The 57671-nt window shown below is 55.8% G+C and carries 44 protein-coding genes and 1 pseudogene (1 of these 45 running past the window's edge); 15 read left to right on the top strand and 30 right to left on the bottom strand.

The genetic code is table 11. The annotated features are described in order from the left end of the window. The 7 genes and pseudogenes from B5D61_RS26840 to B5D61_RS19515 form a co-directional block, all read right to left on the bottom strand. A pseudogene (locus B5D61_RS26840) lies at positions 1-930 on the bottom strand (IS630 family transposase); the annotation flags it as partial. 121 nt (positions 931-1051) lie between these two features. Then, positions 1052-2014 carry an alpha-ketoacid dehydrogenase subunit beta gene (locus B5D61_RS19490; RefSeq protein WP_078815109.1) on the bottom strand — a complete coding sequence of 321 codons (963 nt, stop codon included), beginning with the start codon at positions 2012-2014 and terminating at the stop codon, positions 1052-1054. Then, entirely contained in the window at positions 2011-3054 is a 1044-nt protein-coding gene (locus B5D61_RS19495) for a thiamine pyrophosphate-dependent dehydrogenase E1 component subunit alpha (RefSeq protein WP_245846572.1), read from the bottom strand. Before B5D61_RS19495 ends, B5D61_RS19490 begins: the two co-directional genes overlap by 4 nt. A 120-nt stretch (positions 3055-3174) precedes the next feature. Further along, the gene (locus B5D61_RS19500; protein WP_078815110.1) at positions 3175-4083 is read right to left on the bottom strand and encodes a nucleotidyltransferase family protein; all 909 of its coding nucleotides are present in this window, start codon (positions 4081-4083) and stop codon (positions 3175-3177) included. Between the two features lie 98 nt (positions 4084-4181). Next, on the bottom strand, positions 4182-7031 hold the full coding sequence (locus tag B5D61_RS19505; protein WP_078815111.1) for a DUF4129 domain-containing protein: 2850 nt from the start codon (positions 7029-7031) through the stop codon (positions 4182-4184). After that, positions 7028-8002 (bottom strand): stage II sporulation protein M, encoded by a 975-nt coding sequence (locus B5D61_RS19510; protein WP_176159543.1) that lies wholly within the window; start codon positions 8000-8002, stop codon positions 7028-7030. The genes B5D61_RS19505 and B5D61_RS19510 overlap by 4 nt, the downstream gene beginning before the upstream one ends. Next, positions 7999-8742 carry an RDD family protein gene (locus B5D61_RS19515; protein WP_176159544.1) on the bottom strand — a complete coding sequence of 248 codons (744 nt, stop codon included), beginning with the start codon at positions 8740-8742 and terminating at the stop codon, positions 7999-8001. Before B5D61_RS19515 ends, B5D61_RS19510 begins: the two co-directional genes overlap by 4 nt. 422 nt (positions 8743-9164) lie before the next feature. Here B5D61_RS19515 and B5D61_RS19520 point away from each other — a divergent pair, with 422 nt between their 5' ends. Then, positions 9165-13028 (top strand): translocation/assembly module TamB domain-containing protein, encoded by a 3864-nt coding sequence (locus tag B5D61_RS19520; RefSeq protein ID WP_078815114.1) that lies wholly within the window; start codon positions 9165-9167, stop codon positions 13026-13028. On the opposite strand, the gene lpxD is transcribed toward B5D61_RS19520, so the two are convergent. From lpxD to B5D61_RS19540, 4 genes are all read right to left on the bottom strand, one after another. Then, positions 12970-14028 (bottom strand): UDP-3-O-(3-hydroxymyristoyl)glucosamine N-acyltransferase, encoded by a 1059-nt coding sequence (gene lpxD, locus B5D61_RS19525; RefSeq protein WP_078815115.1) that lies wholly within the window; start codon positions 14026-14028, stop codon positions 12970-12972. The genes B5D61_RS19520 and lpxD overlap by 59 nt on opposite strands. Before the next feature lie 67 nt (positions 14029-14095). Further along, entirely contained in the window at positions 14096-14716 is a 621-nt protein-coding gene (locus B5D61_RS19530; protein WP_176159545.1) for an OmpH/Skp family outer membrane protein, read from the bottom strand. A 55-nt stretch (positions 14717-14771) separates the two neighbouring features. Then, the gene (bamA, locus tag B5D61_RS19535; protein ID WP_176159546.1) at positions 14772-17123 is read right to left on the bottom strand and encodes an outer membrane protein assembly factor BamA; all 2352 of its coding nucleotides are present in this window, start codon (positions 17121-17123) and stop codon (positions 14772-14774) included. Between the two features lie 267 nt (positions 17124-17390). Next, positions 17391-18068, bottom strand: coding sequence for a hypothetical protein (locus B5D61_RS19540; protein ID WP_139373377.1), 678 nt, complete (start codon positions 18066-18068; stop codon positions 17391-17393). A gap of 133 nt (positions 18069-18201) precedes the next feature. On the opposite strand from B5D61_RS19540, the gene xseB reads away from it, so the two are divergent. After that, on the top strand, positions 18202-18546 hold the full coding sequence (gene xseB, locus B5D61_RS19545) for an exodeoxyribonuclease VII small subunit (RefSeq protein ID WP_078815119.1): 345 nt from the start codon (positions 18202-18204) through the stop codon (positions 18544-18546). 8 nt (positions 18547-18554) lie between these two features. Continuing rightward, positions 18555-20441: a 1-deoxy-D-xylulose-5-phosphate synthase gene (gene dxs / locus B5D61_RS19550; RefSeq protein ID WP_078815217.1), complete on the top strand. Its 1887-nt coding sequence runs from the start codon at positions 18555-18557 to the stop codon at positions 20439-20441. A 67-nt stretch (positions 20442-20508) separates the two neighbouring features. Here the strand turns inward: dxs and B5D61_RS19555 are convergent, their stop codons facing one another. The 3 genes from B5D61_RS19555 to B5D61_RS19565 all read right to left on the bottom strand — a co-directional run bounded on the left by B5D61_RS19555 (position 20509) and on the right by B5D61_RS19565 (position 22702). Further along, positions 20509-20823 carry a hypothetical protein gene (locus B5D61_RS19555; protein ID WP_078815120.1) on the bottom strand — a complete coding sequence of 105 codons (315 nt, stop codon included), beginning with the start codon at positions 20821-20823 and terminating at the stop codon, positions 20509-20511. Positions 20824-20911: 88 nt separating this feature from the next. Then, positions 20912-21289: a rhodanese-like domain-containing protein gene (locus B5D61_RS19560; protein WP_078815121.1), complete on the bottom strand. Its 378-nt coding sequence runs from the start codon at positions 21287-21289 to the stop codon at positions 20912-20914. A 162-nt stretch (positions 21290-21451) separates the two neighbouring features. Continuing rightward, entirely contained in the window at positions 21452-22702 is a 1251-nt protein-coding gene (locus B5D61_RS19565; protein WP_139373378.1) for a hypothetical protein, read from the bottom strand. Between the two features lie 192 nt (positions 22703-22894). On the opposite strand from B5D61_RS19565, the gene B5D61_RS19570 reads away from it, so the two are divergent. The 3 genes from B5D61_RS19570 (at position 22895) to B5D61_RS19580 (ending at position 26858) form a co-directional block, all read left to right on the top strand. Continuing rightward, a complete protein-coding gene (locus tag B5D61_RS19570) occupies positions 22895-23365 on the top strand; it encodes a GIY-YIG nuclease family protein (protein WP_078815123.1) in 471 nt (156 codons plus the stop codon). 130 nt (positions 23366-23495) lie between these two features. Further along, the gene (locus tag B5D61_RS19575) at positions 23496-24395 is read left to right on the top strand and encodes a serine hydrolase (RefSeq protein WP_176159547.1); all 900 of its coding nucleotides are present in this window, start codon (positions 23496-23498) and stop codon (positions 24393-24395) included. A gap of 456 nt (positions 24396-24851) precedes the next feature. Beyond that, on the top strand, positions 24852-26858 hold the full coding sequence (locus B5D61_RS19580) for an ATP-dependent helicase (RefSeq protein ID WP_078815125.1): 2007 nt from the start codon (positions 24852-24854) through the stop codon (positions 26856-26858). Between the two features lie 163 nt (positions 26859-27021). Here the strand turns inward: B5D61_RS19580 and B5D61_RS19585 are convergent, their stop codons facing one another. The 3 genes from B5D61_RS19585 to B5D61_RS19595 are packed head-to-tail and all read right to left on the bottom strand — an operon-like array spanning position 27022 to position 30526. Next, entirely contained in the window at positions 27022-27810 is a 789-nt protein-coding gene (locus tag B5D61_RS19585; RefSeq protein WP_078815126.1) for a succinate dehydrogenase/fumarate reductase iron-sulfur subunit, read from the bottom strand. A 36-nt stretch (positions 27811-27846) separates the two neighbouring features. Further along, the gene (locus B5D61_RS19590) at positions 27847-29763 is read right to left on the bottom strand and encodes a fumarate reductase/succinate dehydrogenase flavoprotein subunit (RefSeq protein WP_078815127.1); all 1917 of its coding nucleotides are present in this window, start codon (positions 29761-29763) and stop codon (positions 27847-27849) included. A 49-nt stretch (positions 29764-29812) separates the two neighbouring features. After that, complete coding sequence (locus tag B5D61_RS19595; RefSeq protein ID WP_078815128.1) at positions 29813-30526, bottom strand: succinate dehydrogenase cytochrome b subunit; 714 nt, start codon at positions 30524-30526, stop codon at positions 29813-29815. 204 nt (positions 30527-30730) lie between these two features. Between B5D61_RS19595 and B5D61_RS19600 the strand changes: the two genes are divergently transcribed. After that, positions 30731-31132, top strand: coding sequence for a peptide chain release factor family protein (locus B5D61_RS19600; RefSeq protein WP_078815129.1), 402 nt, complete (start codon positions 30731-30733; stop codon positions 31130-31132). 13 nt (positions 31133-31145) lie between these two features. Here B5D61_RS19600 and B5D61_RS19605 read toward each other — a convergent pair whose 3' ends face one another. Then, positions 31146-31838: an ABC transporter ATP-binding protein gene (locus tag B5D61_RS19605; RefSeq protein WP_078815130.1), complete on the bottom strand. Its 693-nt coding sequence runs from the start codon at positions 31836-31838 to the stop codon at positions 31146-31148. 78 nt (positions 31839-31916) lie between these two features. Next, positions 31917-32801 carry a helix-turn-helix transcriptional regulator gene (locus tag B5D61_RS19610; RefSeq protein WP_078815131.1) on the bottom strand — a complete coding sequence of 295 codons (885 nt, stop codon included), beginning with the start codon at positions 32799-32801 and terminating at the stop codon, positions 31917-31919. A gap of 197 nt (positions 32802-32998) precedes the next feature. On the opposite strand from B5D61_RS19610, the gene B5D61_RS19615 reads away from it, so the two are divergent. Then, positions 32999-35353: a hypothetical protein gene (locus tag B5D61_RS19615; RefSeq protein WP_217699018.1), complete on the top strand. Its 2355-nt coding sequence runs from the start codon at positions 32999-33001 to the stop codon at positions 35351-35353. Positions 35354-35361: 8 nt separating this feature from the next. Here the strand turns inward: B5D61_RS19615 and B5D61_RS19620 are convergent, their stop codons facing one another. The 3 genes from B5D61_RS19620 to B5D61_RS19630 form a co-directional block, all read right to left on the bottom strand. Then, the gene (locus B5D61_RS19620) at positions 35362-35733 is read right to left on the bottom strand and encodes a hypothetical protein (RefSeq protein WP_139373380.1); all 372 of its coding nucleotides are present in this window, start codon (positions 35731-35733) and stop codon (positions 35362-35364) included. A gap of 231 nt (positions 35734-35964) precedes the next feature. After that, the gene (locus tag B5D61_RS19625; protein WP_078815134.1) at positions 35965-37212 is read right to left on the bottom strand and encodes a sensor histidine kinase; all 1248 of its coding nucleotides are present in this window, start codon (positions 37210-37212) and stop codon (positions 35965-35967) included. Between the two features lie 115 nt (positions 37213-37327). After that, entirely contained in the window at positions 37328-38032 is a 705-nt protein-coding gene (locus B5D61_RS19630) for a response regulator (RefSeq protein ID WP_078815135.1), read from the bottom strand. Between the two features lie 181 nt (positions 38033-38213). Between B5D61_RS19630 and B5D61_RS19635 the strand changes: the two genes are divergently transcribed. Genes B5D61_RS19635 through phoU form a run of 3 tightly spaced genes read left to right on the top strand, consistent with a single transcriptional unit; the run spans position 38214 to position 40990 of the window. Further along, entirely contained in the window at positions 38214-39356 is a 1143-nt protein-coding gene (locus tag B5D61_RS19635) for a glycosyltransferase family 4 protein (protein ID WP_078815136.1), read from the top strand. Positions 39357-39388: 32 nt separating this feature from the next. Then, on the top strand, positions 39389-40279 hold the full coding sequence (locus B5D61_RS19640) for a UDP-2,3-diacylglucosamine diphosphatase (protein ID WP_078815219.1): 891 nt from the start codon (positions 39389-39391) through the stop codon (positions 40277-40279). 39 nt (positions 40280-40318) lie between these two features. Then, positions 40319-40990, top strand: a complete 672-nt coding sequence (phoU, locus tag B5D61_RS19645) for a phosphate signaling complex protein PhoU (protein ID WP_176159549.1) — start codon at positions 40319-40321, stop codon at positions 40988-40990. A 94-nt stretch (positions 40991-41084) separates the two neighbouring features. Here the strand turns inward: phoU and B5D61_RS19650 are convergent, their stop codons facing one another. The 3 genes from B5D61_RS19650 to bla all read right to left on the bottom strand — a co-directional run bounded on the left by B5D61_RS19650 (position 41085) and on the right by bla (position 43256). After that, entirely contained in the window at positions 41085-41630 is a 546-nt protein-coding gene (locus tag B5D61_RS19650) for a DUF5362 family protein (protein ID WP_078815138.1), read from the bottom strand. Positions 41631-41763: 133 nt separating this feature from the next. Next, the gene (locus B5D61_RS19655) at positions 41764-42306 is read right to left on the bottom strand and encodes an SMI1/KNR4 family protein (RefSeq protein WP_078815139.1); all 543 of its coding nucleotides are present in this window, start codon (positions 42304-42306) and stop codon (positions 41764-41766) included. Beyond that, positions 42303-43256, bottom strand: a complete 954-nt coding sequence (gene bla / locus B5D61_RS19660) for a class A beta-lactamase (protein WP_078815140.1) — start codon at positions 43254-43256, stop codon at positions 42303-42305. The genes B5D61_RS19655 and bla overlap by 4 nt, the downstream gene beginning before the upstream one ends. A 60-nt stretch (positions 43257-43316) precedes the next feature. Here bla and B5D61_RS19665 point away from each other — a divergent pair, with 60 nt between their 5' ends. Genes B5D61_RS19665 through B5D61_RS19675 form a run of 3 tightly spaced genes read left to right on the top strand, consistent with a single transcriptional unit; the run spans position 43317 to position 48333 of the window. Further along, a complete protein-coding gene (locus tag B5D61_RS19665) occupies positions 43317-46340 on the top strand; it encodes a sialate O-acetylesterase (RefSeq protein ID WP_078815142.1) in 3024 nt (1007 codons plus the stop codon). Further along, positions 46337-47521, top strand: a complete 1185-nt coding sequence (locus tag B5D61_RS19670; protein WP_078815143.1) for a hypothetical protein — start codon at positions 46337-46339, stop codon at positions 47519-47521. The genes B5D61_RS19665 and B5D61_RS19670 overlap by 4 nt, the downstream gene beginning before the upstream one ends. Continuing rightward, on the top strand, positions 47518-48333 hold the full coding sequence (locus tag B5D61_RS19675) for an HpcH/HpaI aldolase family protein (protein ID WP_078815144.1): 816 nt from the start codon (positions 47518-47520) through the stop codon (positions 48331-48333). Before B5D61_RS19670 ends, B5D61_RS19675 begins: the two co-directional genes overlap by 4 nt. Positions 48334-48378: 45 nt before the next feature. Here B5D61_RS19675 and B5D61_RS19680 read toward each other — a convergent pair whose 3' ends face one another. From B5D61_RS19680 to B5D61_RS19700, 5 genes are all read right to left on the bottom strand, one after another. Further along, on the bottom strand, positions 48379-49827 hold the full coding sequence (locus B5D61_RS19680; protein ID WP_217699019.1) for a sulfatase: 1449 nt from the start codon (positions 49825-49827) through the stop codon (positions 48379-48381). 87 nt (positions 49828-49914) lie between these two features. Beyond that, positions 49915-50841 (bottom strand): ThuA domain-containing protein, encoded by a 927-nt coding sequence (locus tag B5D61_RS19685; RefSeq protein WP_078815147.1) that lies wholly within the window; start codon positions 50839-50841, stop codon positions 49915-49917. Positions 50842-51034: 193 nt separating this feature from the next. Continuing rightward, positions 51035-51673 (bottom strand): response regulator transcription factor, encoded by a 639-nt coding sequence (locus B5D61_RS19690; protein WP_139373381.1) that lies wholly within the window; start codon positions 51671-51673, stop codon positions 51035-51037. Beyond that, a complete protein-coding gene (locus B5D61_RS19695; protein ID WP_078815149.1) occupies positions 51670-54009 on the bottom strand; it encodes a PAS domain-containing sensor histidine kinase in 2340 nt (779 codons plus the stop codon). The genes B5D61_RS19690 and B5D61_RS19695 overlap by 4 nt, the downstream gene beginning before the upstream one ends. Positions 54010-54787: 778 nt before the next feature. After that, positions 54788-57370, bottom strand: coding sequence for a peptidase MA family metallohydrolase (locus B5D61_RS19700; protein WP_078815150.1), 2583 nt, complete (start codon positions 57368-57370; stop codon positions 54788-54790). A gap of 250 nt (positions 57371-57620) precedes the next feature. Here B5D61_RS19700 and B5D61_RS19705 point away from each other — a divergent pair, with 250 nt between their 5' ends. Next, positions 57621-57671, top strand: the start of a protein-coding gene (locus B5D61_RS19705) for a DUF1592 domain-containing protein (protein WP_139373382.1). Its footprint extends 2679 nt past the window's final position; the window shows 51 of its 2730 coding nt (coding positions 1-51); it begins with the start codon at positions 57621-57623; its stop codon lies off the right edge, out of view.

Genomic DNA, 57671 nt, shown 5'->3' on the forward strand with positions numbered 1-57671 from the left:
GCGACGCAGCTTGCGCATCGTCAAATCGGAGAAGAAACACTCCACTTGGTTTAGCCATGAGGAATAGGTGGGAGTGAAATGCAGCTGCCAGCGTGGATGGCGAGCAAGCCACGCTTTGACTGCTGCAGTGCGATGCGTGGCATAGTTGTCGAGAATGGCGTGTATTTTCAACCCTCTAGGCACCTGCCTCTCAACAGTGCGCAAGAAGCTCAGAAACTCCTGCTGTGTGTGCTTTCGATGTGTTTTGCCGATGACTTCACCGGTGGCCACATTGAGCGCAGCAAACAGTGAGGTGGTGCCATGGCGGAAATACTCGCAGGCTGACCGCTCGGGGGTGCCTCCGAGCAGAGGTCATATGGGTTGTGTTCGTTCCAGCGCTTGGCACTGGCTTTTTTCGTCCAGGCAAAGGACCACGGTATTCTGCGGCGGGCTCATAGACAAACCCACCACATCACGCACTTTGTCCACAAACTCCGGATCGGTGGAGAACTGAAAGTGCTCGTGGCGGTGCGGCTGTAGTCCGAAGGCCTTCCAGACCCGGGCTATGCTGTCGTGAGAGAAGCCGAGCTTGCTGGCGAGCGAACGGGTGCTCCAATGCGTGGCGTTTTTGGGGCGCTTTTCCAACGTCGTGCGCACCACTTCGGCCACTTGAGCATCGGTGATGCTACGCGGGGTTCCGCTGCGAGGCTGGTCAAGCAGCCCGCTCAATCGGTCTTGCACAAAGCGCTTTCGCCAGCGGCCAACACTTAGGGACGAAATGCCCGTCTGTTCGGCCACTTTATAATTGGGTATCCCTTGGGCACATAATAAAATGACATGTGCACGCTGCACATTGCTATGAGCCGCAGTGCGCTGACGCACCGTTTTTTCTAGCTCTGCCTTCTCTTTCGCACTCAAAACCAGCGGTGGAATCGGGCGTCCAGGTTTCATTCCAACCTGCCATCATACTTGCATCTATTATCAATAAAACTTGTCTGATAGCACGCTAGAGTGGTAATCTGCTACTGGCCAATAATGGCTATAAACGAAAATAGAGTGGATGAAGGAGCAGTTAATAGCGCAGTAGATCCCTCAAGGCAGCAGTGATGCTGTTCGTGGTTGGGCGATGGCTCTTCCAAAGGTTCGGGTGATACGGGATCGGTGTATCTTTCGCATTCAGACGCATCGGCGGGGCATCCAGCATGTGAAAGGCTTCACTGCTGACACGGGCGATGATTTCCGCGGTGACACCACCCCAGGGGAAGGATTCACCCACGGCGAGTAGGCGACCTGTGCGGGAGACGGAGGCTAGGATGGTATCGGTATCCATCGGCTTCACACTGCGCAGATCCACCACTTCGACCTGATAACCGTCCATTTGCAGCTCTTCGGCGGACTTCAGAGCTTCATGCAGCATCGCACTGTAAGTCACCACCGTGGCATCACGGCCAGGGCGTGCGATACGGGCTTTGCCGATGGGGGTCGCTTCACCGAAGCCCTCGGACTTCAGGTGATAGTAGAGAAACTTGTGCTCGCAGAAAATGACGGGGTCATTCAGCTTCACACTTTGCAGCAGCATCCAGTAGGCATCCTCCACCGTGGCGGGAGTGAGAATGACCACCCCAGGATAGTGCGCATAGATGCTCTCCATGCTCTGGCTGTGGAATGGACCGCTACCCGGGGTGCCACCCGATGGCATGCGAATGGTGATCGGGCAGGGGGTATTGGTGCGCCAGTAGAGCGTCGCAGCTTGGTTGACGATCTGGTTGAAGCCAACAGACGAGAAGTCTGCGAACTGCATTTCGATGATCGGGCGGGCCCCTTCCACGGCGGCTCCGACCGCCATGCCAATCATGGCATCTTCACTGATGGGGGAGTCGAACACACGGCCCGGGAATTCCCGGCTCAAGTTCTTGGTCGCTTTGAAAGCTCCCCCGAAGGTGCTGATGTCCTGACCGTAGAGAAAGACGTTTGGATCGGCGCGAAGGGCCTCATACTGAGCTTCGCGAATGGCTTCGAGATAGGTAATACTCATCCGTGCTGTCCTTCTATCAGCTCGTGGGTGGAGAGGGCGCGCCAAGTCTCGCGATAGGGATCGGGAGCGGGTTCTTTACTGGCGATTGCCTGGGCGGCGTCCACTTCACGCCGGGCTTCTTCTTCCCAAGTCTGGAGATCTGTTTCGCTAGCCCAGCCAAGTTTCAGGGCCTGTTTTTTAGCCACCTCAATGCAATCTCGTCCCTCGTGCTGATGCTTTATCGTATCGGGGATGTAGGAGGCGTCATCGTGCTCACCATGACCGCCCAAGCGCAGAAGCCTGCCGACGACCATCTGCGGGCCATGCCCAGCGCGTGCGCGGGCAAAGGCTTTTTTGAAGGTCGCAATACAAGCCAAGAGGTCGGTGCCATCGACGCTGTAACCTTCAGCACCGTAACCCCGTGCGCGATCCACAAGATCTTCACAGGCATATTGGCGAGTGGTGGGGGTGGAGTAGGCAAATTGGTTGTTGGCGACGCTGATGACCAGTGGAAGCTTTTCTACAGCAGCCATGTTGAGGCCCTCATGGAAAGCGCCGGTGGAGGTGCCGCCATCACCAATGCTGGTGGCACCCGCACAATCTCCGAGCGTGCCCCGGAGACGACGGGCAAAGAGTGCCCCAGCAACGACGGAAACGAGGCTACCCAGGTGGGAAATCATGGCCATGTAGCCTTCCTGAGGGCGTCCACGGTGGATGTTGCCATCCCGACCACGCATGGGGCCGGTGACGGCACCGAGGTGAGTCCGCACACAGTCGAGGATCGGCTCGCCGTAGGCAATGCGCCCAGCTTGGTCACGAATGAGCGGACCGTAGATGTCCTTGCCGAGGCGAATATTGATCCCAGCGGAAGCGCTGAAGGCTTCCTGACCACGGCCGAGATAAACACCGCCGACGATGCGGCCGCCCGCACGGTAGAGGCTGCCGAGTTTTTCCTCCAGGGTGCGGGAGAGGATCATGCAGCGCAGGGCTTTGAGAAAGTCTTCCCTCAAGTCTGCGCTGGTGGCGACTTCAGGGCTGGAGAGCGTAGAGGTAGCAGGCACGGTGAGAATGGGGGATTCAGTCTGCTGCAAGATGTAGCAGATTTCGTGACGATGTTTTCACAACCGTCAAGGATTGTCCAGAGGGGAAACCTTCACTCTCTGGACAAGAACAAAGGAGGATCAGGCCCACAGATTTTCCGGGTAGGCACCAGCGGCCACCAGGGCACGGATGCTGGCGACCACGTCCGCTTTGTCTTCGGGGTAGGTGACACCGAACCAGGAATCATTGGATTCCAGCACGGTGACGTCGGCTTTATCTTCGCGGATCAGGACGTCCACTTCCTTCGGCACATAGCACTCGGCTTTGAGATCTTGACCATTGGTTTTCAAGAACTCGGTGAAGGCTTGACGCAGATGACTGAAGATGTCTGGGGTGAATCCGAAGAAGTTCATGGAGACGACTTCTTCACCGGTCAGCTTCACCGGAGGCTCGCTTTCGCGGTTTTCGGCACCGTCTGCAGTTTTAAAGATCTTGGTCATCTCCGTGACGGAGCTGAGCATGCCGTCAGGTCCCCGGGTGCACACACCGCGAGCGACGCTGCCGTGATCCGAAAGGGTGTTTTTGAGGTAGAAGCCCACCATGGAGTAGTGGCTTTTGCCATCGGCCGGACGCTCCTTGATGAGGTCTGCGCCGATTTTAGCAAAGGCATCACGCCCGTAGAAGTCATCGGCGTTGATCATGAGGAATGGCTCTTTCACCACACCCTCAGCGGCCAAAACCGCGTGGGCGGTGCCCCAAGGTTTGGTGCGTCCTTCAGGGACGGAGAAGCCTTCGGGCAGGTCGTTGATGTCTTGGAAGGCATAGTCCACCTGGATACGATCACCGAACTTGCTGCCGATCTGACTGCGGAACTGCTCTTCAAAGTCACGGCGAATGACGAACACTACTTTACCAAATCCCGCCCGGATGGCGTCAAAGACCGAATAGTCCAATACCACCTCTCCGGAAGGTCCCATGGCATCGAGTTGTTTCAGACCGCCGTAACGGCTGCCCATGCCGGCAGCGAGGATGAGAAGAGTGGGTTTCATAGGGTTGGAAAGAAATGAAGCAGGGAGAGAAAAGCAGCGCACTCAGGAACAGACCTCGCTAGGCGTCAACTGACGTTCCATCCGCAAATAGGGAAGACTCATTTCAAGGCTGCGCGCAGGTCTTGAAGATCCTGCAGACGACGCACCATTTCATGCGAGGCGGCTTTACGCGTGGTGTCAAAAGCCGTACGAATTCTCTCCTCGGACAGCTCACTGCGGTCTTTCAGGATTCGGATCAGGGCTTCATCGTTCTGATAAACGAGCTGGGGGAAGAGCCTGATGGCTCGAGTTCTCACGGCATCCGCCGCCGCGTTCAGAAGGATTTCGGTGCGATTGAGCCGGAGGAAAAACTGCCCCAAGGCGCTGATGTGATCCACGAAGTGTTTGGTTTCATGTAGTTCTACACGGCGAAGCGGCCCGAAGCGGGGCATGTTTTTCCACAGCCAAATGAGAGTGAGAAGGGCCAGCCCCACCAGAGGCATCCAGGCGCGGTTCCATAACAGCTCCCAGAAGCTCTGTTGGATGGTGACCAGAAAAGCGACATGACGATACTCGTCCCCCACCATGGCCAGTAACCACGCGGCGTGGTCGTTTTCATCCAGGTATCGGTTTCTCAACGGTCTGGCGTGGGTGATGAAGGTGATCCGACCCCGGCCATAGCGCAGGCTGAGCGCCGAGGCATCGTCTAGAGCGCCCGCCACATACTCGCCACGTCGCAACTCCCGATCCAGCGACAGCTCCAGCATATCTGGGAAATCGACGTTGTAGTCCTCCCCTCGGATGTCAATAACGCTACGGCTTAACGGCACGTCTTCGGGTTCTTCGATCTTGGCCTTGATGGAATCAGTGTCTAAGACGGTTTCATCGTCTTCAGCTTCTTTAGCCTTCTCCTTCTCCTTCTCCTTCTCCTTCTCCTTCTCCTTCTCCTTCTCCTTCTCCTTCTCCTTCTCCTTCTCCTTCTCCTTCTCCTTCTCTTTTTCGCCTTCGTCTTTTTTCTTTTTGAGCTTCAGGGCGTCTCCCAGGTCCTTGAAGGGACTGTTGTTTTCCACACTGACGCCGAGCTTGTCCAGGATCGGATCGGCACGGTCTTCATTGCCTGCGTAGCCGTAGGTGCTGAGACTGCTAAACAGGCTCCAATCATTGTAAGGAGCACAGCCCGCCAAAGCGTAAATCAAGTGGCCTCCATCTTCGGTCCATTGCAGAAGCTGATCGGCACGCGCCTCAGGCATGCCTGATTCACCGGAAAGAATCAGCACCCCTTCCTCAGCGTAGGGCAGGTTTTTGAAATGGAGCAGCCGTTCGCTGTCGTGACCGTATTTCGCCAGCAACTGTTGAGCTGCGAGAAAGGGATTGAGGCGAGCTTCTCCTTTGTAACCCAGGGGGATGGTGAGGTCCTCCCACTTGCCGCTGCACGCCGTCAGACTGGGCAGCAGAAACAGCATCAAGGCTGTGCTGGCGAAAACGCGCTGGCGCTGGCCTCCGACAGGAGTGTGGCTGAACGGCCATGCCTGACAGAGCTGGGTGAATTCATGTTCCTGCGCCTCTTGCCCTGCGTAAGCTGCACGCACCCAGATCCGGGTGAGTTGTCGAAAGAAATCGGAGATTCCCGCATCACCCAGTCGAGAGACTTGGATCACACAATCATCTTCGGTATCGCTATCCCGAATCGGGAGGTTTCTTTGTTCGACCAAACGGGAGAGTGAACCGCGATACAGCAGGCTCAGAGCTTCACGAAAATGACAGGCAGCCCACGCCGAGCGAGCTGCGGAGACGATGTCTTCAGGCAGACTCTCACGGGCAATGTCGAGGCCCATGACGATGCGAGGCCCCTCGGGTGTCGGTGAACGCGCACCCGCTTTTGGACGCCTGAAAAAGCTTTGGTTGTTGATGATCCAACGACCGAGCAAGTAGAGCGCGAAGCCGACGATCGCTCCCGCAATGAGGTAAAACAGCCAAGCCAAAAAATAGCCGAACCCTTCGAGCAGACTTGAGTCGGCCTTTGCTTTGCCATCTGGCACCCAGACTTTTTGGGTTCTGCTGTGCTCTTTGAATTCAGGTTGATCCAGGATTTCCTTCAGGGCCTCCTTTACTCCGGGAGCCTGTTCTTCGGCGTTGGGTTGAGGTCCCTTGGAGGGCTCCTGACTGTGAGTGAGACCGGGAATGAAAAGGCCGACGGCCAAGAGCGCTGCCACTACGGGACGCAGTCGGGCGGCGAGTCGGCGGAAAATCAGCTCCACATCCCAGCCTTCGATCTTGGTGCGTGAATTGAGATAGAGTCCGAAGCCTGCCCCGACGTAAAAAGGTTCGATCAAAGTCATCGCCAGCAGGTAGATGATGTTGCCCGCCCATTGTTGCGCGAGTGGGGCGCTGTAACCTTCAGGATTCTGGAACAACTCACCCCAATCAGGGAGGCCTGAGGAGGGGCCGATGGAGCTGACCAAGGCCATGATGCCGAAGGTCGCGGCGATTTCGAGTTTCACAAAAACCCAGGTCAAACTGGCGCCACTGCTGCCTCCGTCGGTGGCCAGGGCGGTGACGCGTTTACTCACGGCCTTACCTCTCTGCCCCTCCAACATCCAGACGGGCAGAGCAAAGCTGCGAATCATCGATAACCGGCGCAGCAACAGGGCGGAAAACAAAAAGCGTGACCAAAGCCGCGGCCATTCTCGTAAGGTCTCTTTGACCGTGGGTTTGCTACCAAAGGCGGCACGGCTGAGAAAGAAAAGCGGCACACGATCATACAGCGGCTTCAACCACCAGACCACGAGAGCATACCACAGAGGATATTCCCATAGAAAGGCCGCTAGAATGGCCCAGATAGGGACGATGGTGATGGCCCACAGCGTGAGCAAACGGCCGTAATCGCGACGCACCAAGGTGCAGCCGAGATCGACAGCTTCCCATGGTAGGCGGGGACGGAGAGCAATGGTGAGGTTTTCAAGCTTCATGCAGCCCTCTCCTTTCCGCAAAGGAAGAGGTAGCTGAGCGTCAGCGTCCACATGACGGCACCGAAGCCGTATTTGACCAACGGCGGAAAGGGATTGGCCGACCAGAAGCCTTCAATGATTGCGGCGAAGGCGGTCATCAGCGCAGCTCCAGTGATCAATACCAAGGCCTGCCGACCACCGAGAACCAAGGCTGTGCGGCGGTCATACGAGCCCGGCTTGACCAATGAGAGTCCTAGTCGCATCCCCGCCATGCCCGAAATCACCACGCCCATGAGTTCTGGAGCGGAGTGTCCTGCAACGAAACTGTAAAAGGTTTCGGGATTGCAGGCATGATGCACATATCCGGCTGCCGCACCGATGTAAGCCCCATTGAACAACATGATGATCATGGAGCCAATGCCACCGAGCAAACCTCCGGCAAAGGTGCGCAAATCAATGCCCACGTTGTTCCAGATGTAGAAGGCAAACATGCCAAAATTCGAGCCAAACTCCTCGCGCATGTAATCCGTGGGAGAAGTGCCCTTGCCATACATCTGGTCCATCTGGATCATGCCATCCGGCCCTAACAGGGTCATGGCCCATTCAGGATCGAACGGCGTCCAGATGGCCATGAACAAGAAGGGTGCCCAGAACATCACGGAGCAAAACCAGAACAAACCCCTCTCCCGACGCACCGCCCGGGGAAACTCTCTCAGCATGGTGTCTGCAAGCCGCTCCCAGCCGCCGGCAATCCGCCTCTCCAGGACACGATATCCGGCAATGGCCAAGCCATTGAGGCGGCCGGTCAGCCGTGGGCCATACATACGATGCTGGGCCACGCTGAGATCATGGCAGATTTGTCGGAACAACTGTGGAAGTTCTTCGACATTCTCCACAGGCTTCTTTCGGGAAGAGTCCACTTCGTTGACCAAGGCTTCTAAGCGATCCCAGCGAGCAGAGTTTTCTTTTTCAAATTGGGCTGGGCTCATCATGACGAGGTGGGGGCAGATTGATCTTGGCCGCCTTTTTGCAGCCATACACCCAGGCTACAGGTCTGGCTCAGGCCAGCGAGGCCCATTTTGCCCGTGAGAGGTTCCAGGATATCGGTGAGCTCCGTTTTACGTGAGTCGGACCATTGGGGAGCGCGGTCGAGGAATTGCAGCAACGCGGCTTGCTCGATGCGGGAGAGCGGAACGGCAGGTGCCATCGGCTCTACGTTGACGGAATGAGTGGGCGGTTTGACCGCCTCGGGCTCTGCATAGACCACCACCGTGTCCGCGACGAGGTCACCCAAGCGCTGGAAGCGCTGATTGAAAAGGCTGCAAACAAGACCGAAGAGATAAAATCCGGGCATGAAATCAATCACGCGGAGCAGGTTACGAATGAGTGATTGAGGCAGCCGAACAGGAGCACCTGACACACTGGCGACTTTCAAGCCCATCATTTTTTGGCCCGGAGTCGCTGCCCGTTTGCCCATTTCAAAGAACACATTGTAAAACCACGAAAGCAGAAACGTGCAGAGGAGAAAAATGCCCTGGCTGGTCATACCCCCCATCCCAGCGGACAGGAAAACCAGGGCAAGGCCTAGAGCGCCTAAGATGAGGCAAAAGATGACGCAGTCCACCAGCCACGCGACACTGCGAGCTGCCGGGCCGGCCACCCTCAAATGAATCTCCACACCATCAGCGAGCTCCACAGGTTGGAGAGTGTCAGCGGGGGCGGATTCAGGCATAAGGGAAGGGTCCCTTAAATGAAACGACATGCCTTGGATTTGACAACCTTAGATTCAAAAGTTGTGCTTTGGTCTGAGCCAATCGTCAGAGTTTTATGGGGGATGTCACTTGGAAGCTTTGTTTCTTAGGGGTGTTTTAAATCGGGGAAGGTTCATTTAGTCAGAACGGAAGGCCGTGAGTGAGGCACTGAAGGGCTGCGGTGAAGCCTCGGAGCGATGTCACAATGGGCCGGCGGTGCTTCTCCCGAATTCTAAAACACACGCTAAGCCTTTGATTGCGGCCAGTGTCTTTTGGAGCGACGAATAAAAGCGTGTCGCAGCAGCCTCTGTCTTCGTCTTCTTCCCCGTCACAGTCATCGTCTGGGCCTGTTGCTTCCTCTTCGCGTCCTCGGCGTAGATTTTGGAAGTGGATCAAGCGGGGCTTGTATCTGTTTCTCATTCTGATCGTTCTCCTGGTGGCCTTTCATCGGCCCATCATCCGTGGCGTCATCCGGTGGGCGGGGCCTGAATTCGCCAATAAAGTGGGGCTTCCCCTGAGTTGGCAGGTCGAGGGCTCGTTATGGAACGACTTCAAGTTAAGCCAGGTGGAGGCTGGCGGTGGCGAAGGGCATTGGCTGCCCAAGGCTACGATTGGCGAGTTAAGTGCCGATTATGATTGGCGGCTGCTTTCCAAAGGTCAGTTGGAGCATGCCATCCAGCGGGTGACTCTGCACGATGTGGATGCTGTGGCGGATCTTCGAAAGCTGCCGACTTCCACTGAACCCGCGTTGTCTGTTGAAGAAGTGAAATCCGAGCCGGGACCTCCCCTGCTGATCTGGCCTAAGGCCATCGACATTCAAAATGTGAATGCCGATGTCACTCTGGCGGATGGTAGCCGATTGATCATTCGTGGTCTGACTTTGCAGATGGGTGACGGCATGCCCGGCAAGTTGGAGTGTGCTGAGTTTCGCCGGGAGCCAGGTGGACCCGAGTTGGCCAACCTCAAAGCCGATGTTACCTGGGGCGGGCGGCAACTAGAGATTCGGCAGTTAGCTCTGCCTCAAGGGGTGATTCTGGAGCGATTGGCTGTGGATTTGCGGCAGCTCTGGGAGTTGGATGAAAAGGTTCTCGTGACCCTCGTCGCTCGGCTTGGAGAGGCGGCTCTCAATGCGAATGTTGCTGCGCAGGGGATTTTCAAGTCACCCATGCAAGTGCAAGCCAAAGTCTCTGGCAATCAACTGCGGGCGCAAGAGTTGAAAACCCTCGGCTTGCCGAAGGAGGTGGATTTTGACGGTGGACGCATTGAGTTGACCGCTGAGGGTGACCCGACGAAACCGATCCAAATGATCGTCGGAGTTTCCGCCGATGTGGCCAAAATTCGGGTGGCTGGAGCGCAAGTCGATCGCGTGAGTCTGCAAGCTCAAGTGAAGGATGGCAAAGCCATTGTCGATGCTGTGCAGGTCAATCGGACTGACAACCAAGTCAAGCTAACCGCCGAGGCGACTTTGCCGAGCGACATCCAAGACATCGCAGCCGCTCCTTGGACGGCGAAGGTGGAAGCCACTCTTCCTCAGGTCACCGATTTTCTAGAACAGCCCCCCCCCGTTCAAGGGCTGCTGCGTCTCTCGGTAACCGCTCAAGGGAAGGGGGCGACGCCCACTAAGGCAGAGGGTGAAGTGAATGGGGAAAGCCTAGCTTTTGAAAACTATAAGCTACCTGCACTGAGAACGCTCATCTCGATGGATGGACAACGCGCGGGCGTTGAGATTCCTGGGTTGGAGCTCGGGCAGGGCAACTCGCTGATGTTCAAGGCCAGCATGACGATGGATGACTCCATGCCTGTGGAGTCCTCATGGCAGTTGCGGGTGACGGACCCTCAGAAGCTTTTTGAGACTACAGGGTTGGCCCTTCCTCCGAAGCCCATCAAAGGCACGCTGGAATTCCAAGGACAGGCCTCAGCTAAGATCCAAGAAGTCACGGCGGGAACCTACGATAACGGTCTGGCAGATTTGCGTCTGCAGATCAATCAAGCCTCGTATGGCGAGGGAGAGCTGAAGAAATTGGTGGTGCATGGAGCCGTGAAAAATGGGGACCTTTTACTCGACACCGTGAACGTTTTTTTGGATGAGAAGAATCGGATTGGCCTAACAACCAAGATAGAGTTGAAGCCGCCTTTCGTTTTCCAAACGCAGGGAACGGTCGGGATGACGGAACTGACTGCGCTCAATTCGTGGATGCGAACTTTTGAAGCACCTCGCATCCAAAGTGGAGCCATCCAGGGGCTAGTGGAGATGACGGGGCAATTGAACCCCTGGCAAGGGCAGGGTAAGGTGACGATGTCTGCGACCCAAGTGCGCACCGAGGCTATGCCTCAAGCTATGGATGTGACTCTCGATACCGGCTTCTCTGGAACCACGGCGGACTTGCAGCAGCTAGAGGCAAAATTAGGTCCTTGGAGACTGCTGGCGAAAGGTAAGGTGACCGATAAGGAAGCGGAACTCGCCGAACTGAAAGTGTGGCAAAATCAAACGGTGCTGATGGATGGCACGGTGTTCGCGCCCTTCGATATTACTCAAAAAGAAGTGAGCGGTCCTGAAGCGAAGCCGATGAAAATCTCCATTCGGGCTAAAGACTTGCAGGTGGACCGGATCCTGGCAGACGCGGGTATCCAAGACATCCCAGCCGGGGTCTTGAATGCGGATATTCAAGTTACTGGACGGCTGGATACGGCACAAGGTCATGTGGTGGTGGATCTCAAAGAGGTGAAGGTGCCAAATGCGCCGAAGTCCTTCCAATCCGCGACTTTGCACTCGGAGACGGTTTTGGAGAATAAACGTGTGAAGACTCAGACGACGGTATCTCAGCCTCCACTGAAGCCGCTCACGCTGGAAGGCGATCTGCCTTTGGATTTGGTGGCGTTGCTGGAGTCACCGAATCGCCTTCAAGAGACGCCGCTGAAGTTCAGTGTGAAGCTTCCTGAAAGTGAGTTGGACTTTGTGCAAGAGTATGCGCCTGACATGATTCGATCCTTCCCGGGTCGGGCGAAGGTGGACATGCAGATCGAGGGCACACTGGCTAAGCCGGTGATCCGAGGGGACGTAGATATCGACGTCAAAGAAATCGCTTGGAATCAACCTGACCTGCCCTCCGTGCGCGATCTGCGGGTCAAAATCCGAGCCGATGATCGGCGCATCCTTGTTCAGGATGTTTCGGTCTTGTTGGCTGGAGGGAAGGTGAATCTGAATGGGGTGGTGGATGCGGCAGACCTCCAGAATCCAGGTCTGGATTTCCGGGTCCAAGCTCGTGAAGCCCTGGTATTCCGAGATCCGACCACGTCGGTCCGAGCCAATGCCGATATCAGTGCGCGAGGCACCTTGAAACAGGCTTCCGTGAATGGCTTGGTGGAGGTGGTGCGTGGCCGGGTATTCAAGGAGATCGATTTGCTACCCGTCTTAAAACTGCCTGCCGATGTTCCGCCTGTTCCTCCAGACACCAGCCGCAGTGAGGCCAAGCTGACCTTGCCACCGCTGCTTAACGATTGGACTTTTAACGTGAATGTGAAAACTCGCGACCCTGTTTTGATCTCGGGCAACTTGGCCAATGGAGCGGTTTCTGCGGATGCTTTATTGAGTGGCAGTGGTGCAGCCCCACAACTGACAGGGGGAGCGAACATTGATCGGCTGCTGCTGAAATTACCGTTCAGCATGGTGAAGATCACCAAAGGTGTCGTCACGCTGAGGCCCGAGCATCCCTTCGATCCTGATCTCGATATTCGTGGTGAATCACGAATCGGCAGCAATCAGATCACGCTTTATGTTTACGGAGCGTCCACAAACCCTAAGACACGTTTTACCAGCACACCACCGATGAGTGAATCGGATATCGTGACTCTGCTTGCCACCGGCACCACTCTCAATGGATCTGCCAGTGAATTGGCCTCAGAAGCGGCCACACGTGCCGCCTTTCTCTTTCTCAGTGAGTTTTACCGGAAGACCTTCAATAAAAAGAAGGTGGTGAGGGATGAGCCGCCTCGGCTGAATATGACCTTCAATCCTTCAGGGGCAGATCGAAGCAGCGACAGCGTCCAAGCCACTTACGATCTCTCCGACGAATGGCGCCTGACAGGCCGATTCACGCAAACGGGGCGTATGAAGTTGCTCCTGGGCTATGTGCTTCGGTTTGGGAAGGCCGCGCAGGCCATGGATCCACGGCCTGCACTTCCGATGGCCACCAACACGGACATCAGTCCTACACCGGCGCCTGTTCCTTCTTCTCCAGTTCCGCCAGCTTCTTCTCAAGGGTTTTGATGCGTTCCAGCATCTCGGGAATTTTAGCCGGTGCTGAGAGCATACGCCGCCCTTCCATGAGAGGTCGGGCTGGGAAGCCCGTGTAAGCACCGGGTTCCAAGATGCTCTTGGTCACGCCAGTCTTGGCCAGCAGAGTGACCTGATTGCCAATCTCGAGATGGCCAGCGATGCCGACTTGCCCCGCGATGGTGACGTAGTTCCCGATCTTGGTGCTTCCAGAGATGCCGACTTGGGAGACGATGACGCTATGCTGACCGATCACCACGTTGTGAGCAATCTGGACGAGGTTATCGATTTTGGTGCCTTTACCAATCCAGGTTCGGCCAAAGCGGGCGCGGTCGATGGTGGTGCAGGAGCCGATTTCGACATCGTCGTCAATCTGCACGATACCCACTTGCTCGATCTTTTGGTGATGGCCTTTGATAAACTCATAACCGAATCCATCGGTGCCGATGGCTGAACCACTGTGGATGACGACTCGGTCTCCCATTTGTGTGCGATCCTTAACGGTGCAGTTGGCGTGGAGGATACAATCGGAGCCAAGGCGGGAGCCATGGCCAATGAAGACGCCCGCATGGATGATGGTGCCGTCTCCAATCACGACATCGTCCTCAATGACAGCACAAGGTCCGATGGAAACACGCTCAGGGTCGAACCGTGCGGAGTTAGAAACCACGGCTGTAGGATGAACGCCGGGGTGAAATTCACGCTTCGGAGGGCCAAAGTGACGGATGACACTGGAGAAAGCCAGGGTCGGGTTATCCACACGAATAAGAGCGATGTTTTCCAGAGATTCGGCAAAGTCTGGGGCTACCAAAACGGCGGTGGCCCTGGTATCTCGCAAGGCCCCAAGATAACGATCATTGCCAAGGAACGTCACATCTCCCGGTCCAGCCTCTGAAATGGAATTTAATCCAGTGACGAGTCCTTCCGGATCGCCTTGGGAAAGCTGGCCGCCAACCAATTCCGCCAGACGCTGGTGAGTAATCGAGGTGCTCATTGTTTGAAAGGCATAAAAAAAGGCACGCCGGAATGGATTCGGCGTGCCCTCGTTTCAGAAGATCGAATTAGGGCTTCTTAGGCTCTTCAGCTTTAGCAGCACCTTCAGCGGCGGCTGGGGCAGCAGCACCAGCGTCCTTGTTTAGCTCGACGATGATCAGGTCAGTGATGTCCACCGCGTCTTTGTAATAGATCAACACAGGAACGGTGGAAAGGCTCATGCCAGATTTATCGAAGATGAAGTCATAACCGTCGGTTTTGGCCTTATCACGGACGACGACAAGGATTTCGTCGTAGATACCACGACGGATCTTCATGTCTTCGGTCTTGAGCTGGTTGGTGCGGCGGTTCTGCTGCTCACCGATTTCCTGCTCGAGAGTGCGGATTTCCTTCACTTTCTCGTCAAACTCAGCGGCCTTTTTGGCGCGAGCATCAGGAGTCATGATGGGATCGCTGGCTTCTTTGCGCAGCTTCTGTGCATCCGTGTTCAGAGTCTTATAAACCGCCCAACGGTCGTTCATTTCGGTCTGAGCCTTATCCACGTTGGCTTTGAATTCCTCGGCGGCCTTTTTGGTCTTGTGGAATTCAGAGAAGGCTTTGGACATATCCACCACGCCGAATTTCAAATCGGCGGCGCTGGCGAGCGTCAGACTGCTGGTGAGAAGGGCTAAAGTCAGAAGACGAATCATAGAGGAAGTAAGAGAGAACAGAGAAGGGGTTTGTTCAATGAACAAGGCAGTCACCTTAGAATTTGTAGCCCATGTTGAACTGGAAGCGTGGGCTGTCACCTGTGAAGTCATCTTTCACGAGAGGCAGACCGAGGTCGAGGCGGATCGGACCGATGGGCAGGAACATGCGGAGACCGATACCGATGTTTGAATAGACTTCACCGTCACCCACGATCGGGCCACCGGCACGAACACCAGCAGTGGTGGTGTTAGCCGCCGTGATGTCAGTGGAGATGTAACCCACATCATAGAACACGGCACCGCGCACTTTTTCGAGGATTGGGAAGGAGTATTCGATGCTGCCGTAGATAGAGACGTTACCGCCGATTGGCTCACCCGTGCTGTCTTTCGGGCCTGCCTCGCGATAGTCATAACCACGAAGGTTATTGGCACCACCCAGGAACAAACGCTCGAAGATCGGCACATCGCCGTTACCAGTGCCGGAGCTACCCCAGCCATCGACCCAGCGAGCCATACCTTCGAAGCTCAGGATGGTGTCACCAGGAAGGGAGAAGAACTGCTGGCCGCCCAGGTTGGCACCCCAGACTTCCACGTCACCGCCCAGACCGGAAGCCATCAGACCGGCTTCGAATTTGTGACCCTTGCGAGTGATGAAGACGCTGTCACGAGTGTCGTGCACGAAGGCGAAGTCCACTTTGCTCTGAAGGTAATCACCTTCTTCGTTGCGGATGATTTGGCTTGGGTCCTCGTCATTGTTCACGTCCAGGTTGATGTGCTGGAGGGTGTAGGTGGTTTCGAAGTAAGCGTGCTCACCGAAAGGCTTGCGCAGGCCCAGAGAGATCCCGGCGTTGGTCTGCTCATAGCGATCTGCCTGAGAGAGATAGAACATGTTGCGATAGAACAGTTCGGTCGTGAAGGCCAGCTTCTGACCCAGGAACCATGGCTCGGTAAAGGTCAGGTTGAAGTCTTGGCGACGTGGACCGTAGCGGATGTTCATGTTGAAGCGCTGGCCTGCACCACGGAAGTCACCCCAGTCGCTGATGTCGAAGTTGGTCTGGGTCACATCGATGAAGCCCACGATGCTGTCGATGGAGCTGAAGCCTGCGCCAAAGTTGATGGAGCCGGTTGGCTTTTCAGTCACGTTGACTTCGATGTCTTTGAATCCATCCACCTCGGTGGACACCGGGCGAACGGTCAGAGGATTGGCGTCACCTTTGCCTTCGAAGTAGTTCAGGTTTTCCAGACGTGTCTGAGCGGTTTCGAGCTGGACGGTGTTCAGTTCATCACCAGGAGCCATCGGAAGCTCGCGGCGGATGACTTCGTCTTTAGTCTTCATGTTACCGCTGATGTTGACCTTGCGGATGTAGGACTTGGTGCCTTCGTAAACGCTGTAAACCACATTCAGTTTGCCTGGGCCTGCGTCGGAAAGGCGTGTTTCCACACGAGCATCAGCATAACCACGGGAACCGTAGTAATCCTGGATCATTTTTTCGTCACCACGGACATCGGAGCCCGAGTAAGGATAGCCTGCTTCCGTCAGGATGGCGGGGGTCAGATCTTCCTGAGAGAAGATGGTGATGCCCTCAATCGATACGGAAGCGACGTCGTATTTCTCGCCTTCGGTGATCTCGAACACCAGAGCCACTTTGTCGTCGCTCACCACTTCGCGGCGGTAGCCGACCTTCACATACACATAACCTTCGTCCTGATAGGCCTGTTCGACTTTACGCACGTCTTCGAGCACAGCTTGGTTATCGAGTTTGCCAGCCTTGCCCCAGAGACGCCAAAAGGTCTTCTCCTTGGAGGTCAGCTTGGCGCGAAGTTTGCGGTCGCTGATGGCGGTATTGCCTTCGAAGCGGATGTCACCGATCAGACCACGGCCACCTTCTTCGATTTTGAAGAGGACGGTGGAAAAGCCTTCTTTGGTGGATGGGGTGACGTCATAGGTCACGAGCACATCGGAGAAACCCTTCTTATTGTAGAGTTCCAGAATCTTCTGCTGAGCGGCGGTCAGCTTGGCATCATCCACTGGGTCACCCACCTTGACTTCGATTTCCTTGCGCAGTTTGTCATTGTCGAAGGCTGCGTTGCCCAAAAATCCGATTTCACCGATGCCGCCACGTCCAGCGATGGTGACCACCACTTTCACGCCTCCTGAGACGTTGACAGCCTGAATGTCCACGTTTTCCACCGCGCCTGTCGCGTAAAGAGTGCGAAGGTCACGCTCGACGGCTTCATCCGTGTAAGGTTCACCCACGCGAGTGGACATCTGAGCGCGAATACGATCAGGATCCATGGTGGCGGCACCTTTATAAACGACGTCGACTTCACGGACGATTTTACGTCCGACGGCGGCCGGGGAGTCCAGAGCCACTTGGGCTTGGCTACCGACTGTGGCAGCGGACATAAACAGGGCGACCAAAAGCGGTCGCAGTGCGTATTTGGAGGAAGAGATAACTCCGTGAATCATAGCAGCGTGTGGTGTTCGGGAGGAGACTGATGCGTGCATCCCACTGCGTGCAGAGGGAGCAGCGCAGTAATGCTAACCTTCACCATAGGCGTCAAGGTGTAAAAACAGGTTTGACCTCTAATAGATGCAAATAAATCACTGAAAATGTAGTCTGATGCCTTACTTGACCACTCAAACAGTCAGTGGTGTTTGTGAAGTGAGGGGTCAGCGGAAGAGCTCGCGAAAAAAGCCGCGGGTTTCTTTGCGGGCGTTATCCGTCCAATCCCAGGCTTTGCGAGCGGCTCGTTTGACCGCTTTGGCCGCGCGTTCGCCTTCTTCGCCTTCGGCAGTGACTGTCGAGGATGGGACTTTAGGTGTCCAATCTTGGAAGCTTACCGCCCCTGTTTCAGCCGAGATCACGATGAATCCGACTTCGTAACCCGTGTTATCCTTCAAGGCGAGGCCCCATTCAGGGAGGCCGGTCTCGGAATTGCTGGCCAGTTGGTAGTCGATGCTGGCAAAGGTGGCTTGGGCTAGAGCAGCGGATTTGGCAGCGATGATGCGGGCATCGGCGCTGCGATACCGCACCTTCGAGAAGTCCAGAAGTTTACCAGGCACACGGTCGAGGACACGAGAGCCCGCCCCTGCGGCTTGGGCTTGCCATTGACCCGCTTCGAGTTTCACTGAGATACGCAGGACTTCTTCAGGCCGGAAGGCATCGCGGGAGTAGGCGGTCCATTCGGTGGGTTCGCCAGTGGTCCCGGTGCCTTTGAGCAGCAGGAGATTATTGGCAATGGCCGAACCGAAACTCTGGGCCACAGCCACGGGGATTTCGGGGTTGGCATGAACTGGCGAAAGGCTGGCGATCAGAAAAAGCGGTAGGGTTAAAAACAGGTGTCTCATGGCTGGCGATAGCATAGAAAGGGGCGCGAAATGAATCAAGACAGGTTTGGTCTTGTGAATAACGCTGGTTTTCGTGCTTGCGGGGGCGGTGTCTGTCCTGATAATGCGCCCCCCTTCGAGCATCCTTTTTTGCATGAGCGCATCCCAACCTTCCGACATCTCTTTTGAACAGGCTATGGAACGCCTGGAGGAGATCGTTGCGCAGATGGAAGGGGATCGTTTACCGCTGGATGAAATGGTGGCCAGCTATGAAGAAGGCATGCGCCTTCTGAAAGTTTGCCGTCAGCGCATTGAAAACGCCCGTCGGCGGGTCGAGATCATTACGGCTGATGCCGAAGGCAAAGCCACCACAGCGGCCTTCGATCCCGCCTTGGTTGAAGCCTCCCTCCCCGAGGAAAAATCACGGCCAGCTTCTCCGGCTCGCAGGAAAAAACCTGTTGAGTCTGAAGAAGATCCTGACGACATCCGACTTTTTTGACATATCACGTGGACACCACCCTGCCAGACATCACTTGCCCTGCTGATCTCAAAGCCCTGCCGCTGGAAAAGCTCCCAGCCTTGGCTGAAAAGATCCGCTCCACCCTGATCGAGACCCTTAGCCAGACCGGGGGGCATCTCGGGCCTAACCTGGGCGTGGTGGAGTTAACCATCGCCATGCATCGGGTGTTTGATACCCCGAAGGACAAGTTCGTCTTTGACGTCGCCCACCAGGGATATGTCCATAAAATGCTGACTGGGCGCTGGGATAAGATCCACACCATCCGCCAGTATGAGGGGCTGAATGGCTTTTTACTGCGCAGTGAAAGCGAGCACGATTGCTACGGAGCAGGGCATGCTGGCACCGCCCTGGGCGCTGCTCTGGGGATGGCCTCGGCTCGCGATCTGAAAGGTGGCGATGAGCACGTCGTGTGCGTCTCAGGAGATGCGGCTTTTACCTGCGGCCCCGTGTTTGAAGCGCTGAATAACATCTCTTCACACACGAAGCGCCTGATTACGGTGCTCAACGACAATGAGTGGAGCATTGATCGGAACGTCGGGGCGATTGCCAAATATTTCAATACCATCGCCACCCACCCGGGTTTCACCAACCTGCACGACAAGGCGGCCAAGTTTGTGGAGTTCGTCCTCGGCGGCGGAGCTCGTAAGCTGGCCGAGCGGGTGGAAAATTCGGCTAAAGGACTCCTGCTTCCTCAGAGCGAAGGCGCTCACAACCGCAGTGTTTTGTTTGAGGAGTTCGGCATCCGTTATTACGGCCCGATCGATGGCCATGATATCCCTCTGCTGATCCAGACCTTCGAGTTTCTGAAGAATCAAAACGAGCCGGTCATCCTGCACATCCTGACCGAGAAGGGCCGCGGTTATAAACCAGCCCTCGAAGATCCAGGTAAATTCCATGGACTGGGCAAATACAACATCGAGACAGGCGAGGTTCAGGCGACCGATAAGCCGACCTATTCGCAGATTTATGCCCGGACGGTGACCGACTTTGCCAAAGAAGATCCAAAGATCGTCGCCATTACGGCAGCCATGCCGGGTGGCACGGGCTTGATGGCGTTCAAAAAAGAAATCCCTGAGCGTTACTTTGATGTCGGGATCGCCGAGGAGCACGCTGCCCTCTTTGCCTGCGGTATGGCGACTCAGGGGCTGCGTCCTTTCCTAACCATCTATTCGACCTTCATGCAGCGTGCCATCGACATGATCATTCATGACATGGCGATCCAACATCTGCCCGTGCGCCTGTGCATGGACCGCGGTGGTTTGAGCGGTGATGACGGCCCGACTCACCACGGCCTGTTCGATATCTCTTATCTCCGGGGCATTCCTGGGCTAGTTCACATGCAGCCGAAGGATGAAGACGAGTTTGTGGATATGCTCTGGACGATGGCTAATTACGATAAAGGGCCGATCGCCATTCGTTATCCTCGTGGCAATGGCCCGGGTGTTACTCCGAAGGCGAAGCCGCAGCTCCTCGAGATCGGAAAAGCCGAGGTGGTGGCGGATGGCGCAGATATCGCTTTGATTGCTTTGGGCGATATGTTCGCCATCGCTGAAAAAGCCAAGGTGGAGCTGGAGGCGAAGGGGCTTTCCGTGGCGCTCATCAATCCACGCTGGATCAAACCGCTGGATCATCAGGTGATCGAAACTTATGCCCGCAAGGTCAAGGTTGTCTGCACCCTGGAGGACCACGTGCTGATGAACGGCTTCGGCTGTGCGGTGATGGAGCTTCTTTCGAGTGCTGGTATCACGACCCCTGTGGTGCGTGTTGGCTGGCCAGATGAGTTTGTCGAGCACGGCACACCGGCGATTCTTCGCCAGAAGCATGGCCTCACCGTTGAAGCGACGGTGGAAAAAGTGCTTTCGAAGTTGTCCTAATCGAGCCTTTAAAAACGACAAGCGGTGCAGCCCTCGGGCGGCACTGCTTGTTCATGTTTAGCCTGATCTACTCAGCCTTTTTGTCGAGGCTCAAGATCTGGTAGTTCTTGGCATAGGTGCCAAGAGCTTCCGTAGCACTTTCTTTGGTGATCGTGTCATTGTGGGCCACCACGATGAGCTTCTGGGTATCGGCATCTTTACCCGGCTTGACATCCACGCTGACCACGTCTGTCAGCTTCTGCGAGAGGGCTGCAGTGATGTGGGCCTTACATGAGGCACAGACCACTCCGGTGATCTGACCTTCATAGGTCACGGTTTTTTCATCAGCGGCTTGGAGCGCTGCGGTGACGAGAAGCGAAAGAGCGAGAACGAGTTTTTTCATAGCGAATGAGCGGAAAGAAGATCGGAGAATGAAAACGCCGGGAGGTGGAGTTGTCCATCATCCCGGCGCATAAATTCATTCAGAGAAATTACTTCTCGAGGTCTTCTTTAGCTTCTTTCCAGCCAGAGATGCCGGCGGAGAGATGCTTGACGTTGGTGTAGCCGAGAGCCTCAGCTTTCTTGGCAGCCTGCTTGTAGGCGTTGCATTTTGGGCCGCCGCAATAAGCCACGACCAGTGCCCCTTTGTCTGCTGGGAGCACCTTGGAGAGATCGTCACCTTTGGCTTCGAAATCGATGGCGCCTGGCACGTGACCAGCTGCATAGGAGTCAGAACCATTGACATCGATGACCGTGACTTTCTTCTCAGCGATGGCGGTCTTGAGGTCAGCGATGCTGATATCTGGATACTCAGCAGCCATGGCGGAGGCTGCAACGAGGGAGAGGGCAAGAGCGAGCAGTTTCTTCATAGGATGTTCGTGGTAGTTTGGTTTATCGGTTGGTGTTTCACACGAAGCCCTAGGCTAGGCCCTCGTGCGGACAGTGTTCAGACGTCGATTCAGAGAATTTATTCCCGAAAAGACGCGATTGAGTTTCAATACGAAATGGAGTCGGATTTGTGTACAGAATTGTTATCGCCACCAAGATGGCAAATCCGGGACCGTTTCTTTGATTATCGTGCGAATCGCGCGTTTCTCCTCAGCAGGGATGTGGGTATAAACGGGGTTGGCATTTTGATCCCGTAGCCCTTCAGCCATTTTGAAATAAACCCGCTCTTTGAGAGCTGGCGTGAGCTTCTGCCACGAGTCGGTGTAGAGCATGTAGCTCGCCCGGTATTTGAAGAGGCGCGTTTTGAGGTCGAAGTCCTTGAGCGAGGCTCCATTCGTGACGGGCTTTTTGTTACGCTGAAACTCACGGATGAAATCGGGATCGCCTTCGATGCCTTCCGCTGGAAGTTTGGCTTCATCGACAAAGAGAATGTATTGGGCCAGTTCGTCCGCCAGTTCTTCCACTTGGGGTTTGGCAGAGAGGGCCAGGTTTCCGCGTCCATCAGCCAGCAGTTGCCGCATCACATAGGCCGCATGAAAGACTCGGTTTTCAAAGCCGATCTGATGCTCATGCACGAGATGTGGCAGGATGTCACTGGTCGGTCTCAGATGCAGGGACAAATCCGACATTTGCCCTGGCTCAATTTTGATTTTCTCAAATCCCCGCGAGGCGCTCCTACGCGCCATCGTATTGGCCAGGTTTTCTTTCAAATGATGCTGCCCGGTGAGATGCCAGCCGCCGAACCTCTTTTCAAGAGGGATCTGATGTCCTTGCTCATCTCTCCGGTAAGTCTCCGCGCTGGCACCGCTCAGCATCGGGAGCAGAGACTCGGCAATCAAACCGGGGACGCGCTTGGTTGCATTGCCCGCATGGCAGTTGAAGCATTTGTCGGAGCGAGTGATGGGCGGCACCGGGCCTTGGGGCCTGAGGCGATCAAAGATGTAAAACATGGCTCCCATCTCCGGGTCCATGGCAATGATCTCTACCTTGCCCCCAGGCACATAACCCACATAGACATCCTCATTGAAATACAGGGCTCGTGGATTTCTCGGGTTGATGATCTCGCTCTGTAGAGAGCTGGCAGAAAAAACCAGAAGCTGGGAGCTGATGGGGACATCAAGGGCTTTTAAGACGCTGGACAGAAAGGCTTTGTCATCGGTGGTGTCGAGCTTGATGCCACCGGACTCGATGCCTTTTCTCAAGCGGGCAAAACGATCATCCGGCTGATGCTCCAGGTAACGATGTGGGGCCTCGCGAAACACGATCTCGGTTTCCACCCCACGAGTGAACAGGGGGAGGGCTAAGATGCAGAAACCGACCAAACGAATCCTCATGCTGCTCATACGATTCAAAGCGGATGAATGTTAGCGAAAAGCAGTTGGGGCGGAAGATGAGAGCGGGCGAGAAGGCCCCGAGGGTGCGTTTCCAGCCACAGGGTTCAGTTGCATCGAAATACGATAGGCACAGATGGAAAAGGGATTGCATACCCACTGAGGGAAATTGAGGTAGGCGGCGTATAACTCCGTATGTCTGCCTGTGGTTCGATGAATGAAGTCTCCTTTTGTTTTCACCCCTTTCGAGGTGGCGAGGCCGTGACGGAATACGTGCACAGCTTTCGACGGCCGGATTTACCTCCGATCCAGGCCGGTGCGCCTCTGGATCTTTATCCTTCACGCCCAGAGTCAGCCTTGTTTCCTCGTCAGCTCACCTGGGATGATCCTTGGCCCTATGGAGATCGGGCGGGCGTTTATCTGGTTTACGATGAGGCTTTGAATCTTCTTTATATCGGCAAGGCATCCATGAATCGCCGACTCGGCCAGCGGCTGTATGAATACTTCGGCGGTGGTGAGGTGTGCCATCCTCGACTGGATTGGCTGCGGCCCGCACGTTACATCATCAATGTCGCCATGCCTGCGGAATTACCCTTCGAGGCACCTGCGCTGGAGGAGTTTCTCATTCGTCGGCTCCAGCCGAAATTGAATGGAGTCGGCTTGTAAAGCTGCGGCCCTGCGTTGAAGTGCGTAGGTTAGCTAAAACGACTCTAAAGACGGGCAAAGGCTAAAAACAAACTCATGGCCGAGCACTTGCCGAAGCGGGTGGTTACCGCACTGATAAGGCATGCCTGCCATGAACCGACGTCGTTGGATGCAAGGAATGTTAGGCCTGCCGCTGTCCTTGCTGTCTGGGTGCATCTTGCCTCCTTTGCGTGAGGTGAGGCGTAGTGGTCTTGTCTTTGCTCCTGCGGGCGCAGGCAATACACCGCTCATGATCGGTGGTGCCGCGCGCAAGGCCGCCGCTTTGCGGGAGTATCAGCAGACCTTCCTCGTCTCAGGGGCCATGTTCCGTTTCGGGCCTAAACCGGCCCATGGGCGGGAGTGGACATCTCGGTTGGCTCAAGGTTACGCAACTTCAAAGCGAGATCGAAGAATTGGTTATGCGGTGAAGAATCTCGCCACAGGTCTGTATCTGGCCGAGCATCAGGCCGATCTTTTGATGAATGGCTGCTCGATGCCCAAGCCAGCGCTCTCCGCCACTCTGCTCGAAGCTCGACAGGGTCGACTCAGCACCGAGGAATACCAGCACATCGTCAATGTCTGTGATCGTAGCATCAATGCTTCCTGGCAGGCCATCCTCGCTCGGCTCACCGCCGCTGACGAGCAGGCCTTTGAGGCTAAGTATCATCTGCCGGATGTCCCTTTGCGGCAAAATGCCCAATCCGCCCGCTACTATGCGGAGTTCTTCGAGCGATGTGTGAACTATCGTCTCAATCACGGCTGCGAACTCATGCTGGAGGCCATGAGGCGTAACCAATACGGCATCGGCCACTGGTATCTCCCGGCTGAGATCACCTACCTCGGTGGGAAAACGGGTAACTATGGCGAGTGGCAGCACGAAGGCCTCTTTTTCTACTATCGAGGCACCCCTTACGCCATCGTCCTCTACACCGGAGGCCGCTTCGCCCTGGATGGCAACTACTGGCGCATCGGGGCTATGTTCGGCGGTCTATTCAGGGAATATGTGGCGTGAGGTAAAATGGCTAACGCGTAAAGGGCACTTACGCGACCTGATCGATGTGGTTAGTCGCCTCACGTGGAGTCTGGCAACGGCTATCGGGAGCGACACCACGTCACAGGCTTAACGGTATATTCAGGCGGGTCATTTCGACTCGGAGTGGGAAGCCAGTGTCTTCCACCGCCTTAATGCGCTTCGATTGGCCTGGGTGAGCATTGACTTCGAGTCGTGCAATTGAAGCCAATCGATCATCTTTACAGCCTTGTCCTCAAGGCAAGTTTGTGTCTGTTGTTTTTTGTAGAAAGATAACTTAGATTTGCACCTTGGTTTTGGTTTGGGGCTATATTCAGCGATGGACTTGGATTGACGCATGACGCGGATGCCTTCGCTCCCCCCGCAGCCCGCAAAACCTGAATCCTGTCCTTGCATCCGGCGCTGGCCCGGCCAAATCCAGCAGGGCAATTATCTCTCATGAGCGGATTCACTGGCACTCTCAATCCCCAACAGCGGCAGGCGGCGACGCATATCCATGGGCCGCTTTTGATCCTGGCTGGCGCAGGCACGGGCAAGACGCGTGTGGTGACGGCACGGATCGCTCACATGATCAATGAAGGCATCAAGCCGGAGAACATCCTCTCCGTGACTTTCACGAACAAGGCGGCCTCCGAAATGCGCGAGCGTGTGCAGGACATGGTGCGCGGCGGGAAGGGGAAAAAGGTGGTGCTGGGGACCTTTCACGCGTTTTGTGCGAAGATGCTGCGGGAGTTTGCCGAGCATGTGGGGTATAAGAAAAACTTCGTCATTTACTCCCAGAATGATCAGATCAGCCTGATGAAGCGGGTGCTGAAGGGCCTGCTGATCAAGGAAGAGAACATGGACCCGCAGGCGGCGCTGAGTCGCATCAGCAAGGCCAAGAACAATGATGAGGATCTGGGCGATCCACAAAAGGAACTGCTGCCGGCGGTGGCCATCAAGTATGCGGATGAGATGCGGGCACTGAACGCGATGGACTTTGACGATCTGCTCTGTCTGGGCGTGAAGCTTCTGGAAGAGACGGAGAGCGTGCGGAAGATCCTGCATGATCGGCACCGCTTCATCATGGTGGATGAGTTCCAGGACACGAACTCGCTGCAGATGCGTCTGCTGAAGGCGCTGACACCAGCGCCCTACAACGTCTGTGTGGTGGGGGATGATGATCAATCCATCTATGGCTGGCGTGGGGCGGAGATCACGAACATCACACAGTTTGAGGACTTCTTCCCGAACCCAACCGTGGTGAAATTGGAAGAGAATTACCGCTCCACGACGCCGATTTTGCACACGGCGAACAGCCTGATCGAGAACAACATCGGGCGGCGTGTGAAGACCCTCTGGAGCCGGAACAAAGGCAATGATCTGGTGCGCCTGATCGCGACCGATGAGGACGTGGAAGAGGCGGAGATGATCGCCAAGGAGATCGAGACCGCCTTCTACGCCAACAAGGAGCCCTGGGAGTCCTTTGCGGTTCTGTTCCGTACCAATGAGCAAAGCCGCAGCTTGGAGCAGGCCTTCCGCTCCCGGAAGATCCCGTATCGCGTGGTGGGAGCGCGCAGCTTCTTTGATCGTCGTGAGATCAAAGACGTGCTGAGCTATCTGACGGTCATCCATAACCCGCATGATGATATCTCGCTGCTGCGCGTGCTGAACACACCACCACGGGGCATTGGCAACACGACCGCTGAGTTGGCGCGTGATCACAGCATGACCAAGCAGTGCAGCATCTGGGTCGCGCTGTGCGATCCAGATTTCCTGCGGATGATCCCGGAGAAGTCGCGAACAGCCGTGCGGCAGTTCACGGAAGTGATTTCCAAATACTGTTCCGCTGCGGGGACCCAGGGCACCGACATCGTGACGATGACGGAGGCCTTGATCAAGGAGGTGGAATACATGGAATACCTCCAGAAGCTATCGAAGAAACCGGAGGAATTTCATGCCTGGGAGCATGGTCTCGCGCAGTTCCTCACGCAGATGAGCAGCTACCAGGAGCGCAACCGCAAGGACGGTCTGGCGGGGTTCATTGACGAAGTCTGCCTGAACGATGAGCGTGAAGATAAAGACGACATCGAGAAGAAAAAAGGTGTCTGCTTGATTACCCTGCATGCCAGTAAGGGACTGGAGTTCCCGGTCGTCTATCTGCCAGGTCTGGAGAAGGGTATCCTACCGCACAAACGCAGCTATGACGAAGGTCGCGTCGATGAAGAACGCCGTCTCTTTTACGTGGGTATCACTCGCGCTCGTCAGCGCCTAACCATCAGTTTCGTGCGCTACCGCACGAAGTGGGGGCAGAAGCAGGCAGAACTGCCAAGCCCCTTCCTGGAAGAGCTGGATCGCACCTACGTGGATGAGATGGATTACACCAAGCACATGAAGGAAACCCCTTCGACCGAGGAGAATACGAATTTCTTCGCGGGCCTGAAGGCAATGCTGAATCAGGAGTAGGGGCGTCGTGCTACTGCGGAACGCTCCGAAGTCGTGAAACGAATTTCGTGCTTCATCGCGCCATGGCCTCTATCCACATGGATAATGATCTCCTAACAAAAAGCCCATCCTGAAGTGCATCAGGATGGGCTGGATTGGATCGAAGAGGATCAGGGGTGATTGATTAATCTCCGCCTTCGGCGCGTTCGATGCCGCCACCGAAAGCGTCTTTAGCGGCTGCCACGGCGTAGTCGAGGTTCAGCTTGGTGATCCAGCGCACGCTGATACCTTTCGGGCAGGCGGCTTCGCACTCATACTGATTGGTGCAGTTGCCGAACCCTTCCTTGTCCATCTGGCGCACCATACCAAGTGTTCGGCGGGTTTTCTCAGGCTGACCTTGGGGCAGGGAATTGAGCTGACCGGCCTTGGCGGCGGTGAAGAGCATGGCGCTGGCGTTTTTACAGGCCGCGACGCAGGCACCACAGCCGATGCACTCGGCGGCGTCCATAGCGGCATCGGCTACTTCTTTGCCAATGAGGATGCTGTTGGCATCGGGGGCAGCACCGGTGCGAACTGTCACGAAACCGCCGGCTTGCTGAATGCGGTCAAAGGCACTGCGATCGACGATGAGGTCCTTGACGATCGGGAAAGCGCGGGCGCGGAAAGGCTCGATCCAGATGGTGTCTCCGGTGCGGAATTTACGCATGTGGAGTTGGCAAGTCGTGGTGGCTTTTTCTGGGCCATGAGGCGTGCCATTGATGGTCATGGAGCACGCACCGCAGATGCCTTCACGGCAGTCGTGGTCGAACGCGACGGGTTCCTGACCTTTGGCAATGAGACGCTCGTTCACGATGTCCATCATCTCCAGGAAGGAGGCGTGGTCTGGGATCTCGGGCGCTTCAATGTCCTGGAAGTGACCAGGCTGACCTTGGTTCTGGCGCCAGACTTTGAGGTGAAGATTGAGCAGGGACATATAACCGAAAGTGGGGGTGAAATTAAAAGCGCCAGTTTACTTGTAGCTACGCACAGCGAGGTGGACTTCTTCGAAGGTGAGCTCTTCCTTGTTTAGGATCGGCTTGGCGAAGTCACCTGTGTATTCCCAGGCAGCGGCATAGCAGAAGTTTTCGTCATCGCGCTTCGCCTCTCCATCGGGATACTGGTGCTCGGAGCGGAAGTGGCCGCCACAACTTTCTTCACGGTGAAGCGCGTCGAGGCAGAGCAGTTCGGCAAACTCCATGAAGTCGGCCACGCGGCCTGCTTTTTCGAGTTCGGGATTGGCGGCTGCACCTGAGCCGGGGACGAAGACATTGGCCCAGAATTCCTCACGCAGTTCAGGGATGCGTTTGAGCGCCTCCGTGAGGCCTGCTTTGTCACGGGCCATACCACACTTGTCCCAGACCAAGAGGCCCAGTTCACGATGGAAGCTATCCACGCTGCGCTTGCCCTTGTTGTTGAGGAAGCGATTGGTCTGCGCTTGGCAGTTTTCCAGGGCTTTCTTGAACTCTGGATGATCGGTGGTGTAGGCGCCGGGTTTCTGGGTGACCAGATACGGTGCGATGGTAGTCGGGATGACGAAGTAGCCATCGGCCAGACCTTGCATGAGGGCGCTGGCACCGAGGCGGTTCGCGCCGTGGTCGGAGAAGTTGGCTTCACCCAGCACGTGCAGGCCGGGCAGGTTGCTCATGAGGTTATAGTCCACCCACAGGCCGCCCATGGTGTAGTGAACGGCCGGGTAAATACGCATCGGCTGTTTGTAGGCACTCTCACCCGTGATGCGCTCATACATTTCGAAAAGGTTGCCGTAACGCTCCGCAATGGTCTTCTGACCGAACTGCTGGATGGCCTCGCCGAAGTCGAGATACACACCGCGACCGCCAGGGCCGACGCCGCGTCCGTCATCGCAGGCTTCTTTGGCCGCACGGCTGGAGATGTCACGTGGGGCAAGGTTGCCGAAGCTTGGGTATTTGCGCTCCAGATAATAGTCGCGCGCGTCTTCGGGGATTTGGCCAGGAGCCTTACCGCAATCGGCCGCGTTCTTGGGAACCCAGACGCGTCCGTCATTACGCAGAGACTCAGACATCAGCGTCAGCTTACTCTGGTAGTCACCGCTGACCGGAATGCAGGTCGGGTGAATCTGAGTGTAGCAAGGGTTGGCAAAGTAAGCACCCTTCTTGTGAGCACGCCAGGTGGCGGTCACGTTACAGCCCATGGCGTTGGTGGAGAGGTAGAAGACGTTGCCGTAACCACCGGTGCAAAGCAGCACGGTATCGCCGGAGTGAGCTTCGATCTTTCCGGTCACGAGGTCACGGGTGATGATGCCTTTGGCGTGGCCATCCACGACGACGATCTCCAGCATTTCCATGCGGGAGTACATCTTCACACCGCCACGAGCGATTTCCTTGTTCAGGGCGGAGTAAGCACCGAGCAAGAGCTGCTGTCCGGTCTGACCACGAGCATAAAAGGTGCGGCTCACCTGGGCACCACCGAAGGAGCGGTTAGCGAGGCCGCCGCCGTATTCACGAGCGAAGGGAACCCCCTGGGCGGCGCATTGGTCGATGATATTGACGCTCTCCTCAGCCAGACGATGCACATTGGCTTCGCGAGCGCGGAAGTCACCGCCTTTGACGGTGTCATAGAAAAGGCGGTGCACGCTGTCGCCGTCATTCTGATAGTTCTTCGCCGCATTGATCCCGCCCTGAGCGGCAATGGAGTGCGCACGGCGTGGGCTGTCCTGGAAGCAGAAGCACTTCACCTGATAACCCAGTTCGGAAAGGGTGGCAGCTGCCGAAGCCCCAGCCAGACCGCTGCCCACGACCAGCACGGTGTATTTGCGCTTGTTCTTCGGGTTGATCAGCTTGGAGTCCTGCTTGTGCTTGGACCACTTTTGAGCCATCGGGCCGGAGGGAATCTTGGAGTCGAGAGGCATGGCGGAAAAAGGAAAGGGGTGGGGAAATTGGGGGCGAGTTTGCGGAAGCTTATCTGCCGTAACCGAAGATAAGGATTGCAATCGGGATGGAGCAATTGCCCACGAGGATCACTAGAGCGAAGATCTTGCCTAGCTTTTGAATTAGTGGCCATGTCTTATGGGTGGCCAGACCGAGGGTCTGAAAAATACTGGAGACACCGTGGCTCAGGTGGCTGCACAGCAGGACCATGGCAATAACGTAGAAAACGGAGGCGGGCCACCAGGAGAAACCGTCGATGACCATCTTGTAAACGTTATGCACCTCTTCACCATGCAGGCTGTAGCTGTAGAGTTCGGGGTTGTTGTATTCATTCCCGGCACGGATGGTGAAGTGGAGCAGGTGATAGACGATGAAAGCGAGGATGGTGAGACCGCTCCAGATCATCGTGCGCGAAGATGTGCTAGAGACCTGGAAGCGCTGCTTGCCATAGGCGTCTTTGCGAGCGGCTTTGTTAGCGACAGTCAGTTGAATGGTTGCGACAATGTGGATCGCGACAGCCGCCAAAAGCCCCAGACGAGCAATCCAGACGCCCGCTCCATGCAGGGAGGTCTGAAGCATGTGACCGTATTCATTGATCGCTTCAGGACCTGCAAAAACCAGAAGGTTGCCGATCATGTGGCCCAGGATGAAAACGACAAGAACGATTCCTGTAAGGGCGACAAGGAGCTTCTTGCCAATCGAGGAGCTGTAAAATCGGGCTACGGAGTCAAAAACGGCGCTCATGGGTGGTGATTTCCACCTTGGCGTTACGATTCATTCGTGCAAGCCGCACATAAAAAATTCCGCAGATCCATTCTTGGTAAAGGTGGGGCCGATTTTGCGCTTCCGGTGCCGAACTAAAACCTTGCGACAAGGTCTCAGTGGGGGCTTCATTAAAGTATCTAATCCAAGCACTTTCTTTTCGCCCTCAGTGAGGCACTTTCAGGGATGTCATTGCTGAATGAAGAGGCTCTCAACCGACGAATGCGCAAGCTGCGCATTCGTGAGGAAGACCTCGAAGAAGATTTTATCCGAGGAAGCGGGCCGGGGGGACAAAAGATCAATAAAACCTCGTCCACAGTGGTCTTGCGTCATGTGCCGAGTGGCCTGGAGGTGCGTTGTCAAAAAGAGCGTTCGCAGGTGATGAATCGCTACTGGGCCCGCATGGAGTTATGCGACCACATGGAAACCGTGGTCGCTGAGGCCAAGTTGGCTGAGCAAAATGCTCGGGAAAAACTGCGGCGTCAGAGCCGCCCCCGGCCCCGTGGTTTGAAGCAACGGATTCTCGATACGAAGAAGAATCGCTCGGGGGTGAAGAAAAACCGTGGCCGGGTGCGTGGTGATGACTGAGGTGGGGCGATGATCAGGTGCCTGCGCCCAGCAGAGTTCCTTCATGCAAGGTCAAAGTCCGGCCCATCCGTGCGGCTTGTGCAGGATGATGGGTGACCATGACGAGGCTGGTGCCAGTGGTCTTCTGGAGGTCGAGCAGAAGCGTGGTCAGAGACTCTGCATTCTTTTCGTCCAAGGCACCGGTCGGTTCATCGGCGAGGATCAGTTTGGGCTGATTGATCAGGGCTCGAACAACTGCGACACGCTGTCTTTCACCGCCGGAGAGTTGGGCCGGCTTCCAGTTCAGACGGTCTTTAAGACCGACGGAGGCGAGGAGCTGTTCGGCACGTTGTTGTAACTCTGTTGCGGCAGGCTTGATCTTTAGGGCCAAAGTGGGCAGCAGGACGTTTTCAAGGACGCTGCACTGAGGCATGAGATGATGCATCTGAAAGATGAAGCCGATCTTTTCACTGCGCAAAGCTGCTAAATCGGTCGCAGACAGCCCCGAGACAGAGGTGCCGTCGAAGCTATATTCACCTTGGTCAGGGACATCGAGCGTGCCAATAATGTTCAACAGGGTGCTCTTCCCGCACCCGGACGGGCCCACGATGGCCACGGATTCTCCTTCCGCGATACTCAGAGATATATCCCGCAAGACGGGCACCACATTGCCACTGCCAGGTTCACTGTAGGACTTGGAGATGTGAGAAAGGCTGAGAAGCGGCATGGCGGGGAAAGGGTAAGGAGCGCAGTGAGAACTGAAAGAGAAAACGTTTCAAAAGGGCATTCGATAGCATGCTAATTTTTAAGCCCCGTCATTGAGGCCGCTGCTGCGGTAGGCGGTGGGTGTCATGCCTGTATGTTTACGAAACCACGTGGTAAAATGAGGGGGATGTCTGAAGCCAAGCGCAAAGGCGATTTCCTTCAACGGGGTGTCTTCTTGGGCTAATCTCTCACGCGCCTTCTCTAGTCGGCGTTTTTCCAGAAACCCCTGAGCGGTCATCCCCAGGTCACGACGCAGCAGATCGTGAACGCGACGGGGAGTGAGAGACAAACCTGCGGCCACTTCATCCAGATTGAGCGCCAGATTCAATGGCCAGGATTGCAGCCAATGGCGTAACTGCTGGAGTCGGCGATCTGAAGGAGCTGTGCGTGAGGCTGGATGGATGTCATGCTTTTCCAGGATCTGGACATACTGAGAAAACCATTCCCAATAAGCTGCGTCATGCTGAACCCACGCTGAGAGGGAGCGTGGCTTCTCGGTCCGAGCCATCGCATAAGTGATCAGGTTTGCTGTCGGGTGGACGGTCTTGAACAAGGATTCGGTCGCCTGATGGAGCGTCTGGATCTCTGGAGTCGCAAAAACGGTGTTTAAACCCGCTGAGTAAACGGGCTGACCATCGGGCCAAAGGCAGCGCATGCCCACGGACAGCAGGCGTGTTTTGGGTGCAAAGGTTTGTTGCCGGATGCCTGGGGCAGAGAAAAAAGCCTGGCCTGGAACGATATGGAATTCTTGAGCATCCGCACGGATGGAAACATGACCACTCTCGACAAAGAAAACTCCGGCAGGCACAGGGATCTCTGGGGACCACTCGGCGCGCTCTGGAGCGAGGCCGTGATAGACCCATAGCCACTCGCATGAGATGTCATGCCAAAATGCTGGGGGAAGGGGAGACTGAGTGGCTGGCATGCAAAGATGAAGGTCGCGGAGGTGTAAGAGATTTCATCGAAGCATAAGCCACGGTTCTTGTCATGAAGATGGACTTTGTGTTCAAGTTCCTCATGCGTTTTACTCCGCTTTGCTTCTCACTTTGTTCCTTGATGGGAGTTGCCTCTTTGTCGGCTCAAGAGCCGCGACAGGTCAGCGGGATCTATCCTCACTTAGCCATGTTCAATGCTGAGGGAGAGTGTGGGACGGGTGCCGTCGTGCCTTGGGCAGATCGGTTGTGGGTCATTACCTACGGTCCTCATTTGCCCTTTGGCTCCAGTGACAAATTGTATGAGATCACGCCTGATCTAAAGCAGATCGTGCGCCCCGAAAGTGTGGGGGGAACCCCGGCTAACCGGATGATTCACACTGAAACGAACCAACTCTTGATCGGGCCCTATGTGATCGATGCTGAACGGACGGTGCGCGTGATTCCACCCAATCGGATGCCCGGGCGCTTGACGGGAAATGCACGCCATCTCACCGATCCTGAACATAAGGTCTATTATGCGACGATGGAAGAGGGACTTTATGAGGTGGATTTGAGTGACCTCAGCGTCACTGGATTGATCCAAGACGGTAACAAACCCAAGCCGGGCTTTTCCGAAGAGAGTGCCCCTGCGAGGTTGGCCTCCGCCTTGCCGGGTTATCACGGCAAAGGTTTATACTCGGGCTTCGGTCGTGTGATTTATGCCAATAACGGGGATCGAGATAAACGTGTCCTCACGGACCCATCCACCCCGAGTGGAGCTCTGGGGGAATGGCGCGAAGCAGGACAGGATTGGCAACTGGTGAGAAGAAATCAGTTCACCGAGGTCACTGGACCCGGGGGCATTTACGGCAATTCTCAGCCTAACAAGGATCCTGTCTGGAGCGTCGGCTGGGATCACCGCTCCCTCATCCTCATGTGCTTAGCTAAAGCTGAAGGCCAGCAGGAAGCGACTTGGCATAGCTACCGGTTGCCGAAGTCCAGCCACAGTTACGATGGTGCCCATGGCTGGAATACCGAGTGGCCTCGCATCCGGGACATCGGGGAAGACTCCCTGCTCATGACTATGCATGGAGCCTTTTGGAAGTTTCCCAAAAGCTTCTCGCCTTCTCAATCTTCAGGCATCATGCCGCGTAGCAACTATCTGAAGGTGATCGGGGATTTCGCTCGATGGGGGGATCGTCTCGTTCTGGGATGTGATGACTCGGCGAACAAAGAGTTTCTCAATGTTCGGAAGGCTAAAGGTAGTTTGGCCGGTCCTGGTAAATCACAATCCAATCTTTGGTTCATTGCTCCTGAGAAACTGGAGTCTCTGGGGCCAGCGATTGGCCGTGGAGCGGTTTGGCTTCAGGATGATGTCAAAGCAGGTACTTTGAGTGAGCCTTATCTTTTCGCAGGTTACACTCATCGTTCTTTGCAGTTGGTTTCCCAAAGCGATCATGAAGTGGAGGTCGTGGTGGAAGTCGATCTTCAGGGCGATGGCTCCTGGCAAGAAAGGCAGCGTGTCTTACTTCCTGCTCGAGGCGTTCAATGGGTTGATTTCGCGCCGACTGAGTCAGGTGCCTGGATCAGGCTGAAGCCTCTACAGGATGTGAAGGCGCTCACGGCATTCTTTCATTACCGGAACGAGGATAAACGGACGCCCGATGCCGCAGACATGTTTGCCGGGCTGGCGGGGCCTGCTGATTTGGATGTGACGGGAGGCGTGTTGCTTGCTCGTGGCGGCGAGTTCAAGACGCTGCGTTACGTGCTGGAAAATCGCGATGGCACACGTGCTTGTTATGACCTGGGCAGTGCGTTCGATCTCACCGCTCAACAGGACCCAGAAGGCTTGGCCTGGACGGCGAAACATGCCGCCATCCCCGAAAACGTCTTGGACCATGACGAGGCCTCTCTGATCTACTCCGATGAGAAAGGGCGCTGGCGCCTTCCACGCGGCGATGCTGCGTTGGACACATCTGGCATCCTGGGACTGGAGAGAGTGTGCCGTGAGGTCTGCACGGAAAGAGACCTGCTGAATGCCGGGGGAACCTTCTTCGAGTTACCCGCAGAAAATGCAGGCGGTTTTGCCAAAGTTCGCCCAGTGGCCACGCACAATCGCCGTATCAAGGACTACGCAAGCTACCGTGGTCTGTTGGTGTTAAGCGGTCTGAAGGCTGGGGCTCAGGGGGAGCACATTGTGACTTCGGATGATGGCAAGACTTCCTTGTGGGTCGGTGCCGTCGATGACTTGTGGCAATTCGGAAAGCCTCGGGGTATCGGAGGTCCCTGGAAGGATACCTCCGTGAAAGCAGGGGAAGCCAGCGACCCCTATTTGTTCACCGGGTATGACCGCAAGCATCTTACCCTCCAGTCAGATCACGCGACGACGGTTCGTGTTGAAGCCGATGTCAGTGGCACTGGATTATGGGTGACCTACCGCTCCTTCGACCTCAAGCCAGGGGAAAAGGTGGAGCATGAGTTTCCTGCTTCCTTCGGGGCTTATTGGCTCCGCTGTGTCTCAGACACAGCAGGCGTTATGTCGGCCCAGCTCAAGTATGAGTAGCGAGGCGTTTAATTCTGATTTGGGAAGATCTGCGGAGGCGGACTTCCCAACAGAGGATTGGGTTTGAGCTGACTTGGCCAAGCCGGTGTCGCCGGAATGGAGATTGTATCTGGAATCACTGCTTTTTCGTCGGGGCGTGAAGGTGGTGCAGGGACTGGCTCGGGCGTCTCGAAAAATTGTGGAGGGGTGGCTAAAAGAGGTGAGGTTGGTTTCGGCGGTGGGGTGAAGAGATTCGGTGGAGGAATCAAGGCTTCACGTAGCTGCTCCCAATCCGCAGGTGGTTTATCCGAGGTTTCCTTGGTGATGAAGGGCTCTGAAGGCGGACAAACTTCCGTGAGTGTCTCTGATGTCGATGGGACGTCTTCTCTGGGGGCGGGCATTGATGCAGTCTCGTGGTCCTGCGGGCGCTTGTGTAGAGCGGCCCAGGCTGCAGCGCCTGCGAAAAGAAGGACACCTCCCGGACGAACACGTGAGCCAACGACGGCCCCCAGTGCAACGGCGGCGGCGACCTTGCCAAAAACTTGGCGAGAATCGGAGTGAGATTTCGTGCTGTTCATAACAGCGATAGGCTATCCCTCTACCGCCTCAGGGCAACCCTGATTCCGCTCCCTTCAATTGACGGCGGTGCCCGTCAAGGGTACCCGGATGGTGAAGGTTGTCTCGACTCCAGGGGTGCTCGTCAGTTCAATCGTTCCACCGTGGGCTTCGATCGTGCGCCGGACGATGCTGAGACCGAGTCCGGTTCCCTTGATTTCTGGGGAGTGGTGCTTATGGCCGCGGAAGAAGCGCTTGAACACGAAAGGTAAGTCATGGGCCGGAATCCCGATGCCATTGTCACTGACCCGGATGACGCAGTGATCTGCAAACCACTGGCCGGTGACTTTGATCATTAAGCCAGGGTTTGGATTCTCCTTAATGGCGTTTTCCAAAAGATTGGTGAAGACCTGATCCCAGTAGAAACGGTCGCCCACCATGTGCCCCCCATCGGAAGGGAAATCGAGTTGGAAGCGCGTATCCCGGCCTTCCAGCATGGGGGCGAGATGATCCAGCGCATCCTGCACACAGGAACGGGCGGTGAAAGGCTCCAGATTCAGCGCGGAACTGCCATTTTCTAGCCGCGAAATGGTCAGCATGTCTTCGATGATGCGGATGATACGCTTGCCATGTTTTTCCATGACATCGAGGCAGCGTTTCATGGCGGCATCGTCCTTGATGACGCCACTTTGCAGAGTCTCGATATACCCGTTGATCAAGGTCAGCGGCGTCCGCAACTCATGGGAGGCATTGGCCACGAAGTCCTTACGAACTTGTTCCGCCATGGTCTGCTCCGTGATGTCATAGACCATGAGCCAAGCGCCCGCCTCGGCTTTAGCTGGTAGAGGGGCGGCTTCGATCAGATAGTGCCGACTGCTAACCATTCCCGCCGCCAAGGGCGTGTTCAGCTCGATCTCCTTGACAGTCCTCCGCTGATTGAGAAGCGCCGCCTGGACGATGTCGTTGATCTCATGATCTGAAAACTCCTCCAGAAGTGTCCGCCCTCGGTGGATGGAGGGACGATGGAAGAGATGCCCCATCGTGCGGTTGCAGAATTTGATGCGCTGATGATCATCGGTGATGACGACCCCCTGGCGAATTTCATTGAGCAGGGATTCAAACAGCCGCCGCAGGTATTCTTCTTTATGTAAGGCGGTTTCAGCCTCGATCAGACCGGCGAATTTGGCCCCCAGTTTGTCGGCTTCGAAGTCCCGCAGCCCGGCTGCCTTCGTGATTTTAAGCACACTTTGCCGCCAGTGAAGCTCCCGACGCCAGGCGAATAACGCCAGGAGGACGAGGGCGACGACAAGAATAGTGACGGTCATGAAGGAAGGAAAGGGAGGGGAATCGGACGATGAGAGGAAGGTGGACGTTAATCAATAACGACCTTGACCTGAGAGTCAGGTCGTCTCGGCAAGGATTGGGCTCCGCGAGGCAGGATTAAGCTGCGGCTGCGGGGATGGCTGAGGCATCTGGGATAAATTGGTATCCCGTGCCGCGCACCGTGACAATGTGCTTGCCCGCATCACCGAGTTTCTCCCGCAGACGCTTGATGTGGGTATCGAGAGTGCGGGTAGCCACATCATCGGAGTAACCCCACACCTCGCGGAGAAGCTCAGCGCGGGTATGCACCGCAGCGACGTTTTCCAGGAGAACCGCTAAGAGTTTAAACTCTGTCGTGGTCAGGTCGATCGGCTGACCGTGGTGGAAAAACTTCATGTTTTTCCGATCCAGGAGGAAAGCTCCGGTCTTCACTTCGGAGACGTGGGTCACCTTTTTGGTCCGGCGGAGGATGGCCGAGATGCGGAGGGACAATTCACGTGGGGAGAAAGGTTTGGTGAGATAGTCATCGGCACCGAGTTCCAGGCCATTGATCTTATCCGTGACCTGAGCTCTCGCCGTGAGCATGATGACAGGCACGGAGCGCGTGCGGCTGTCTGCACGCAGACGTTTGAAAACGGTCATGCCATCTTGACCAGGAAGCATCAGGTCCAGCACGATGAGGTCAGGCTCTTGTTCAATGACTGCATTCATGACCTGAAGGCCATTGGTAATGCAGACACAGTCATGCCCCTCACGCATTAGGTGCAGGGTAATCAGTTCCGAAATATCCGGCTCGTCATCAACCACCAAGATTTTGCTCATAACGTATTAGCCGTTTACAAAAAGGCGGGCTTGTCACCAAACGGTTCTTGGTGACGTGTCCGTCACATTATCGTTTGAGCCCTTAGATAAATTCAACATAAACCGTGACGCATTCGTCACAATGCAACACTTTGTCAGGAAGCGAATCTGCTTTCTATGACTAGCATCTGCCGATTGTGACATGAGGTTTCTGCTCATCACTGACACATTCCCTCCCGATATTAACGGAGTGGCGAGGACTCTTGCGACCTTGGCTGATGGCCTCAAACAGCGGGGGCATGAGATTGAAATCGTGACCACGCTGGAAGCCTCTCCCGAGTTGGCGCAGGAACCTTACAAGCGTCACACGGTCATGGCCATGCCCTTACCGGGTTACCCGGGCCTGCGCATGGGTTTTACCACGACTTGGCAGATGCAGGCGTTGTATGAAACCTTTCGTCCGGATGCCCTCTACATCGCGACTGAGACGCCTCTCGGCATTGCCAGCATTCGTGCGGCGAATAAAATGGGCATACCCATGGTCTCGGGTTTCCACACCAATTTTCAGACCTACTTGGAGGATTACGCTCTACCCGGACTCGAAACGGTGGCTCAGGGATTGCTGAGGAGCCTGCACAATCAGACGGCACGCACGCTGACTCCCAGTGCGGATACGGCTGCCATGCTGACGCGCTGGGGCATTCAGAATGTCGGTGTCTTAGGCCGAGGGGTGGATACCGACCTCTTCAGCCCAAGTCGGCGCAGCCTCGAACTCAGGGAATCGTGGGGAGTGGATGAGAAGACTCCCGTTGCACTCTATGTCGGACGGGTCGCTGCAGAAAAGAATCTTGTTTTGCTGACTCAAGCTTTTGCTGCCTTCCGTGAGATTTATCCTGCGGCTCCCTGTGTGGTGGTAGGCGATGGTCCGAAGTTGAAAAGCTTACAGACAGAGCATCCCGAGTTTATTTATACCGGAGCGAAAACAGGGGAAGATTTGGCCGCGCACTACGCCAGTGCCGATGCGTTTCTCTTTCCAAGCATCACGGAGACCTTTGGAAACGTCGTCTTGGAGGCCATGTCGAGCGGGCTGGTGACGACGGCTTACGACTACGCTGCGCCTCGGCAATTGATTCGGAGTGGCGAAAATGGTTTCCTTGCGCCTTTTGACGATGAGTCGGCCTTTCTCGACCAATGCAGAATGGCTGCCAGGGCCTGGAATGAAGCTCCTTTACGCCAAGCCGCCCGTCAAGCCGCCCAGGATTTGGGCTGGCAGCGGGTCATCGAACAATTCGAGTCTGAATTGACTTCTGTGATTGGCACGACCTCTTCTCAACACTCGGCTTGACCTCGATCCCACTTTCCGCGTTCACTCTCCCCATGTCAGACGACCTTGACGAAACACCAGACGCTCCGATCACGCCGGAACGGACCAAGACTAAACTGCGTGCGCGCACGGTGTTTATCTCAGACGTGCATTTGGGCATGCCTGATTGCAAAGCCGCCCAGGCCTCTCACTTCATCCGCAATACGATGTGCGATAAGCTGGTGATGAATGGAGATATCATCGACGCTTGGCACCTGAAACGTCTGGGGGGATGGAACAAGTCCCACACCCACTTCATCCGCACCGTGCTGAAAAAGATGGAGAAGGAAAACACGCAGATCATTTACCTGCGCGGAAATCACGACGATATTCTGGATCGGTTCATCCCCATCCGCCTCGATAACTTCCTCATCTCCGATGAGCACATCCACCACACGAAAGACGGAGACTATCTCGTGGTGCACGGAGACGGTTTCGACCATGTGACCACCAACCACCCTTGGATCGCCAAGCTAGGCGGTATTGGTTACAACATCCTCCTGCGGGTCAACCGGGCCTACAATTGGTATCGCCGCATCCGGGGTAAAGAGAGCTTTTCTCTCAGCCGGTGGGTGAAGTTGAAAGTGAAATCCGCCGTCAGCTTTGTCGGCAAATACGAGGAACAGCTCCAGGAATTGGCCAAAGCCAAGGGCTGTGTGGGGATCATCTGCGGGCACATCCATAGCCCGGCCAACAAAAAGGTGGGGGAAACCCACTATCTAAATTCCGGTGACTGGGTGGAATCCCTCACCGCCATTCTGGAGTATGACAATGGGGAATTTGAAGTCATCACCTATGATCAATTCTGCGAACGCACCAATCGGGAGCCGAAAGGTTACGCAACTGTCGCAGAAGTGGATCAATCTGTGAAATTAGGTGTCGAAAATGTCACACCCGCCATGTAGCTTGATCACTTCAGCCACGCGACGATGCACGAGCACATTTTGTCTACTTTCGATCATTCCCTCAATCGCCTGCGTGAGCAGGTGCTCACCATGGCCAGCATTGCTCGACGCAATCTGGGCAGTTCCATGCGCGGGCTGCTGGAGCGTAATACGGATCTTTGCAATTCCGCCATCGCTGCCGATCAGGACGTGAATGAATTGGAAAAAAATATCGATCAGCTTGGGATGCAGATCCTGCTGAAGTTCCAGCCCACTGCACATGACCTGCGGCAAGTGATGGGAACGATCCGAGTGGCGAACAATCTGGAGCGTATCTCCGATCAGGCCTGTAGCATTGCCAAACGAGCCCGAGCGATCAATCTACTGCCCGAGATCGCCGAGGTGAGTCTTCTCCAGCCGGTTTACCATCTCTGTGCACGTAACTTGGAGGCCAGTATCCAGGCCTTTACCAACGCTGACCCTGAAGCTGCCGCTGCGACACGATTGCTGGATAAGGAACTCGATGCGGCGGAGAAGTCTGTGGACCAAGCGTTACTTCGCGTTATGGAAGCACGACAGGCTCCACTCGAAGGTTATCTTCATTTGATTTTCGTGGCTCGCTTCTTGGAGCGCGTCGGTGATCACGCCAAGAATATCTGCGAAGACACCATCTTCATCGAGAAGGCCGAAGACATCCGTTTTGATAAGAACAAGCGCGAGGCTTTGTCTTAAAGATCGCTCGTTGACGAGATCTTTCCGGTTTGGCAACCGACAGCATGCGTTGCCAAATCCGGAATCTGGAGACTGAGCTCCCAATACCCATCGTTTAGGGATTCTCGGTGCCTGCGCCTTCCACGGGGATGTTTTGCAAGCCACCGGCTGCGGCTGCGCTGAAGACCACGGCACCGATGATGACGACCACATACAGAAGGATCATCAGAATGAGCAGGATACCTGCGAATTTCCAGAAGGCGCGTTGTTGATTTAAGGCGGCGACGAGATCCTCTGGGTTGCGGGATTGGGACAAGCGCCCAATGCACGTGCCATACTTCCAAATTTTAACGGTCGGATAGATGTAAATCAACGACATGAGGGCATAGAGGACCGCCACACCGATCAAGGGAACGCCACCGAATGCACCGGTTTGGCCCTTCATCATTTCACCCGCGCCGATGGCTGCGGCGGCGACCACTCCGAGAGCACCTAGGAGCATCAAACCCACAGCAATCCACATGACAACCCCGATGAGGCGGAGCCAGGGCTTGGTGCGTTGTAACTGCACGATCGCTTCGGCGGGCACACCTTCGACGGCGGTGCCATGGGTGGAGCCAAACAAATTCGCTGACGGAGTGTTGTAAGGGTTGCTTTCCATAAGGGGCGAGATGGCTGAGTGAGTGCAGATGGTTTCGTCTCTTTGAGCTGAACTGGTCGTGCCTGTTTCTAGAGAAACTCTTTCCTCAGGTTAAGATTACTTGGAGCATCTTTCCTGGACTCCTGAGACCCATTTAGGACTCAAACTTTGGAAACTCTCCGGTCGTAATCCATAGGTAGAGCAATTTGATCGTCAGACCAATCAACGGCAAAACGACAAAGAAGCAGAACAGGCCAATCGTAACAGGCAAATACTCAAGTAGTCGTTCACCCCAAGTTTCTTTAACAGGTGGGCGCATGAGCTGTTCTTCTTGCTCTTGTTTTTGCTTTTGCAGAAAGCTTTCAAAAGAGGTGTAGTCCGCCAGAGGTGGCCGATTGAGATGCCCCTTATCCGTGTGGATGAGTCGGCCCGTCTGGCAATCCAAAGCATAGGGGCAGGCATCGGCTTCATCGCCCATGTAAAGCCACTGCGCAGGCCAGGGAGGCAGGCCCTCGAAGCCACGGCGATAATCGAGGGTGGCCTCAATGATTTGATCCGCATCTCGGAGTGCTGTGACGTCATCAATGGGACCGTGGTCCTCAATGGTTTGGTCGTCTTCGGCCAGATAAGCCCGGTAAGAAACGGGTAGAGCCAGGGCTAAGGTGGCTTCGATCCTGGCGATATCGGTTTCAGTCATGAACGGTTATCGGTGAGCGTTTCCAAGACGATCTTGGTCGCGGCAGCGATGATGTCATTGCGCATGGGGGCTTGGGAAGTCTTTTGAGTGAAATAGATGGCCAGGATGATTGGGGATTGGTTAGGCGGAAAGAGGATGCCGATGTCATTCGTGGTGCCGTAGTCACCGGAACCAGTTTTATCCGCGACCTCCCAATCGCTGGGGACTGCCGCCCGTATCCGAGCCGCACCGGTCGTGTTGCCTCGCATCCAAGTGCTAAGCTGGTTCCGCTGTTGAGGGGATAATCCATGGCCGAGCAAGAGCCGCTGGAGGTCGTGAGCCATGGCTGCGGGACTGGTGATGTCGCGCACATCGCCTGGAATGGCGGTATTGAGTTCCGTTTCCCAGCGATCCAATCGAAAGGTCGAATCGCCAATGGAGCGAGCGAACGCGGTCATGGCTTGCGTGCCACCGAGTTCTTTGATCAGCAGATTACCGGCGGTGTTGTCACTGTATTGCAATGCGGCGGCACAGAGCTGAGCGAGGCTCATGCTACGGCCTGCTTGCTTCTCGGTGATGGGCGAGTAGCTGACTAAATCTTGCTTGGAATACCGGATGTGGCGATCCAACTCCGTTGGGTCTTGCTCCGTTCGTTTGAGAATGGCGGCAGCGGCGAGGAATTTGAAGGTGCTGCAAAAGGGAAAACGTTCGTTCGGACGATACCGCACTGAACGGCGAGGAAGGGAAGAGGCGGTCCATGCGGCGATTCCCAGTCGGCCTTGAGACTCGAACTCCAATTCAGCGAGTTGCCGGTGTGCAGAGGGTGAGGCTGATGAAGGGAGGCTGCATCCGCTGGTGAAGGGCAATGTTACCAACCCTGCTAAAGCAGCACGGCGGGTGAATCCTGACCGCAGCGACTGCGGTGGCTTAGGAGCGGAGCGAGGCAAGGAGTCTGGATCGAAAATGGTCATGCGCTTTTACCAGTAATATTCAGGGTTCCGGTTCGTCTTTGTTAGTCCAACCCATCTGCTATGAAGAGACTTTTCGCATTAGCTTTGTCGTTCGCGCCTTTGGTCGCGTTTGCCGATGTCCGGCTGCCCGCCATCATCTCAGACCACATGGTGGTGCAAGCCGGTGTGAAGGTGCCCATCTGGGGCTGGGCGGACGCGGGCGAAGAAGTCAGTGTTTCTCTGGGCGAGCAAACCGCCAACGCCAAGACCGCTGGAGATGGCAAATGGCAGGTCGAATTGGCAGCTATGAAAGCCACCGACCAACCCTTGACCCTTTCGGTGACGGGGAAGAATACGCTGAAGGTGCAGGACGTGTTGGTGGGTGAAGTCTGGTTAGGCAGTGGCCAGTCCAATATGGCCATGACGGTGAGTGGAAGCCTCAACTATGAAGAGGAACAGAAGGCGGCGAACCAGCCTCACATCCGCATGTTTACGGTGGAGCGTGCTTCTAAAGCTGAGCCCCAAAAAGACTGCACCGGAACTTGGCAGGTGTGCAGCGCCGAGACGGTGGGGCGTTTCTCGGCGGCAGCCTATTTTTTCGGACGTGAACTGCATCGCGAATTGAAGCAACCCGTGGGGCTGATCAATTCATCATGGGGAGGCACAGCCATTGAAGCGTGGACCAGCCGCGAAGCGCAGTCCAAATTGCCTGTGTATCCTGAGATCATCGCGCCATGGGATGAGGCGGCTAAACAACCCTGGGATGCCGCCAAAGAAGCCGACAAATACAAGGCTGCCGTGACTCAATGGAAGCAGTCTGTCGCGGAGGCTAAAGCCGCCGGTAAAGCACAGCCTCGCCCTCCCGTTCAGGCCGTGCAGCCACGCTTGCACCAGAATCATCCGGCCAATCTCTACAACGGCATGATAGCCCCGCTCATCCCTTATGCGATCAAAGGCGCGATCTGGTATCAGGGCGAGCACAATTCTAACAAACCGTATGTGGGTTCTTACAGCCTCCAGTTGCAGACGCTGATTGAAGACTGGCGTGGTCGCTGGGGGTATGAGTTTCCTTTTGCCTGGGTGCAGTTGCCTGACTATCGCGAGCCTCAGCAGAATCCTGTGGAAGTGCAGCGTTGGCCATTGATCCGCGAGCAGATGCTAAAGACCCTGCGGGTGCCGAAGACAGGGATGGCTGTGGCTTTAGGTTTGGGTGAGGTGAAGGACATTCACCCAAAGAACAAGCAGGGGGTGGGCAAACGCCTGTCGCTCTGGGCATTGAGCCAAGTGTACGGCCAGAACATGGAGTCTTGGTCAGGTCCGCTGTTGAGCAAACATGAGGTCAAAGGTGGGAATGTGACGCTGACCTTTGAACATGCTGAAGGTGGTCTTGCCTCCAAGGATAGCGGGAATGAATTGAAGGGGTTTGCCATCGCAGGTGCAGATCGGCGCTTCGTCTGGGCCCGAGCGCGCATCGTCGGTGGGAATCGGGTGGTCGTGGCTTCTCCTGAGGTGTCTCAACCCGTGGCGGTTCGTTATGCTTGGGCGGACAATCCTGTTTGGTCTTTGCAAAACGGTGCGGGTTTGCCTGCGAGTCCCTTCCGCACGGATGAGTGGGAGATTGAGCTGAAGCTGGCTGGGATCTTTGGCGATCACATGGTGGTGCAAGCCGGAACTGCTGTGCCTGTCTGGGGATGGTCGGAGCCAGGAGATTCCATCAGTGTGACCTTGGGTAAGGAAATGGCCACGACCACGGCAACCCCCGATGGACATTGGAGTGTGCGACTGATGCCACAGCCAGCTTCCGCAGAGCCTCAAGTGATGACGGTGAAGGGGAATAAGAAGACCCTCACTCTGAAGGATGTTCTCGTTGGAGAAGTATGGCTGGCTTCAGGACAGTCCAACATGGCGTTTCTTTTCAGTCGCGGAGAATACTCTGCGGCAGAAACGTCTGCGGCGAATCTGCCTCAGATGCGCATGTTTACGGTCAAACAACACAGCACCCGAATGGCCCAGGAAGACTGCGAGGGCGAGTGGGTGGTTGCATCACCGGAAACGGTACAAAACTTCTCGGCGGTGGCTTGGTTCTTCGGCAAAGCTTTGCATGAGAGTCTGAAGACGCCTGTGGGAATGATCAATTCCTCCTGGGGTGGCACCGACATCGCCGCCTGGACCAGTGAAGACGCGCAAGTGAAAGTCCCTGAACTGAAAGTGGGATTGGAGAATTGGGCAAAGGCTGCTGAAACTTATGACGGCCCGAAGGAAAAAGAAGCCTATGACAAACGCGTGAAAGCCTGGGCAGAAGCGGTGAAGCAAGTCAAAGCCAAAGGTGGCGAGACGTTGCCTCGGAAGCCTCGTTTCAATGGCCCTCCAGACCGCGATCAAAATCATCCAGCCAATCTATACAATGGCATGATTCATCCTCTGATCCCCTACGCGATCAAAGGGGCCATCTGGTATCAAGGAGAGCACAATTGCTCGACGCAAGCCAAGGCTGAGCTCTATGGGAAGCAATTGCCGCTGTTGGTGCAGGACTGGCGAGCCAAGTGGCGCAGCAACCTGCCTTTTGCGTGGGTGCAGTTGCCCAATTTTGAGCAAGCCGCTTATCGCCCCTTGGTGCGTGAGGCGATGTTGAAGAGCTTGTCTGTTCCCAATACGGGAATGGCGGTGACCATTGATGTCGGGGAAGCCCATGACAATCATCCCAAAGATAAAAAATCTGTTGGGGAACGCTTGGCACTGTGGGCCCAAGCGCGGGTGTATCGGCAGAAGCTGCCTGCTTATTCGGGGCCTACGCCACGTGACCACGAGATCAAAAACGGGGCTGTGCATGTCCGCTTTAACAATGCCCAGGGAGATCTCGTCCTGAGAGGTGAAGCTGCTGAAGGCTTCGAGGTCGCTGGTGCCGACCAAAAGTGGAAACCTGCCCAAGCCAAGGTGGCGAGCAATCTTCTGATTCTTTCCAACCCCGAAATCAAACAACCTGTGGCGGCACGTTATGCGTGGGCGGCTAATCCGAAGGCGATTCTTTACAATGGTGAAGGGCTTCCTGCCAGTCCTTTCCGAACCGACGAATGGCCCATGACTGAACCGACTCAGCTCAAATGATTCGGAGTTTCTTCATCATCTTGATGGCGAGTTCACTGGCGACTGCGGCGGACTTCCAGATTCAGCGCAGCACGGTGCAGACCAGTGCGGGAAATTTGCACTGGGCGCAATCTCGGCCCGCCTTGATTCCCGGTGAGCCGTCCAGGGTGATCATCACCACGCAGGAGATCGAAAAACAAGGCTCCCATGGTTATCGAAACGTCTATTTCACGGAGACCGTGGATGGCGGGCAGACGTGGTCAAAGCCGGAGGAGATCATCAGCCTTCGGCGCTCGCGTTTACCGGCCGGGCATGACTTTGTCATGGGGGATATCTGCCCGCAATTTCATGCCCGTTCAGGTATGGTGTTGGCTCATGGCAAGACCTTTGGTTTTGATGGAGGCATCAAAGAAAACCGAGGTTATGAGCGAGTGTCTTATGCCACTTATCAGCCAGAGACTCAGCAATGGAGCGGTTTGAAATTGCTGGAGTTACCCGAGAAGGATCATGAAGGACGGGCGATTTTGGAACCCAACTCGGGGTGTCATCAGCGTTATGATTTACCCAACGGAGAGCTGCTGTTGCCCATCCGTTATCGTAAAGATCCGAAGAGCCGGGCCTATACGACCATGGTGGCACGTTGCCGTTTTGATGGGCAGACGCTGACTTATCTGGAGCATGGCTCTGAACTCACAACGAAAGGCAAACGTGGTCTTTATGAGCCTTCGGTCATCGGTTACTCGGGGCGTTATTACCTAACCATGAGGGCAGATGAAAGCGCCTTTGTCTCAGTGGGTGACGATGGTCTTCACTACACGGCTCCCACCGAATGGAAATTTGATGATGGTCAGCCGCTCGGTTGTTACAACTCGCAACAGCATTGGGTCGCTCATGGAGATGCTCTTTATCTCGTGTATCCGCGCAAAGGAGCGGGTAACGATCATGTCTTCCGGCATCGCGCTCCCTTGTTCATTGCTCAGGTGGATCTGGATAAGCTCTGCATCATTCGCTCGACGGAACAGGTCTTGATGCTTGAAACGGGGCTTGATCTGGCGGCAGGGTTTGGCGTGATGGATTACAGCCCAGGCGAGACGTGGGTGGTAAGCACGGAATTGTCTTTTCCCGAAGGGCGTAAACAAGAGCCTAACCGTATCCTTTTGGCCAAGATACTCTGGACCAAGCCTAATGTTCTTTTCAAATGAATGCCTCTGAATTGGCTGCTGCATTGCTCCAGAATACCCCGGTTTTTGGCACTTTGATCGTTTCACCGTCACCACGTTGGCCCGAGGCTGTGAGAAGCTGTGGCATTGACTTCGTGTTCATCGACACGGAGCACATCGCACTGGATCGTGCCCCTTTGTCCTGGATGTGTCAGACCTATGCCGCGCTAGGATTGCCACCGCTCGTGCGCATCCCATCCCCTGATCCCTATACGGCGACGATGGTGCTGGATGGAGGTGCTGCGGGTGTGATTGCGCCTTATGTGGAAACAGTCGAGCAGGTGCGGGCTTTGCGCGGTGCGGTGAAGCTGAGGCCGATCAAAGGTCGGAAACTGGAGGAGGCCCTGAAGGGCCAACCTCAGGAAGCCGAGTTGGAGCATTACATGCGTAAAGGGGCAGAACAACGTCTGCTGATTGTGAACATCGAGAGCGTGCCTGCGATCGATGCCTTGGATGCTATCCTGGCTGAGCCTGGGCTGGATGCGGTGCTGATCGGCCCGCATGATTTGACCTGTAGCTTGGGGGTGCCGGAGCAGTATGATCACCCTGACTTTCTAGCTGCTTGTGAGACGATCTTTCGGAAGGCTCGTGCGGCAGGCATCGGTGCGGGAATTCATTTCTGGGGAAGCCCAGAGCAGCAGGCTCGCTTTCTTGCACTGGGAGCCAATCTTCTGATTCACAGTGCAGACATCAGCCTGTTTCAAAAACATCTCCGGCTCGAACTCGAACGCGTCAAAGCCCTCGCAGGTATTCAGGGACTGAATCCCGCTAGCTCAAAGACCGTCGTTGTTTAGCCCTGATGGCCTAACAAAGAAATGTTGAGAAGACGGGGTGCTTGTTTATGGAATGGGCAGAGCCGCTTTCCAGCCTGATTGCAGTTGGGATGCAAGCTCGTGAACGATTTCCGCTTTGTCCGCTTCCTGAACTAGGTTGATTGTCTCGGCAGGGTCCTTCTGATGATCATACAGTTCGGTACCTGCTGCGTTGCCTTTTCGGTCTTTCCATTCCGTGTAGCGCCAGCGGTCTGTGCGGATGCTGTATCCCATGTAGCCTTCCGGCCCACGGCGGAGGTATTCACTGAAAGCGGCCGTTTTCCACTCCCGTGACGGATGTTTGAGCAAAGGAGTAAAACTATGGCCCTCGAGCTTCGCGGGCGTCGGAAGTTGGGCCAGTTCACACAGCGTCGGGTAGAGATCCACGAGCTCGACCAAGGCGGAACTCTTTTGACCCTGCGTAGTCAATCCTGGGGCCGAAACGATCAAGGGCACGCGGGTGCCTAGCTCGAAGTTGGTCATCTTGGTAAACAATCCCTGTTCCCCCAAGTGATAGCCATGATCTCCCCAGAGCACGATGATGGTATTGTCCGTCAGTCCGAGCTTATCCAACTCATCCAAGACACGTCCCAACTGAGCATCCATAAAGCTGACACAAGCGCGATAAGCTCGAATGAGTTTGAGGGCGGTGGCTTCATCCAGATCACCGGTTTTCGGAATGCCTCCATAGGTGCGCAACTCATACAGATCATGCAGGGCAGGGGCGGGCACTCCTTCGGGGGGAGTCGCATTCGCAGGCATGTGAATCGTCGCTTCGGGATACATGTCCCAATACTTCTGCGGGCAAGTGAAGGGCAGGTGCGGTTTGACGAACCCAACGCCAAGGAAAAACGGTTTGCCCTCAGTTTTGAGACGCTGAAGGGTCTCGATGGCTTTCAGGGCGGTTTGACCATCCGGATACACATCATCGGGTTCCTCGGCGGCTTCGAAGGGCTGGGCTCGAATGAGGCGCGGCTGCTGTTTCTTCGGAAGATTCTTCAGGCGTTTGATGAAGTCATCCGACTCCTGGCTGAACCAATGACGATAGGGCTCGCCATGATACCAGGAGGGTTCACTCCAGCTCAGTGGATCATCGCCCGGTTCGCTTGAGCTGTGATGGAAAATCTTTCCCAGAGATAGAGACGTGTAGCCGTGATTCTTAAATTGCTGAGGCAAGGTCACCACCTCCGGTAAAGTCGGGCGGAGAAACTTATTGTTAGCCAGGATGGTGGTGCTGGCAGGACGAAGTCCGCTCAGAACACTGTTTCGTGAGGGGTTACAGACAGCGACTTGGCAGTAGGCGCGCTCAAAGGCGACTCCACGTGAAGCAAGTCGATCCAGATTGGGCGTCTTCATGTGGGACGCTCCATAGCAACCCAGCTCTGGCCGCAAGTCATCCACGGCGATGAACAGGACATTGGGCGCTGCTGAAAGGAAGCTACTGAGCGTCAGGAACAGGATGAAACGGGCGAGCATGCTGTTCATGAACGAGCGCCTTGCGCCCATCTCGCCTGCTAAATTCTTGTCGAATCCGATCTGGAGAGACGGTGCCGCTGTGCCAGATCACTTCTTGGCCGCAGGTGCCTGGCGAGGTTGTTTGGGGTAGCCTTCGAGAGACACGGGACTCACTTGATGCTCTGTGGGGAAGTCACTTGGCAGGTCGGCTGTTTGCGTGACATCTCCAGAGGCAGCCCACTCGGTGCCACGCTGAAGAGTTTCATAGAAATCTCGGCAGAGCATGGAATAGTCCGCATGGCCTAAGGTGGTGTGAAAGACACGACCTTTCCCATAATGGAGCACCATGAGATTGGGTTCTTGTTCACCCGTGAGATCGGATTTCGCACTGGCTAAGATCTTAATGTTTTCCGCTGGACCACGCAGCTTGCTATAAAGCTCGTCTTGGGCATGGAGCCAGCGTTGGGGTAAGCCACGGGTAATCGGATGATCCGCGTTCTGAACCTCAACGACAAATTCATGCTGGGGTCCGTGGGCCCCTCCATTGCCAGCCGATGAATCACGGAAGAGTTTTCCATCTTTGACGTAAAGCCAGGGCCCGGAAGCCTCGTTACGGCCTCCCCATCCGCCGACACCAATCATTTGGTTATACTCTTTCCACTCCGGAAAAGAGTTGTTGGCCGCATGAACGGAGACAAAGCCGCCTCCGTTTTTCACATACTGATCAAAGTCTTTGCGAACTGGCTCCGGCCAAGGCTCACCGTTGTAATTGCTGACGATGACCGCGTAGTCACTGAATTTGGGGTGCCACTCAGACCAGGATGCAGCGGGGGCCTTCTTCGCCGGTGTGGTGCTGACTTGCACGAGAAAGGCCCCGCTGCTTTCGAGAGCGTCCTTCAAGACGGGGGTGGTGATCTCCCATTTGTGGTTGTTTTGACCGTCAATGATGAGCACCGAAATCTTGTCAGCAGCAAGGCTCGGTAGCGACAGGGCCATTCCGGCAAGTGCGAGCCAGGGAAACAAGGTGGTTTTCATATTCCTGTTTAAAGCCTGAAGCAGAGGTCCAGAGCAAGAAAAATGAGCGCTCTGTGTGATGAAGCAAGCGTGCCGTGTGAGTCGAAAACATCCAGGCAGGCTGAGTCGGGATCCCCGACAATAAAAAACCGCCTGGAGCACCCCAATACTCCTCGGCGGTTTTCGATGTGGTTGGTGTTTGTGCGAGCAACTCTTATTTCTCAACCCAGCGGACGGCTTCCATGAGCAGTTCGCGAGCGGAGGCAAGACCCAGCTTCTGCCGGATGTTTGCCTTGTGGGCGTCCACGGTTTTGGCGCTGAGCTGAAGTTTTTCAGCGATCTCATGGGAGTCGAAGCCACGGCCGACCATCTCGAAGACTTCGAGCTGACGGTCGCTAAGCATGCGCCCTGGTTCGCCACGGGAACCGGAACGAGGACCACCACCGGAGACGATGCTTCCCAGCAGGTTGGCGCTGAAAAAGAAGCCACCACCGAGCACCTGACGGACAGCCTGAAGCACGCGAGCAGCGCTCTCGCCCTTCATGATGTAACCCATGGCACCGGCACGGAGGCAACGCTCTGCATAGACGTTTTCGTCGTGCATGGAGTAAACCAGGACGTGGATTTCAGGATGGCTCTGCTTCAGTTTCTTCACCAGATCCACGCCGCTACGGTCTTTCAGCGTGATGTCCAGGATGATGACGTCTGGCTTCAGTTTAGGGATTTGCATCAGAGCGGTGTTAGCGTCTTCTGAGGCACCAACGATTTGAAGGTCCTCTTGACCTTCCAAGATCTTCTTCAGACCTTCGATCACGATGGGGTGATCATCGAGGATGTAGATTTTGTATTTCACGGTTTGTATTTCTGTTTGTTGTGGGTCGTCGCTTGGGGTGTATCCCCGCTGGGTAGCAGGGGAAATTTGCAGGTGACTCGCACGCCTCCTCCGGGAGGGCAGGTCACTGAGAAATCGGCATGGATGAGGCTGGCCCGGTAGTTCATGACGCGGAGGCCGATGCCTTCTTGACCAGGGCGGCAATCGAACGTGCTGCCGTTGTTGGTGATCTCCATCACGGCTTGGCCCATGGCCTCTGCGCGCAATGCGATGGTGATCTTCTTCGGGTTGCCATGACGCATGGCGTTATTGATCGCTTCCTGGGCGATACGGAAAAGATGGGTGCCCTGGGTGGGGTCGGTGATCTTGGCCTCGAGGTCCGAGCGGAACTCGCATTCTCTGCGAAAGCTGGTCTGCACAGTGTCGGCGAGCAATTGCAAGGAGGCTGCTAGATCCCGGTTCTGAATCGCCGCCGGGGACATGTTGCGGGAAAGCTGACGCACCTGCTGGATGGCCTGCCTGACCAGTTCATGAATTCGGCCTGCTTCCGATTGTTCGGTGCCGACCAGTTTGGTTTGAAGCATTTCGACCAAGGCGCCGATGCCCGTTAAGAGCTGGCCGACTCCGTCGTGGAGGTCATGACCGATTCGAGCTTGCTCCTGCTCGATGGCCTCCATGAGGTGATGCTGGAGGCGTTGCTGCTCGGTGATGTCGATGGCCGTGATGATGTAGCTCTCAGCCTCGTTGTTGGCATTCCGCGTGGCTGTGTTGTGAACCTGGATGATCCGCAGTTCCCCGGATTTCGTGCGAGCTCTGGAAATGGCGGTGACTCGCGGTGCCCCAGCTTGCAGTTTTTTGAGCCGCTCCATCGTGCGGGGCAGTTCTTCAGGATCGACGAGTCCGCTTTCCCAAATGGTTTTACCCACCAGTTCCTTAGCGTTGTAGCCGGAGACTTTTTCAACCGCCGGATTGACCTTCAGGATCTTTCCTTCCAGGTCCACCATGCCGATCATGGCTGCGGATTCTTTGAGCAAGGTATCGTTCAGCAGCGACTGCTTTTTAAGATCCTGTTCAGCCTGACGGCGGGCACTGATGTCTGTGAAAATGATGATGCCTTGACCTGCTTCGGCATTGGTATCGGGGAGGAAAGTGGCGGCAGCGTGGGCGTAGAGGCCCTTACCTTCACGGCTTTTTAACGTGACTTCGATATCGCGTCGCGGTTTGGTGCTGACATCGATGACGTGTTTCCAAAATTCGTCTGGTGGGCGATTTTGGTTATCGAGCAAGTCAGGCACCCTCATCTGAGTGAGCTGCTTCTCTGTGTAACCCAGCATTCTTCGCAGGGCGGGGTTCACTTTCGTGATCTGGAGGGTCGTGTCATACACGGCCACGCCGGAGGGGTTGTTTTCAAAGAGGCCTCGGTAGTAGGCCGCCTGTCTTCGGGTGTATTCCTCGGCGGCCAGTTGCTCGCGGATGTCACGGGTGGTGACGAGGACTCTTTCTCCAGGCAGGCGGCGCAGGACAATTTCGACCTTTTGCCGATTCCCATCTTTAGGCAGGTGAGCTCCGCGGAGCGTCACTTTTTGGAAAGATCGAGGTAAGGCAGGCTCCTTTTTCTTGCCCAAGTCCATGAACAAAACATGGGTGATGGGACGGGTATGGAGTTCAGCTTGAGTGTAGCCGAGGGCATCGAGAGCGCCTTGGTTGGCGAAGAGGATGCGCCATTGCTCATCCACTAAAAAGATGCCATCCACCCACTCTTCCACCAGGGTCCGACACAGAGCATTGAGTGAGACTTCATTCCGGAGGGCCTGCGTCGCCAGTGCCAGGGGGGTGATCACCTGGACCAAGCCCAGGGTGCGGATCATGTGACCCTGATCATTTCGGGTCAGGGCACGCCAGTCATGCTGGATCCACTCCCAGCGACCATCTTTACAGGCCACGCGCATCTGCACCGTTGCAGTGCTCATCTCGCCACTCAGGAGCGCTTCGCGGCCTTCTTTGACGATTTCAATGTCGTCTGGGTGAATGAGGGAATCCCAGCGTTCGGGGAAGGAATCGATTTCCTCAGGCGTGTATCCGTAGATACCTGCGAGGCGGTTCCCGTTTTCCAGGAACGTCTGAGTTGCAAAGTCGTAGATGTAGCCAACGCGGGTCTCAATGCCATCGATCCACGCATTGGAGAGGGGTTCGGACTCGCTCGCATTGGGCGTGGGCGGCGTCTCCAGCCGTGCCACCAGCCCACGCAGCGAGTCTTCGGGATACGCTTCCTCTGCACTGGTTCCACCTACAGGCACATTCTCGCCACGATTGGGGAAATCGTGTGGAATATGAGTTTGTTGGTGCCTAGCGCTCACGTTTTCAGTAAGAAATATCTGTGTTTTAATTTTGCCGACTACACCCTTAGGAAAGCTCGTCCTGTTCTAGGTGCAATGCTTTTTTCTAAATACGTATCAGGCGGGGGGAACGAAACATCTTCATTCCCACAGGAAACGATTGTGATCCCTATTGAGGGCAGCGATCCGAAGACGGGGGGTAGAAAAGCTTGCTGAGGCATTCTCTCTCTAGGGTTACGGGAGGTTCGGAGAAGGTCTGTGATGCGCTTTCTGGAGCCAAATCACAGGGAGATTGCGGGGATCTAGGCCTCAGTTTCCTCAGCTTCAAAGCAGGACTGGGTGAGAGGTAGGTAGAGCGGGGGTGGTCTCAGATCTGCGAAGGATGCCCCAGAGGTTTTGTCCGACAATGCCTGGATCGCTTACATGCGCGGTGAGAGGCATCTTTCTGTCCCTAGAGCCGTCGCCCAAGTTGAAATCATAGGGGATGCGTGGCCTCGGGACATCTCCAACGGGAACGCGCCCCAAGCGCTCACGTGCAGTTTTTTGGGTTGAGCCGGACAAATTCCCCTGATGCAGTGAGTGAAACGTGAACATGCTCACCATCCTGTAGCTTGTGAACCCGGGTGAAAACGCCCGCATTTGAGGGGACACAGAGAGGCCTGTTAGTTAAATTTACAAACAAAGAATTAGGGGATTACTTGTGCCTTTTAAATTACTGCGATACACAAATTTGTGCATCCAATCTGGGAGTGTGAGTAGACGCCACAGGCCTCGCTTTTACCGACGCTGTTTTTTTGGCCTAACCATTCCAATCGCGAAGAAGGCGATGGCCTTCCTGAAAGCGAGGTGCTAGCGAGAGGCAGTCTAAGAGATGCCGTTTAGCAAGCTCGGCATCTGTAGGTTTGAGTAACTGCGCCAGCCTGAAATGCGTCTGCGGAGCCGTGGCTGGATCAAGGATCAAGACTCGTCTCCAAGCCTGGATGGCTTCGCTGATTTGCCCTTGGGCTTCAGCGGACTCTGCGAGGGCTTGTTGCGGGCTGCGTAGGAAGGGATTGAGCGCCAAGGCACGTTGAGCATGGGTCTGAAGGGCCGACCAGTTTTGCTGCCGGGAGTCTTCTTCAATCAAGCGAAGAAAGACGGCCATCGCGCTGCTTTCATGATCGGCGATATGGCGGAGGACTTCGAGTTCTTCGGTCTCTTTTTTCAGACCGCGCAACGCTTCGGCTTTGAGCTGGTAGCCACCTTGCTCACTCGTGTCTTCAGGCAGTAACTGAATCAAGTCCTCGGCAGCTCGCAGCACTTCGTCCCATTTTTCTTGCTGGACCATCGCCTCGGCATAGCGCCGGATGGCCCACAAGTTGGAGGGGTGTTTCTGACGGAAGGCGGCCAGTGATCCTGCATCCAAGGGATTTACCTCTTCGGGTTGAGGGGTCTGCCAGTCAGCGAGGGCGCCGAATTGGGTTTTGGCGAGGTTTTGGAGATGGGCGGCAAAGTCCTTCTCCAGTTTGCCAATGTCTTCGGTGTTGGCGGAGATGGCGTCATTGATCCGTTGGCCCTTCGCTAAGCTTTTGAGGATGCCGTGGAGGGCCTCTTGGCCGAACCGTTCCATGATGTAGGCGACCACCTGACTGGATTGGTAATACGCAAACATGATGTGGTCGTTGTCGGGTGCATTGAGAAAGGCACTGCTCAGTTGGCTGACCGGTGTCGCAGCTTCGTCCTCGAGGATCATTTTGCGGAAGTCCGCATCCATCTTCATCCCCCAGGCGGGCTGATGCTGAGTCTCTTCATAGACGCTGATGCCTTCACTCAGCCAGCGGGGCATTTTGTTATGGGTGAGGGTCAAGGTCACGACGTGACAAAACTCATGCCAGAGGGTGGATTCCCAATTGTTGCGCCCGTGCGCCAAGCTGCCTGGGCTATTCATGGTGATGACGGTGCCAAAGCAGACCCCGAGGAGGCCTTGACCACCTAAGCTACCAAAGGTGCGGATGGCAAAATCCTGCTGCGAGCCGAAGAACTCGACCATCACAGGCCGGTTCAATTCCAAGCCATACTTGGGGCACAGCGTGCTCTTGGCTTCTCGGAGGAGCGCTAAAGCGCGTTCTCCGTAAATCGGCCAATCACGCTTGGGCATCTTCAAGATGAAGTCGGGGTAACTTTGCGTCACATACCCCTGCATCTCTTTTTCGAGAAGACCGATGTTATGGGCTTGGATGTTGTAGCCATCTTCTTCGCGGATTTTAGCCGCCAACTTCCAGGCTTCTTCTTCCTCACCGAGTCTCAGCAGATCATGGCAGAGCTGCACCTTGGCGGGGAGGTAGCTTGGGGAAAACTGCAGCGCACGTCGTTGGTAGGTGGCTCCTTCGGCAAAGCGATAGGCCCGTGAAAGGATGCGCCCGAGCGTGTGATCCACCGCAGGATTTTGGCTCCATCGTTCCAATCCCTGAGCTCGGGCTTTGGTGATTTTCGCAGTCTCCGAGGCACTGAGTTGAGCAATGGCAGCGCGCAGCGCCCAGGCTTCGGGGCAGTTAGGCCGCGTGTCCAAGACCTTCTGGAGGGTTGCCTCAGCCTCCAGGAACTTTTCAGCGGCGATCAGCATTTCAGCGCGCATCAGCAGGGCTTCGGCGTGCAGTGGATTCAGTTCCAGGGCTCGGGCGATGTTCTCGTTTTGCTTTTCACGATCCCCGGAGGAAAAGGCCTTGGCTAGTCCCGCACGCAGATCGGCGGTTTCGCCGTGAGCTTTCAGTCCTGCGCGGAAGACGTCGGCCGCTCGGCCGGGATCATCTTTTTCCAACGCTAAATGGCCCTCGGCGAGATAGGCGGACTCCAACGTGGGCTGCTTTTTCTGGGCCACGGAGAAATACTGGGCGATCACCTTTTTCGCATCGGCTCCGAGCGCCAAGGCGGCTTGACCCAGCGCCACCCACTCCGCCGCTGTGCGATCTTTGGCCGCTTTCGTCTTGGCGGCAGCGTTGACCTCCGTCAGGGCTTGGGAGGCGATGTCCTGCCTGCCGATGCGCAGCGCGTTTTCATGCTGTAGCATGAGCAACTCCAGATTCCCTGGGAAGGTTTTGATGGCGAGTTGGACTTCATCTCGGGCGGTGATTTCCTCGCCTTGGTTCATCAGGGCGCGGAGGCGCAGCAGACGCCAGTCGGGGGCTTTCATCCCGCGCTGAATGGCGGCCTCAGAGATGCGGGCACACAGGTCATACTCACCCCGTGCGAGCATTTGGCTCACGGGTTCCAGATTTCGGTCTTCGAAGAGCCGATCCACATCCAGGTCCTGAGCCTGAGTCTGGAGCACCAGCGCACAGCAGGTGGTGGTCAGGAAGAGCTGAGGGAAGCGCATGACGGTGAGCACAGCATAGAACGTGCGCACTCGGGGCAATCCTGCGCGGCAGTCCGCTCAAAACGGAAATCATAGCCGAGGCGTCCTAGATCGGCAGGCTCGCTGGGGAAATGGGGCAGGGGGCATTGCCGCGCACCCCCACGTGACCCAGAGGCCCTTTCGGGAAGCAACACTGGAGGAAAAGCAGACAATTCACGAGGTGGGAAATCTCCTGGCCGGAGCGTGCGTATAGAGTATGAGTCGTCCCTTTACGCCGTCGAGTTTCCCCCCAAGCCTCCTCATGTCCGTTCTTCGTTCCATCGTTCTGTTGTCGAGTTTACCCCTGGCTAGC

This window comes from Prosthecobacter debontii (assembly GCF_900167535.1).
GTDB classification, from domain to species: Bacteria; Verrucomicrobiota; Verrucomicrobiia; order Verrucomicrobiales; family Verrucomicrobiaceae; genus Prosthecobacter; species Prosthecobacter debontii.

What these genes read in the sequence shown, in the direction of transcription:
- B5D61_RS19490 (WP_078815109.1), bottom strand. Translation starts at nt 2,014, where the DNA reads ATGAGTATTACCTATCTCGAAGCCATTCGCGAAGCTCAGTATGAGGCC.
- B5D61_RS19500 (WP_078815110.1), bottom strand. Translation starts at nt 4,083, where the DNA reads ATGAAACCCACTCTTCTCATCCTCGCTGCCGGCATGGGCAGCCGTTAC.
- B5D61_RS19505 (WP_078815111.1), bottom strand. Translation starts at nt 7,031, where the DNA reads ATGAAGCTTGAAAACCTCACCATTGCTCTCCGTCCCCGCCTACCATGG.
- B5D61_RS19510 (WP_176159543.1), bottom strand. Translation starts at nt 8,002, where the DNA reads ATGATGAGCCCAGCCCAATTTGAAAAAGAAAACTCTGCTCGCTGGGAT.
- B5D61_RS19515 (WP_176159544.1), bottom strand. Translation starts at nt 8,742, where the DNA reads ATGCCTGAATCCGCCCCCGCTGACACTCTCCAACCTGTGGAGCTCGCT.
- lpxD (WP_078815115.1), bottom strand. Translation starts at nt 14,028, where the DNA reads ATGAGCACCTCGATTACTCACCAGCGTCTGGCGGAATTGGTTGGCGGC.
- B5D61_RS19530 (WP_176159545.1), bottom strand. Translation starts at nt 14,716, where the DNA reads ATGATTCGTCTTCTGACTTTAGCCCTTCTCACCAGCAGTCTGACGCTC.
- bamA (WP_176159546.1), bottom strand. Translation starts at nt 17,123, where the DNA reads ATGTCCGCTGCCACAGTCGGTAGCCAAGCCCAAGTGGCTCTGGACTCC.
- B5D61_RS19540 (WP_139373377.1), bottom strand. Translation starts at nt 18,068, where the DNA reads ATGAGACACCTGTTTTTAACCCTACCGCTTTTTCTGATCGCCAGCCTT.
- xseB (WP_078815119.1), top strand. Translation starts at nt 18,202, where the DNA reads ATGAGCGCATCCCAACCTTCCGACATCTCTTTTGAACAGGCTATGGAA.
- B5D61_RS19555 (WP_078815120.1), bottom strand. Translation starts at nt 20,823, where the DNA reads ATGAAAAAACTCGTTCTCGCTCTTTCGCTTCTCGTCACCGCAGCGCTC.
- B5D61_RS19560 (WP_078815121.1), bottom strand. Translation starts at nt 21,289, where the DNA reads ATGAAGAAACTGCTCGCTCTTGCCCTCTCCCTCGTTGCAGCCTCCGCC.
- B5D61_RS19565 (WP_139373378.1), bottom strand. Translation starts at nt 22,702, where the DNA reads ATGAGGATTCGTTTGGTCGGTTTCTGCATCTTAGCCCTCCCCCTGTTC.
- B5D61_RS19570 (WP_078815123.1), top strand. Translation starts at nt 22,895, where the DNA reads ATGTCTGCCTGTGGTTCGATGAATGAAGTCTCCTTTTGTTTTCACCCC.
- B5D61_RS19575 (WP_176159547.1), top strand. Translation starts at nt 23,496, where the DNA reads ATGAACCGACGTCGTTGGATGCAAGGAATGTTAGGCCTGCCGCTGTCC.
- B5D61_RS19580 (WP_078815125.1), top strand. Translation starts at nt 24,852, where the DNA reads ATGAGCGGATTCACTGGCACTCTCAATCCCCAACAGCGGCAGGCGGCG.
- B5D61_RS19585 (WP_078815126.1), bottom strand. Translation starts at nt 27,810, where the DNA reads ATGTCCCTGCTCAATCTTCACCTCAAAGTCTGGCGCCAGAACCAAGGT.
- B5D61_RS19590 (WP_078815127.1), bottom strand. Translation starts at nt 29,763, where the DNA reads ATGCCTCTCGACTCCAAGATTCCCTCCGGCCCGATGGCTCAAAAGTGG.
- B5D61_RS19595 (WP_078815128.1), bottom strand. Translation starts at nt 30,526, where the DNA reads ATGAGCGCCGTTTTTGACTCCGTAGCCCGATTTTACAGCTCCTCGATT.
- B5D61_RS19600 (WP_078815129.1), top strand. Translation starts at nt 30,731, where the DNA reads ATGTCATTGCTGAATGAAGAGGCTCTCAACCGACGAATGCGCAAGCTG.
- B5D61_RS19605 (WP_078815130.1), bottom strand. Translation starts at nt 31,838, where the DNA reads ATGCCGCTTCTCAGCCTTTCTCACATCTCCAAGTCCTACAGTGAACCT.
- B5D61_RS19610 (WP_078815131.1), bottom strand. Translation starts at nt 32,801, where the DNA reads ATGCCAGCCACTCAGTCTCCCCTTCCCCCAGCATTTTGGCATGACATC.
- B5D61_RS19615 (WP_217699018.1), top strand. Translation starts at nt 32,999, where the DNA reads ATGTTCAATGCTGAGGGAGAGTGTGGGACGGGTGCCGTCGTGCCTTGG.
- B5D61_RS19620 (WP_139373380.1), bottom strand. Translation starts at nt 35,733, where the DNA reads ATGCCCGCCCCCAGAGAAGACGTCCCATCGACATCAGAGACACTCACG.
- B5D61_RS19625 (WP_078815134.1), bottom strand. Translation starts at nt 37,212, where the DNA reads ATGACCGTCACTATTCTTGTCGTCGCCCTCGTCCTCCTGGCGTTATTC.
- B5D61_RS19630 (WP_078815135.1), bottom strand. Translation starts at nt 38,032, where the DNA reads ATGAGCAAAATCTTGGTGGTTGATGACGAGCCGGATATTTCGGAACTG.
- B5D61_RS19635 (WP_078815136.1), top strand. Translation starts at nt 38,214, where the DNA reads ATGAGGTTTCTGCTCATCACTGACACATTCCCTCCCGATATTAACGGA.
- B5D61_RS19640 (WP_078815219.1), top strand. Translation starts at nt 39,389, where the DNA reads ATGTCAGACGACCTTGACGAAACACCAGACGCTCCGATCACGCCGGAA.
- B5D61_RS19650 (WP_078815138.1), bottom strand. Translation starts at nt 41,630, where the DNA reads ATGGAAAGCAACCCTTACAACACTCCGTCAGCGAATTTGTTTGGCTCC.
- B5D61_RS19655 (WP_078815139.1), bottom strand. Translation starts at nt 42,306, where the DNA reads ATGACTGAAACCGATATCGCCAGGATCGAAGCCACCTTAGCCCTGGCT.
- bla (WP_078815140.1), bottom strand. Translation starts at nt 43,256, where the DNA reads ATGACCATTTTCGATCCAGACTCCTTGCCTCGCTCCGCTCCTAAGCCA.
- B5D61_RS19665 (WP_078815142.1), top strand. Translation starts at nt 43,317, where the DNA reads ATGAAGAGACTTTTCGCATTAGCTTTGTCGTTCGCGCCTTTGGTCGCG.
- B5D61_RS19670 (WP_078815143.1), top strand. Translation starts at nt 46,337, where the DNA reads ATGATTCGGAGTTTCTTCATCATCTTGATGGCGAGTTCACTGGCGACT.
- B5D61_RS19675 (WP_078815144.1), top strand. Translation starts at nt 47,518, where the DNA reads ATGAATGCCTCTGAATTGGCTGCTGCATTGCTCCAGAATACCCCGGTT.
- B5D61_RS19680 (WP_217699019.1), bottom strand. Translation starts at nt 49,827, where the DNA reads ATGCTCGCCCGTTTCATCCTGTTCCTGACGCTCAGTAGCTTCCTTTCA.
- B5D61_RS19685 (WP_078815147.1), bottom strand. Translation starts at nt 50,841, where the DNA reads ATGAAAACCACCTTGTTTCCCTGGCTCGCACTTGCCGGAATGGCCCTG.